Here is a 57,671-nt window from a genome sequence, read left to right on the forward strand (position 1 = left end):
AACCCTCAAGCAATACCCTTTCAACCCTCAAGCAATACCCTTTCAACCCTCAAGCAATACCCTGGAAGCCGCCAGGCAAACTATTAACAGCCATCGTTACTGCCGTTCAAACCCCGAATGAAGTCATTTTTTGCGACCGCTGGCAATACGGCTATTTGCTTCGAAACCCGTTTTAAAAATGTGCGCGGCCAGAGCACCGTCTATTATAAATAGAATAGATCCCGTCCCGATTCAGAAATAGGAGGCCCTTTTGGACAAAAGCATGAAAATCCTAGTGGTAGATGATTTCGCAACAATGCGCCGAATCGTAAAAAATCTGCTGCGTGATCTGGGGTTTACCAACACTCATGAGGCGGACGATGGCGCGACTGCTTGGCCGATGTTGCAGAATGGGACCTTTGATTTTGTCATTACCGATTGGAATATGCCGGGCATGACCGGTATGGAGTTGCTGAAGAAAATACGCGCAGATGAAAAACTGAAAACCATTCCAGTCTTACTGGTAACCGCTGAGGCCAAACGAGATCAAATCATTGCTGCCGCGCAAGCCGGTGTGAACGGTTATGTCGTGAAACCCTTTACAGCATCGGCATTGAAAGAAAAAATCGCAAAGATTTTTGAGCGTGTCGGCTGAGAGGGGCTCTGGGAGTGGCCATGACTGAACAGACTGCGGAACCGAAACGGTTCGCGACCTTGCTCAAACAAAGGGCGCCGGAACTGCTCGAATGTGCAAATAAAAATAATCTCGAAGCCGCCGTACAGATCCTAATCGAACTGCAACATGCACGCACACCGCAGCTTAGCAGCGAATCCGATGTAATGGAGAACCTGCGTGAAAAGGCCCAATTGCTGCATGATAATATCTGCAATGGCCAATTCGAATCGGCACTAGTCAACCTACAAGAAATGCAAAATGTGCGCGATAAGGGCCTGTACCAGGAAATCGGTCGGCTGACACGGGCCTTACACAGCGCTATAACCAACTTTGCCATCGACAGCCAACTCGAAGACGAGGCCTCCGAACTAACCGAAGCTAGTGATCGCCTCGCTTATGTAAGTGAACTGACTGAACGCGCCGCCAATCGCACCTTGGATCTGGTCGAAGACAGCTTGCCGCTGGTCAAGGCCATTCAGTTGGAGGCCAATGTGCTCAAGCGTGAGTGGCAACGCATGGTGCAACGGGAGATGACCGCGGCAGAGTTTCGCACCCTCTATTGGCGGCTGGATGAATATTTTCAAAAATTGGCGGCCGATAGCGCTGTCTTGTCGGGCAACATGACTCAAATTCTATTGGCGCAGGACTTCCAGGACCTGACCGGGCAAGTAATTCATAAGGTAACAGGTCTGGTTAAGGAAGTTGAAAGCAGCCTAGTGGAGCTGGTCTTCATGGCCAGTCAGGTTGAGGCCATTACCGGCATTATCGCGCACGGCAACGATGCTCAACGCGATGCCACCCCGGACGAGACGCTCGGCCACGGTCCAGCGATTAACACCGGTCAGGCTGATGTAGTAGCCAATCAAGATGATGTTGACGATCTATTGTCCAGCTTGGGTTTTTAAGGAGCACAACTATGGGCTTCGAAGCGGACGATGAAATTCTGCAAGATTTTTTGGTTGAAGCGGGTGAAATCTTAGAGCAGCTATCGGCGCAATTAGTTGAACTGGAAAGCCGTCCCGACGACAAAGAATTATTGAATACCATCTTTCGTGGCTTTCATACGGTCAAGGGAGGTGCTGGATTTTTGCAGCTAAGCGCGCTAGTTGATTGCTGTCATGTGGCTGAAAACGTCTTCGATACCCTGCGCAATGGTCTGCGCACGGTCGACGCCGATTTGATGGACTGTGTCTTGAGTACACTCGACGTGGTCAATGATATGTTCACCGCCGTGAGTGCCGGCGAGGCACTGTTGGCGGCCGATAGTTCGCTCTTAGCGCGGCTGCATTTTTATGCCCAAGCCATGCCGGCGAGCGCTTCGGAACGCAACGCCGGGGACCGAGTGCGCGCGGTCATCGAGCCGACTGCGGCGGGGGAGGACATCACCGATACGGAGTTCGAACGTTTACTGGACGCCATTGCGCCGGTCAGCTCGAACACTGATATCGGCCCTGGCGTCGGTTCGGACCTCGGCGCGGCGAGTGACGACATCAGCGCAGATGAATTTGAAGCTTTACTCGATCAGCTGCACGGTAAGGGCAAGATCGGCGCCCCGAAAGACGACACCGATCCAGAAGCCGCCCCGTCCACGGCGCCGGGTGATGATATTTCTGACGATGAATTTGAAGCACTGTTGGATCAATTGCACGGTAAGGGCCAGTTCACCAAGGTCGACAGTCCCGCACCGACGCCAGCCCTGGCCGAGCAAACACCGCGGCCCCGCCCCGTCGAGCCGGTGACCAGTACGCCGGCATCGCCTGACAAGGCCAAGCGCCCTGTCGAGCCAGTACCCCCAACTGCCCCGACTGATCAGCGGCCGCCGAAAGGGCCGGCAAAAAATTCCGGCAGTCAGCAAGAAAGCACGGTGCGAGTCGACACGCAGCGCCTAGATGACATTCTTAATATGGTTGGTGAGCTGGTCTTGGTGCGTAATCGATTGGTTCGGCTCGGCGCGGAACTCGACGACGAGACCTTACAGAAAGCGGTTGGGAACCTCAATGTCGTCACGGCTGACTTGCAGGCCTCGGTAATGAAGACACGCATGCAGCCGATCAAAAAAGTTTTCGGCCGCTTTCCACGCGTGGTGCGCGATTTAGCTCGTACCCTAAAGAAAGAGGTCAATTTAGAACTGGTCGGTGAAGACACCGATCTGGACAAGAATTTGGTCGATGCGCTCGCCGATCCCTTGGTCCATCTAGTGCGCAATTCGGTGGATCATGGCGTCGAGACCCCGGACATACGGGCGGCCAACGGCAAGCCACGAATGGGCCGGATCGTCTTAGCCGCACAACAAGAGGGCGATCATATTTTACTCACCATCATGGATGACGGGGGTGGCATGGACCCCAACACGTTGCGCGAACTGGCGGTGACGAGAAAGGTAATGGATCGAGATGCCGCCGACCGACTGAGCGACAAAGAGTGTTTTAATCTTATTTTTTCACCCGGCTTCAGCACCAAGGAGGTTATTTCCGATGTATCCGGCCGGGGTGTAGGCATGGACGTGGTGAAAACCAAGATTGGCCAGTTGAATGGTACGATCGATATTGAATCGCAATTAAATATCGGCACCACCATCAGTATCAAGGTCCCCCTGACGCTGGCGATTATGCCGACGCTGATGGTGGTAATCGAGCATCAAGCCTTTGCCTTGCCGCTGGCCAGTGTTAGCGAGATCTTTCATCTTGATTTGACCAAGACCAATGTGGTCGATGGCCAGGAAGTTGTTGTGGTGCGCAGTAAACCCATTCCGCTCTATTATCTGAAACGTTGGTTGATCAAGGATATGGCGTTCGACCATCAGAAAATGGTCGCCGGTCATGTGGTTGTGGTCACGGTCGGCAGTCAGAATATCGGCTTTGTGGTCGATCAACTGGTGGGTCAAGAAGAGGTCGTTATTAAGCCCCTCGGTCAGATGTTGCAGGGCACGCCCGGCATGGCCGGAGCGACCATTACCGGTGACGGTCGCATTGCCCTGATCTTGGACATCCCCAGCCTGCTTCAGGCGCACACCGGCCAAGGTCGATAGCGCGTTGCTGTTTAACTGTTCGGTCATTATTGAGGTTAATCGATGTCTATTGGGGTCCTGGTTGTTGATGATTCGGGGTTTTTTCGTCAACAGGTTAAAACCATTATCAATGCTGATCCGCGGCTTAGGGTCGTCGGTGAGGCCAGCAATGGTCGAGAAGCCGTGGAAAAAACACTGAGTTTGCAGCCCGATGTGATCACCATGGATTACGAGATGCCGCTGATGGATGGCATTTCCTCGGTGCGTGAAATAATGACTCAGCAACCGACGCCGATCCTGATGTTTTCGTCGCTTACCATCGAAGGTGCGCGTATTACCCTGGACGCACTGGATGCTGGGGCGGTCGATTTTTTACCCAAAAGCTACGAGCGCATCAGCGGTGGCCATTCCAGTCTAAAACAAATTTTGGTGGCTAAGTTGCTCACCTTGGCCGGACCGAGGGCAGCGCCAAATCTGCCCTCACCGAGCGCTGGGCAGAGAACCACTAGCTATGCGCAGGATTTTGAACTGGTGCTGATCGGCGCCTCGACCGGTGGACCGGTCGCACTGCAAAAGGTTTTGACGCAACTACCGGTCAATTTCCCGTGCCCGATACTAATAATTCAGCACTTGCCCGGCACCTTCACCGCATCGTTCGCAGAGCGCCTAAATGCCCAGTGCGCGATCCATGTTCAGCAGGCCGTTGACGGTCAGGACTTGGCGCCGGGTTCGGCCTATCTGGCGCCCGGTGGCATGCAAATGATGCTGAGCGGCAAAAACCGGCTGCGAATTTTAGCCGGCGATGCGCGACTGAATTATAAACCCAGCGTCGACCTGACCTTTGGTAGCGCCGTGAAATACTACGGTAATCGCACCTTGGCCATCGTACTCACCGGCATGGGGGCCGATGGCCGGGAAGGGGCCCGCTTGCTGAAGCAGGGCAATAGCGTGGTATGGGCGCAGGAGGCCAGTACCTGTGTCATCGATGGCATGCCTTCTGCAATAACAAAGGCCAATCTCGCCGATGAGGTGATTCCCCTGTTGAGCATCGCTCAGCGGATGGTCGAAGTTGTCCGTTACGGCGGATAAAGCTGGCCTGCCAGCCCATGTCTGCGCGCCTGGTTGGGGCTAAGTCGCTAAACTTGTTAACGTTGTTATAAGGATTCTAGATGATTGCGCTTGCGGGCCTGTTATTTGCTTGGTTTGCCGTTTTCGGTGGCCATCTGATGGAAGGGGGCCAGGTCGGTTCTTTGTCCAATATACCCGCCGCACTGATCGTGCTTGGCGGGACCCTGGCCGCGGGCATGGTCCAGGCCGAGGTCAGAACGTGGAAAACCGCTTGGCGCTTATTTCCAAGTATCTTCTGGTCGCACCATCAGAGCGGCGACTCGGCCATTGGTAAACTTACCCATTGGGGTCAGCTGGTGCGTCGCAACGGTCCCTTGAGTCTGGAGTCTGAGTCAACAAAGGAGCCCGATCGATTCTTACGCTTGGGTTTGCAGTTAATTGTCGATGGGGCCGATGGCGGTAAAATCCAGCAAAGCCTGCAGGTGTCCATGGAATCACGCGAACACGAATGGTTGCGCACGGCCGATTTTTTTGAAGCCTTGGGAGGTTACGCGCCGACCATGGGGATCATCGGGGCGGTACTGGGGCTGATACAGGTGATGACCCAGGTCGATGATATGAACGCCATCGGTGTCGGCATTGCCACCGCCTTTGTAGCCACAATCTATGGGGTTGGCCTGGCCAATCTATTTTTACTGCCGGTCGCCGGCCGGCTGCGCGCCGATGCCCTGCAGCGCAGTCAATTCGAGGAAATGCTCTGCGACGGCCTGTTGGCCATCTTAGAGGGCGAACATCCGCGCTTAATGGAACGCCGATTGAAAGAATATCGCTTGTGAATCGGCTCAAGCGCCAGCGTTTTGTTAGCAGCTCTTCCAAAGAGCATCGTTGGATTCTGTCCTATGCCGATTTTTTAACCCTGCTGTTTGCGTTTTTTGTTTTCTTGTTCTCAATCAGTTCGCTGGAACAGGCAAAATTCAAACAGGTCAGCGCTAGCCTAACGCAGGTCTTCGATGTGCAACCAACGCCTATCGATTCGGCTGCATTGGCCACACCCGACCAAGGGCCTGATTTTTTCAGCCCGCTCTCACCAAGCCAATTGAACGCCGCCGCCGATGTCGCCCCGGATGGCGCCGAGCGCTTGCAGCAGCAGGCCGCGTTGCTCGATATTCAACAGCAGCTGAAACAGCAATTCGCCCCACTGATCGAACAGCAGCTGTTCAGTGTCAGCGGCAGTGAGGCCTGGATGGAGATTCAGATCGCCGACTCGATCACCTTTTCACCGGGCTCGGCCAAAATTACCAACAACGCCGAAGCGATGCTCTATGAGGTTGGCAAGATCTTAGCCGAGCTGCATCTGCCGGTCGCCGTGGAAGGGTACAGCCTGCGTCAGGAGAGCAGTACGTCGCTTGGCAGTTGGCAGTTGTCGGCGCAGCGGGCAATCAACGTCTTAAGCTATTTACAGCGCGCTGGCATCCAGGGGCAGCGTTTGTCTGCCACGGCCTTTGGCCACTATCAAGCCAGCCATGCGGGTGCGCGGCCGCAGCAGGGCACCCTGTCTATCCTAGTGGCCGGCTTTGGTGCCAGTGTTCGTTCGGCAGGATCCTAGAGAGGCATAAACATGCAGGTTTGGTCTATTGCGAATCAGAAGGGTGGGGTCGGCAAAACCACCACGGTGGTGTCATTGGGGGCGCTGTTGGCCGAGCAAGGCCATCGAGTGCTGCTGCTCGATCTCGATCCCCAAGGTTCCTTGACCAGTTATTTTGGTTTCAATCCGGATGAGATCGAACAGAGCGCTTTCGATCTGTTTATGCATCCTGGCCAGCCATCCGCACAACTCCATGCCGATATTATTGTCGCAACCTCGGTCCCGGGTATGAAAATGATACCCGCCTCGACCGCCTTAGCGACCTTGGAACGCAATATCAGCCAGCAGGACGGCATGGGCCTGATCGTGTCCAAAACGCTCGCCACCCTATGGGATGATTTTGATTACGCGCTGATCGACACTCCGCCGCTGTTAGGTTTTCTGTTGATCAATTCGCTCGCGGCTTGCAAGAAGCTGTTGGTGCCGGTGCAAACCGAGTTTTTAGCGCTCAAGGGCTTGGAGCGTATGGTGCATACCATTCAAATGGTGACTCGATCGCAGCGTCGTGAACTGGATTATCTGGTTATCCCGACTATGTTTGACCGCCGCACGCAAGCCTCGATTAAAAGTCTGAAAACGCTCAAAGTGCAGCATCAGGGCCATATCTGGGATTTGGCGATCCCAGTTGATACCAAATTACGCGACGCCAGTCGAGCCGGCAAGGCCATTAGTCAGGTCGATGGCGCCAGTCGCGGTGCCAGGGCCTACGGCAGTCTGTTAAAAACACTCGGGCAGAGCCGATGAGGGCAAAGCGCAATCGCTCTGCGCGTCGGGTACTCGATGCCTATATCGACACCTTGCTGGCCGAGCCCCCCAGACCCGCCGTGCACGACCTGCGCGAGTTGACCCTGGCGCAGGTAACCCACGGCCATGAGATGATCTGCCTGTGGCGCAAACCGCTCAATAATGCTCAGGCGCTGTGTATTGAGCTGATGCTCTTGGCGCATATCCAAAAACTATCCCAGTCTCGGCTCCGGGATCTGTTGTGGCTGAGTGTCTGCCGCGATCACCAAACCCGGTCGGCGCATGGCCGATAATTGCGCCGGCTCAGCCCGCACCCAGACTGCACCAAGCACCACTGCACGCGTGTTGACGGCCTACTTGGATGCCCTGTTGCACGATGCCACCGCGATTGATCCGGAGCGCACGGGGTATCAAAATCTGGCTCGGCAAGTCGGTGCGGGCGGAGCGACCTCGGTCCCCAGCGCAACGCAGCCGCAGCCTGAGATCGCGCTGTCGAGCGCCGCGGCGCCGCTCTTCGATTGGCCGAGCAGGGGCCAACCGGCTTGGGCGCGGCAACGCTTCGATTGCCTGGTTTTTACCGTCAATGGACTAAAATTGGCGGTACCCCTGCGGATGCTGAGCACCATTTATACCGTGGATAAAAAGCTCACCCCTCTGTTTGATCAGCCCAGTTGGTTCCTGGGTCTGCTGCCAGGGCACCAGGGTCAATCGGTACGGGTGGTCGATACCGCCCTGATGGTTATGCCCGAGCGCAACCAACCCAAGACCAAGGCATGGGTGCGGTTCGCCATTGGAGTGCACGATTCCGATTGGGCCTTTGCGGCACAAGGCATTAAGGGCTCGATTTCCCTGGTCCCGGAAGCGGTCAAATGGCGCACTCAGCGGACCTCTCGGCCGTGGTTGGCGGGTACTGTTATTTCTGAGCTGTGTGCCCTGGTCGATCCGGATGCCTTTGAGCAGCTGGTGCGTGGTTAAGCGCCGGCGTGGCTTTATTGACCGCGGGCTGTCGGGAACTGAACTATAGTAAAAGCTCACCGAGTGGGAAACCGATCATGACCGCACAGACTGCCAACACGGACGACGACCCGATCCTGCAATGGGTCACCTTCCGCCTGGAACAAGAAACCTATGGCATTAACGTCATGCAGGTGCGTGAAGTGCTGCGCCACAGTGAGATCGCGCCAGTGCCCGGCGCACCAGCCTACGTGATCGGTATCATCAATCTGCGCGGCAATGTTGTCACCGTGGTCGATACCCGAGAGCGGTTTGGCCTGCGGTCAACCGAGATTAGCGACAGCACCCGTATTGTGATTTTGGAAACCGAGGCCCAGGTCGTTGGCATCCTAGTCGACGCGGTGGCCGAGGTGGTGTACCTGCGCCAGTCTGAAATTGAACCGGCGCCGAATGTTGGCAACTCTGAGAATGCCCGTTACATTCAGGGCGTCAGCCATAAGAATGACAGACTGTTGATCCTGATCGCGATTAAAAACCTTTTAAACGACCATGAATGGGCAGAATTGTCCGACCTCTAGATGATGGCGTAATTTTTGCTAGTATGTCACATTAGTGTCAATAATTTGGAGTGACGAGACTTATGGGTCAATTTGTCGGGTTAGAATTTACAGTGTTAGAGCAGGGCCTCATCGTCGGTATGGTTCTCTTGGTCAGTTTGGTGGTCATTACCTGGCGCCGGCTCGCGCGGCTTGAAGCCCGTTTTGTGCTCAGTCAAGCGCAGTCAGTGCGTGAACTGAAGATGCTTAATCAGAGCGCCATCGGTGTGGGGCGACGTTTGGCCGGCATCGAGAAAAATTTAAAAAAGTCTTCGAACGTCTCTAGCTTTGCAGAGGCACAGGATTTAAAACAGTCGACTGTACACCGCTTTGCTGACGTGCAAAAAGCCGTTACCAATGCACCCCAGCCGGAAGCGCCCGTAGCTAAGGAAAGTACTCTCGGTCTCACCACGCGCGCGGAACAAGCCCTATCATCATGGATAAACGAACACAAAAGCGCCTAATTCCGACCGTCGCGCTGTTCCTGGCGCTGACGGGCGCGAGCGTTTGCCTGCCGGCCTATGCCGCACAGCAGGATCCGTTCGAGCCTGTTAATCGGGTGGTATTTAAATTCAATGACTTCCTCGACAGCTGGCTTTTGCGGCCCACCGCAGTGGTTTATCACGCGCTATTGCCCAGCTTTGCCGAAAATGGCGTACGCAATTTCGTGGGCAATCTCGGTGAGATTCGCAACACCGTGCACAACGGTTTGCAAGGCAAGGCCGGGGCTGCTTTGCAATCAGCCGAACGGCTGCTGATCAACTCGACCGTCGGCATCGGTGGCCTGTTCGATGTCGCCAGCAAACTGGGCATTCCCGTGCAGCGCGAAGACCTGGGTCAGACCCTTGGCGTTTGGGGGTTCAACAGCGGGGCCTATCTGGTGTTGCCCTTGGTCGGGCCGAGCTCAGTACGCGATGGCCTAGGCGTTGTGGTTGATCCCTTGCTGAGCCCCTTGCTCCAGCTGTCGATCAACAATGGCCCGCGTATCGGCATAACCGTGCTCGCTGGTGTGCAGACCCGTGCCGATCTATTGGCCGCAGAGAGCCTATTGATGGGCGATGCCTATAGCCAATATCGACAGGTGTATCTATCAAAGCGGGACTATGATGTTCAGGATGGAATCCTTGATGGCGACGCTTTTCTCGATCAGGGAGAGGATTTCTCCTCCGATGACGGCACCTTTGTGGATGAAGACTTCTAGGGCCAACCGGGCCCAATGCCGGCCCGAATGGGGCGGGTCGAAGCCACCGCGCAACACCTCCCTCTCTGCCAACTTGGCACGCCCGGCGCCTGAGCGCATGCATTAGGTAAACCTTAAGCGCACCCACGCGCGTGATTCTATGCGAACTCTGACCTGTAACGGTTGCGTTCTGAACGCAGTATGGCTAACTTGAAGGTCTATCTCTGCAGGCCGATCAAATTATGGCACTAAACGACGCGACGCTATTAATCGTCGAAGATGAAAAAGCCGTACGCGACTCCATCGTCGCTTATCTTGAGGACAGTGGCTACCGCATTTTAGAGGCGGCCAATGGCACCGAAGGCCTGGCCGTATTCGAACGGGAGCGCCCTGATCTGGTTATTTGTGATCTGCGCATGCCCGGCATGGACGGCATCTCGCTGCTCAATTGCATTATGGAAGCGACCGACGAGGTGCCGGTGATCGTGGTATCGGGCGCCGGCGTGATGACCGACGTGGTAGAGGCGCTGCGCCTGGGTGCGGCCGATTATTTGATGAAGCCGGTGGTCGATCTCAGTGTGTTAGAGCATTCGGTCGAGCGCGCCTTGGAGCGGGCGCTGTTATTTAAGGAAAACTATCTCTATCGGCAAGAGTTGGAGCAGCGTAATCAACAGCTGCAAGACCACGTCGATCGCTTAAAACTCGATCTGCAAGCCGGCCGGGCCGTGCAGCAGCGGCTCTTACCGACCTTTGAGTTGACCCAAGGGGATTACCATGTGCGCCATGATATGGAGCCTTCTACCTACCTGAGTGGCGACCTGGTCGACTATTTCGAGTTGGGGCCAAACCAGCTGGTGTTCTATATCGCCGATGTCTCCGGCCACGGCGCCAGTTCCGCGCTTATTACCCTATTGATTAAAACTCAGATCGATCGCTATCGCGACGAGTTGGAAAACGACACCTCCGATATAGTGACCAATCCGGGCCAGCTGCTGCGGCAAATCAACTTGGAATTATTGAAAACTCAGACCCATAAACACGCCACCATGTTCTATGGCATCATCAATACCCTCGAGGACCGAATGGATTACGCCCTGGCCGCGCACTTCCCGGCACCGATCCTCTGCTTTGAGTCGGAATGTCGCACCATAGAGCCGGAAAGCCTGGCAGTCGGTTTATTTGACGATGCCTCCTATGTCACCCGCCATATGGACTTGAAAGGGTTCAAACAATTGACGCTGTTGTCCGATGGCATCTTTGAATTGATGAGCGAATCGACTTTAGCGCAAAAAGAAGCACGATTGCTTGAGTTAGGCGCAGACCGGTCTCATACTATGCATGAGTACCTCGCACAGAAGCGTGAAAACGGTCAAACCGCAGACGCTCCGGACGATATTACTGTTTTAACGGTTGAAAAATCGTAACCAAGGTTGAATGTCATGAACAACGGTCGTGTCCTGATGGCAAACCATCAAGGAAGATATGTCATCAAGCTGACAGGCGATGTCAGGATGGCTTTGTGTACGACGATAGATTCGTGCCTGAACACCATGGTTCATGATAATGCGTTCGAATCGGTTACCGTCGATTTGACCGAAGCCGAGGGCATCGACAGCACCAGCTTGGGTCTGCTGGCCAAGATATCGCGCGTGGCCACACCGAAGATGGGTCAAATTCCATTGCTTATCTCCAGCCATGCCGATATTACCCGGATAGTCGAGTCGATGGGTTTTCGAGATCGAGTCTACACCATGATTACCCAGCAAGATTTAACCGACGCCTCATCGTTACAGGAAGCCGACCTGGTGCCCTTGGACGAATCGACCGCGCGTGCACGCGTTCTGGAAGCGCACAAGATACTGATGTCACTCAACGAAAATAACCGCCGGGCCTTCAAGGATCTGGTTGAGTGTATTGAAAACCAAATTAATTAAGGACACCGAGTGACTCAACTGACCTCAAGTAAGGTAACGGTATTGGGGGGCGGGAGTTTTGGCACGGCCGTTGCCAATATAGCCGCGCTGAACCACCATCCGGTGACCCTCTGGATGCGCAGTGAAAAGCAGGCCGACGATATACTGCAAAATCGGCAAAATTCCCGCTACCTGCCCGGATATCGCTTAGTCGATAACCTCACCCCGTCGCTCGATCTGGAATCCGCTGTGCGCGATGCACACTATGTCTTTGTCGCCGTGCCGAGTAAGGCCTTTCGCGCCGTGGTTGAGGAAACCGTGCAGTATTTGCCCGCCAACGCCCGTCTGATCAGCCTGACCAAAGGGATTGAACCCACCAGCTTTAAATTGATGAGCCAAATCCTGCACGATCTAGCGCCGAAGCATGATGTCGGCGTGATTTCAGGGCCTAATCTGGCCAAGGAAATAGCCGACAATCAAATTTCGGCAACCGTTATAGCCTCCTATAGCCAAGCCCTGCGTCAGGAAGTTCAGCAGCTGCTCAGTTGCCCGTCCTTTCGGGTCTATGGCAACCCGGATATCTATGGGGTTGAGATGGCCGGGGCACTGAAAAATATCTACGCCATTATTACTGGTTTGGCCGTTGCCTTGGGCATGGCCGAAAATACCCGTGCCGCCATTATCACCCGCTCACTCGCCGAAATGTCGCGTTTTGCCGTACGCTTGGGCGCCAACCCAATGACCTTTCTCGGCCTAGCCGGGGTGGGCGATCTGATTGTCACCTGTTCGTCGCAGTTGAGCCGCAACTACCGCGTTGGTTATTACATTGGCGAAGGTATGACGCTGAAACAGGCGATCAAGAAGATCGGTGAAACCGCCGAAGGCATCAACACCCTACGCATGGTGAACGAGAAGGCCGACGAATTAGGGGTTTATATGCCGCTGGTCAAAGGCCTCTATGCCATCATCTATCAAGACATGCCGGTGAAAGAAATTGCCAGTCGCCTGATGTCCGGTGACCTGGCCGAAGATGTTGAATTTATGTCCGTGGGCATGTGAGGAGCGTTATATGAAAAAGGAACAACGGGAACATCATCTGGTGCGGCTACCCTATATGCTGCTATTTTGGCTATTTTTACGCATGAGTCTAATGGTAACGGGCCTAATCAGCCTTATTCAATGGATCGTGCTCTGGTTTCAGGATGAGCCGATCGCCTCATTGGTGGCCTTCGCCAAACCTCTGAGCATCTTCCAGTCCCAGATTCTGGCCTATCTAACCTTCGCCAGTGATGACAAGGTTTATCCCTTCACCGACTGGCCCCGAGCCGACGACCAATAGTGCGGCTCTATCTAATGCGCCACGGTGAGGCGGAGCCTTATCGATTCGACGACGCTTCCCGGGCCCTGACGGTTACCGGCAAGGCCGCGGTGGCAAGCAAGTGTCGTTACTTGCCGGTGATTGATCTGCTCATCGTCAGCCCCTATCTACGAGCCTTACAAACCGCCGATACCCTGGTCGCCGAGGGTCTGGCCTTGCAGCGCCGCAGCGTCGACGACCAGCTATTACCCGACAGCGACCTCGATCCGATTCTGCTGTCGCTGATCGATCCGCGTTTGGAGACCCAGTTGATCATCGCGCACAATCCCCTGTTAACCCGATTGCTGCGCCACCTGTGCGGCGCCGACGCACGCGGTATTAATATGGATACCGCGGACCTTGCCTGCCTATTGGCCGACGAATTTCTCCCCGGCTTTGTGCAGCTTGAATGGATTCGCTAACGCACGCGCCGATTCACTTCGCCCACGCCAATGGTTTCCCCTCGGCCAGTTATCAGCTGTTGCTGCAGCAGTTGGGTGAGCGCCATCCGATCTATCAGATACCGCTTTTGGGTCACGACCCGAAATACCCGGTTGGCAATAACTGGAGTCAGCTCACGCACCAGCTGATTCACAGTATTGAAAGCCAAACTCAGCAGCCGGTAATCGGCATCGGTCATTCCTTGGGCGGCGCGCTTACCCTGTTGGCCGCCCTGCAACGACCTGAGCTGTTTCGGGCGGTGATCCTGCTCGATGTGCCGACCTTCAATCGCTTTGAATCCTTACTGATCCAGACGGCTAAGCTCACCGGCCTGATCAATCGCCTGTCGCCGGCCCATAAGACCAAGACCCGGCGTATCGAATGGGCCTCCATGGCCGAGGCGCGCGACTATTTTCGCAGCCGAGCCCTGTTCAGCGGCTTTCACCCACAGTGCCTAGAAGACTATTTGGCCTGTGCCTTGGCGGAAAATGAACAGGGGTCGGTCGATCTGACCTATCAATTGGCCGTTGAGCTGGCGGTGTATCGTACGCTGCCGCACGGCATGGTGCTCAAGCCGGGCATGTTAGCGGTTCCGGCGGGCGTTTTGGTCGGCCGGCAGAGCGACACGGTGCGCAAGCATCAATATCTGCGTATGAAGGATTATTTGGGCTTTACCAGCCTGCGTATGCCCGGCAGTCATATGTTCCCGCTCGAACATCCACTGGCAACGGCGGCCAATATCGGCACGCTGCTGCAACGCATGGCGGGCAGCCGATGACGCCCTTTAGTCTGCTCGATGGCGCCGTCCAAGGCGTCCGTTGGGGGCAGGGCCGCAAGGTCCTGGCATTGCACGGCCTGCTCGACAATGCGATGTCCTTTAGCGCCTTGGCGGAGCACCTGCCGGGCATCGAACTGTGGGCCATCGATCTGCCCGGACACGGCGAATCAGCCGATTTACCGGTTGCCGACGGACAGTTTGTCTTGTCCTGGTTGCCCAGGTTAGGGCAGGTGATCGATGCCTTGGACTGGCCGGAGACGATTATTCTCGGCCATTCCCTCGGTGCCATGCTGGGCCAGCTGTTAGCGGCGGTCGATCCCAGAATCAAGCTGCTGTTGTGCCTCGACGGTCTCGGGCCGGCCGCCTCAGCGCTGGCGGACAATTTTCAGCGCTTCGAACAACTCTATCAACAGCGCGGTCGGCTAATACCGACCCGCTACTATTCAAGCTTTGAACAGATTGTCCAATCGCGTCAGCGCGGCCAGTTTCCACTCTCACCCCAGGCGGCACAGCGACTGGCACAGCGAGCGATCGGCCAGAGCCCGGCCGGCTGGTATCATCGCTATGATCGGCGCCTGCGCCAAGCCAGTCTGTGGCGCTTATCGGAAGCTGAGATTCTCTACTGGCTGGCGCAAATCACCATCCCGGTTGAGCTACTGGTCTTTGCGATCGACACCTGGCCGGACCATCCTGCCCTGTTCAGCGACCGCCAGGCCGCCGTAGCGCAGTTATCGACCACCCTGATGCGCGGCTCACACCACCTGCATATGGAACACCCGGAACCGGTCGCACACTGGCTTTTGGCGCGATTACTTTAGAATTTCGGCTCGGGTCGTTATACTAGCGTCTTTTCCTGAAACCGACTGCAATATGACCCAAAATTCGTTATACGACTGGCCCGCCTTTACGGAATTGGCCCGTTTCACCACGCTGGCCGATTGGGTCCGTTTTTGTGCCAGCCAGATGGAGCGTGCCGAGTGCTTTTATGGCCACGGCTTCAGTCAACCTTGGCAGGAGGCCCGTCATCTGGTGGTGCGTGGTCTGCAGCTGGACTGGCACGTACCCGACAGCGCCTTGGCGGCCGTCCTACTAGAGACTGAGCGCGCGCTACTGTATCGCCTGATCGAGGACCGCTGCGTCAACAAGATTCCAACCGCCTATCTGCTCGAAGAGGCTTGGTTCTTTAATGAACCCTTTCGCGTCGATAATACGGTGCTGATCCCGCGCTCACCGATCGGCGAACTGATTAGCAACCGCTTTGCACCCTGGTTGACGAGCGAGCCGACGCACCTATTGGATCTGTGTACCGGCAGCGGATGCCTGGGCATTGCCATGGCGCGCACCTTTCCGGGCGCCCACGTCGATGTCAGCGATCTCAGCCCGGACGCGCTCAATATCGCCATTGAAAATATTGGCCTAAAAGATCTCGACTACCAGATCGATGCCTATGAAGGCGACCTGTTCGATGCCTTGCCGACGCGCCGCTACGACCTGATCATCAGCAATCCGCCCTATGTCGATGCCGAGGATATCGACCAGATGCCGGCCGAGTTCTTGCATGAACCTAGAATGGGCCTGGCCGCCGGTGACGACGGTCTGGATTTGGTGCGCAAAATTTTGGCCCAAGCGCCGGACTATCTCACCGCCGACGGCTGGTTAATCTGCGAAGTGGGTAACAGTGCCGCGGCACTGATTGCCGCCTTCCCCGAGGTCGCCTTTGAATGGCCCGACTTCAGTCAGGGTGGTCATGGTGTGCTGGTTGTTGCCAGCGCTGAGTTACAAAAAAACGCGGCCCGCTTTCGCTAGCGGGCCGTTTCGAGCGACCTTGCCAACGGCCTCTGTTGAGGCTTCGGCAGTGTCGCTGAACCGATCAACGATAAGAGTTTAATTATCCTATGTCTGGAAATACCTACGGTCGGCTCTTTACCCTGACCACCTTTGGCGAAAGCCATGGCGAAGCCCTCGGCGCCATCATCGACGGTTGTCCACCCGGCCTGACGCTCAGCGCAGCCGATTTGCAGCTGGATCTGGACCGCCGCAAGCCCGGCACCAGCAAGCACACCACTCAGCGCCGCGAAGCCGACGAGGTAAAGATCCTCTCTGGCCTATTCGAGGGTAAGACCACCGGCACCCCCATTGGCCTGTTGATCGAAAACACCGATCAGCGCAGTAAGGACTATGCCAATATTGCCGATACCTATCGGCCCTCGCACGCCGACTACGGCTATGACCAGAAATACGGTTTCCGAGATTATCGGGGCGGTGGGCGCAGTTCGGCGCGGGAAACCGCGATGCGGGTCGCAGCCGGAGCCATTGCCAAAAAATACCTCTACGAACAGTTTGGTGTCACCATTCAGGGCTACTTGAGCCAGTTGGGACCGATCAAATTGGCCTATAAAGACCCGTCGGCGATCCCAACCAATGTGTTTTTCTGTGCCGATGTCGACAAGTTAGACGAACTCGATGCTTACATGACGGAACTGCGGCGCCAGCAAGATTCAGTTGGCGCCGCGGTATCGGTCGTCGCCACGGGCATGGTGCCCGGTTGGGGCGAACCGATCTTCGACCGACTCGATGCGGAAATCGCTCATGCCATGATGAGCATCAATGCCGTCAAGGGTGTCGAGATAGGCGACGGCTTTGCCGTAGTCAGCCAGAAGGGTACCGAGCATCGGGATGAGATGAGCGTTGAAGGCTTCCTCTCTAACCACTCCGGCGGCGTACTCGGGGGTATCAGCACCGGTCAGGATCTATTGGTGACGATCGCGCTTAAGCCGACCTCGTCGATAACCACCCCCGGGCGCAGTATCAATCGCCAGGGTGAAAACATTGAGGTAGTCACCAAGGGTCGACACGACCCCTGTGTCGGCATTCGTGCCGTGCCGATCGCCGAGGCGATGTTGGCCTTGGTGCTGATGGATCATTGTTTACGGCACCGGGCGCAAAATGCCGGCGTGCAACCGCCGCTGCCGCCGATACCCGGACGCGTGGCCGACTAGGCCCACGCCGATACCCGGCCCTCAAGAGGCTTGGGCGTTCAGGCAGGTCTTGTCGGTTCGGCTCTGTCAGGCCGGGTTGCGGCTATAGAGTCGTATTGAGCCGAGCCAAGGCGTGCTGGCCACCAAGGCCCGGGCAGACGGTGCCAAGTGCCCGAGTTCAAGCCCCTGGGCAAAGAGCAATTCCACCTCGACCTGATTGTCCGTGTAATGCAGATATACCCGCTCAAAGCCGCTAATGCCAACCCGCTCCAATTCACTTAACAAGGCCTGGCGTTTGGGGTCGAGTTTGGTTTTCTTATCTGGGAAATCCGATTCAAAATCGATATGCAGGGTGACATCGGTGATCTCCGGATGCGCCTGTTTCAGCAATCGCATAGCAAAGTCATTGATTTGGTGGGCCTCCGACACCGATAGGGTGGGGGCCACCTGAATATGGGCATCGATCAACACATCGGTACCCATCAGGCGGCTGCGCAGCATATGGACATCGATAATATCGGTCACCGTGCCCAGGGTAGCTCGATAAGTCGTTTGTTGATCGACGGACACACCGCGGTCGATCAGATCTTGCATCGCATTCCAGGCCAGCTTAAAGCCCATATGGCCAATCAGCAGCGCCACCGCCAAGGCGGCTAAATATTCCACCAACGGCCAGCCGGCCAGCGAACAGCCAATGCCAATCAAGACGGCGACCGAAGACAGGCTGTCGGAGCGAGAATGCCAGGCATTGGCCTCCAGTAAAGCGGATCGGGTGAGCTTGGCGTACTTCAGGGTATAGTGGAACAGCGCTTCTTTGCTGATGATAGACACAGCCACCGCAATTAAGGCGATCCAATGTGGGGTCACCACCGTCCCGCGCCAGAGCGCGAGCAGGTTTTCGAGGCCGATGGCAACGGCCACCAGAATCAACACCATCCCCAAGATCACTGTACCCAGGGTTTCATAACGGGCATGGCCATAGGGGTGTTCCGCATCCGGACCGTGTTGTGCCAGCTTGCCGAGGATGAGGGCTAGGATGTCGGTGGCCAGATCACTCAGGCTGTGCAAGCCATCGGCGATCAGGCCGGGCGAGGCGACCAAGAAACCGATACTGAGTTTGGCTAGGGAGAGCACTGAATCGACCAGCGTGCAGACCCAGTTTACCCGGCCAATGGTCTTGAAACGTTGTTCGCGGCTTAGCTCAGTCATGGTGTTGTCGGATCTCATAGCGGTGGTTAGCGGGCTATTCTAACATCTCAAAGCGCGCGATGGTGCCAAACCCGCGCGCCTATTCCGGAACGTTGAGGTACTGGTTGTAAATGGCCGCCTGCGTGCGGTTAAAAATATTTAGTTTGCGAAATATCTCCGAGACATGGGTCTTGACGGTGGTCTCTTTAATATCGAGTTCATACGCGATCTGTTTGTTGAGCAGGCCGCGACTGATCAGACTGAGCACATGTTGCTGCTTGGGGGTCAGCGAAGCCAGCTTCTTCATAGCATCGATATCGTCATCTATATCCTGTGGGTCTTCAACACCTTCTAGAGAGAAATACCGTTCGCCCTTCAGTAGGCTGTTCAGGGCCGCAACCAGCGAGTCCAGCTCCATCGATTTAATCAGATACCCAACCGCCCCGGCCGACTTCACCTTACGCATGGTTTGGCTGGACTCATTAGCGGTCACCACGGCAATAGCGATCTCCGGATGCCGGGCGCGTAATTCGATCAACCCCATTAGACCAACGCAGTCGGGCATCTTTAAATCGAGTAAGATCAGATCGGTATCACCCGCTTCCGCCGCGATCAGGGTGTCGGCCAAGGATTGCACCTGTTGTATCTGGATCTTATGATCGGTTTGGGACAGGGCTTCGGACAAGGCCTGACGGAACAGCGGATGGTCATCGGCCACCAGAATATTGATTTGATCGGCAAAAGGATATGGGGTCATCTGTAGGTCCGGTGCAAGGGTGCAACAATGAAGGCCGACGCGGGTTCTAGAAGGGCTAGAGTGGCGTCAGGCTGCTAAACGAGTGTTAATGTTTTAACAAAAATACCGGACGAAAGGAAGGCTGTTGTAGCCAAGTGAGCGGCGGACGGCGTGCTTGGGCCATCATCCTTTAGCAGGATGTTGGCCTGGGTTGTCAGGGCGTGGCCGAGTCTGATCTCAAACGACCGTGCTGGTAAGCAGCCGCGTCGCAGTGGCTAAAAGTTGCCGCCGGTGACCTGCTCATTGCCGCATCCCTAAACCTGCGCCACCCAACCTTCCATCGTGCGGCTGGTTTGTTTGCCGGGCGCAGCGTAGGTATCGGACTGGCGTCCTAAACTGCTGACCATGGCCTGTTTGATTTGATTGCGGCGCAGCAACTCTTTGAGGATGGCCTCATTGGTTTTATTCAACGCTTGATTTTTAATCAGCGTGTTCTTGAGTGCGGTCCAATGATCGAGAACAGTCTCAGCCTCAGCGATGCCAAGCCGATACAGGTAGGCGCGCAACGCTCCATAGGTGGGTTCTATTTCCGATGCCGTGCAAAATTGAAGAATTGAACTCTGCAGGCCAGCCAACTGCTTAATGAGCAGTTCTTTTTGCGGCAACAGTAGATTTACGTCCTCGCGCAGGGTCGAGGTGAGGTGTTTGCGTTCATCCATAAGCAACACCCCGAACTCTTGAGCGGTGGCATTGGTTGCGCTAAGCGTTTCTTGAAACTGAATGAGTTGTCGAGCTGCCATAATCATTGCCTTCTGTCCGGACTGCTCGGGGCAATCCGTCGGCAATGGGCAGGTTGCTAGAGTCCTGCCTCAAAGCGACTGAATGCGGCCGCGAGCTTGTCATAATCGATCTTGTACTCACCATTGGTAATCGCGCTGCGAATGCGATCAATCTTTGCCTGATCGGTATCAGGCATCTGATGGACCTTGCTGACGACAGCCTCGAGCACACGACCACGATCGGAGAGTTCAACCACGTCTTCTCTTGAAGCATGATTCGTGCCATTGCCGCTTTTTGCGACTGTGGCTTGCTCTGCAGCATCATTCTTCTGTGGCTTGTTGGTCCCCAACGCATTCGTTGAAGGTCCGTTAACATTGATAGGCATTGCATTGTCCTCTGGACTTATACTCGTATGAACTAGTTAACGGCGGCAGTATTAAAAACTTTAGCCTTATTTTGAATTCTTTTTAGTTATTGGGCTAATGACCCTATTGGCCTTGGCCAGTCTGTAGCTGAATATCGGCTTTCCGCGTCGAGACCACGCCCTTGGCAATCACCCAGGCCCGGACCGTGGTCTGGGAATTTAGGTTCTTCAGCGGAATTTGATCCCCCAAGGCACCGTCTTTAAGCGCCTTGCCGGTTGTCGTGACCACCAGGCCGCCGCTGCCTGAGCGAATTGTGACCCAATCGCCTCGGGCGACCAAGGCTGGCGCCTTGACGATGTAAGGTGTAATGACTTGGCCGGCTTGAAGAGTGCGCTGCAGCAGATAGCCCTGCAAGCCCTCTACGTTATCGAAATAGCCCAGTCGCAGGGGCCCAATGTCCATCCGGCGCAGGGTCAATTGACTGCGGTCCAATGGTTTGTTGCGCGACAGCGGTGCGGCGCTGATGACCACCTCTTTAAACACCTGAATGCCGACAGACAGATAGAGCTGCCAGCGCGGGTCCGCACAGGCCGTTTTAACCGTGTTCTGACCCGCCTTCGGATAGCCACGCCATTCAAACTCCAATGCGCCGACACAGGCTGATGTCAGCAGGCTATTGGCGGGGAATTGCACGTCGATATTAATATCGTCGCGCGCAAAATTACTCAAACTGCTGTGTACGGTGGTATCAACATAGGCCTGGATCGTCTCGATGTTACTAGCCTGAACCGGCATGCTTAGCGCCAGCGCGACCGCCAGTCCAGAGGACCAACAGAGCAGGCCAGCTCGGGCGCGCTGGGTCCAATTTGTCGCGAGTCGATAAAATCGCCGTGCCAGGGGGTTGTTGCGCCCCAATAGCCGTCTATGCTTATTTTTCATTAAGAGTCAGTTTGCTGGCGTATGACCAGGTCAATGCAATTGTCATGCCTAGCGGCAGGGAGTTCTCTATGGCAGGCGTCATGGAAAGCGTCAATCAGCGTACCCAGCTGGTGGGCCAGAATCGGTTAGAGTTGCTGCTGTTTCGCCTCGACGGTGAGCAGACCTACGGCATTAATGTTTTCAAGGTCAAGGAGGTGCTGCAGTGCCCTGTCTTAACCAGCATCCCTGGCAGCAGCCCGGTGGTCTGTGGGGTAGCGCATATTCGGGGCGGCACCATTCCTATTTTAGACTTGAGTCTGGCGACGGGTAATGCGGCGATCAAAAATCGCCAAAATCGTTTTGTGATCATCACCGAATATAATATTCGCGTGCAAGGCTTCTTGGTTCACGGTGTCGAGCGCATCGTAAATATGAATTGGGAAGATATACAGCCGCCGCCTAAGGGCACCGGCCATGATCATTTTTTGACGGCGGTGACGCAGTATCAAGGGCAATTAGTTGAAATTATCGATGTTGAAAAGATATTGGCCGAGGTGTCACCGGTACCGGAGGATGTTTCTCAAGAGTTAATTAGTCAGGGTATGGCACTGCGTGCGCCGGAACTGGAAATTATGATCGTCGATGATTCGAAAATCGCCCGCAATCAAATCGTCAAAACGCTGCAGCGCATCGGCTTTAAGGTCGTGCAATTTAATGATGGCAGGCAAGCCTATGAGCATTTGGTGGCGTTGGTTGCCGACGGTATTCATCCCGCCGATCAATACCCGATACTGGTCTCCGATATCGAAATGCCCGAGATGGATGGCTATACCCTGACCGCCGAGATTCGCGCCAATCCGCATCTTAAAGATCTGTTTGTGGTCTTGCACACCTCATTGAGCGGTGTGTTTAACAAGGCCATGGTCAGTAAGGTCGGCGCCAACGACTTCTTAGCGAAATTTCAGCCCGATATGCTCGGTCAGTTGGTGCTCGAGCGGATAACCGGGTTGGGGCTGAAATTGCCGCCCACGGAGGGCGACGTCTGATCCATATGCGGGCACCAGATTCGCTCTTGGATTGAGCGGTTACACACTAAAGGGTTGGTTTTGCATGACAGACATGACCTCAGGTTATGATGAATTCTGTAGGTTTTTAGAACAGCACAGCGGTATTTTCTTGGGTGCCAGTAAGCAATATCTGGTAGCCAGTCGGCTGCGGCGCTTGATGGCCGAGCAAGGATTGACGAGCCTGAATGAGCTGACCAACAGGCTGCAGCTGATCACCCAGGTCAGGTTAAAAGCCCAGGTCATCGATGCCATGACCACCAACGAGACCCTCTGGTTTCGGGACGATCATCCGTTTCAGGTGCTCGAGCAAAAGTTGCTCCCGGAGTTCACCGACCGACTGGCGTCAAGGCGTTTGCGGGTCTGGTCTGCGGCCTGCTCGACCGGCCAAGAGCCGTATTCAATCGCGATGATCCTGAGCGAATACCGGCAACAGAATCGATTTTTCAGCGCCGGAGCGGACATCCTTGCGACCGATATTTCGCCAACCGCCCTGGCGCAAGCCCGATCAGGCGAGTACAGCACGCTGGCCATCGGTCGCGGTCTGGATCCGGTCAAGCTAAAGAAGCACTTCACCGAGCTCGGCAGTGGGCGCTTTAAGATAGACCCGATCATTGCCGCCGATATAAATTTTCGTGCCTTAAATTTGCAAGACAGCTACGCACTCCTAGGCCGTTTCGATCTGGTGTTTTGCCGCAACGTGCTGATCTATTTCAGCGCCGATTTTAAGCGCGACATTCTCACTCGAATCCACGCCACCCTTAACCCCGGTGGATACCTTCTGGTGGGGGCCTCTGAGTCGGTCCATGGCCTGTCCGACCTATACGAAATGGTGCATTGCCGGCCCGGCATCCTGTACAAGAAAATTTAGCCTCCGGGATCAATTCTGGGTCGTTTAGCGCCAAGCCGGCACCTCCTTGCCGCTTTGCTCGGCGCCTTGCCAGGCAAAACCAGAATTTCGACCTAAGTCATTGATAATAAACAGAATATTAAGTTGGCACTGCTATTGCTATATCTCTATTAAGAATCAGAAAGCGGCAATAGGGGAAAACAGATGTCAGCACTAGGCTTTGCAAATTCATTGGGTATTCACGATAACGCCTTGCTAGTGCGTTCGGAACGGTCCTCTATTTTGGCCAATAACTTGGCCAATGCCGATACCCCGGGCTTCAAGGCGCGGGACATAGACTTTAAGGCGATACTGGGCGGTGAAGCTCAGCGCCAGAGCAGTATGGCAATTACTCGGACCAGTAACCATCATATGGCAGGCCGGCATGCTGATAGCTGGGAGAGCCTCTATCGCAGCCCGCTGCAGCCCTCCATAGACGGCAACACGGTCGATGAAAACATCGAAAACACCGAATTCACCACCAATGCCATGGCCTATAACGCCAGCTTTGAGTTCTTGAACGGTAAGTTCAAAGGCTTAACCGGCGCACTGCGAGGAGATTAATAATGAGTCTAGGTAATATATTCGATATATCCGGCTCGGGCATGAATGCCCAGTCCATTCGCCTGAATACCACGGCGAGTAACCTGGCTAACGCCCAGAGCGTTAGTTCCAGTCTAGAAGAAACCTATCGCGCGCGTAAGCCGGTGTTTCAGAGTGTCCAGGCGCAACTGATGGATCGCAGTCGGATGCCCGGAAGCCTGATGCAGGGCAGTCATAACAACACGCTCGGTAATGGTGTAAAGGTGGCGGGTATCGTCGAAAAAGACGGGCCCTTAGAAGTGCGTTACGAACCCACTCATCCGTTCGCCGACGCAGATGGCTACGTCTATTATCCGAATGTCAGTGTGGTCGAAGAGATGGCCGATATGATGAGCGCATCGCGTAGCTTTACCGTGAACGTCGAGGTCTTTAATACGGCCAAGACGATGATGCAAAAAACCTTAACCATGGGTAAGTAGAGGCAGAGATATGGCTGATATAACCGGCGTAAATAATGCTCTGAGTCAATATGACATCACTGCCAAAAACCCAACGAGCGCCAAAACGAATGAATTGGGTAAAACCGAATTCTTAGAATTGATGATTGCCCAGTTGAACAATCAAAATCCGCTCGAGCCCCAGGACGACGCGGCCTTTATTGCCGAGCTGGCCCAGTTTTCCACGGTCGAGGGCATTCAAAGCATGAGTGACGGCTTTGGCGACCTGGCCGCATCCTATAAATCGTCTCAAGCTCTGCAAGCCAGTTCATTGGTGGGCGGCGCGGTCACGGTCAGCGGCAACGATGGCAGTGACCTGCGCATTGGTGAATTGGTCTTTGGTATTACCGAGCTTGAAGCCGGCACCGAAGGCCTGCATCTGCAGATTGAAGATCAATTCGGTCAGATCGTCGAAGACGTTGAATTGGGCTATCAGCCCAGTGGCCCGATGAACTTTAAGTGGGACGGCGCCAACCTGGAAGTGAATGGCGAGTTGGCCGACATCGACTACAGCAAATTCGGTGTCGATGAAAGCGGCAATATTATTCCGCACAACGAGGGTGAGTATACCTTCAGAGTTTTAGGCGATCTGTCCGGTCTGCAGCAGAGCTTCGAAACCAATATTTCGCGCCGGGTCGAGTCTGTGACCATCCTGGCCAGTAACGATATTCAATTAAATCTGGCTGGCGGCGGCACCGCATCGCTCGATCAGATTAAACAAATAAACGCCGTCTACTGAGCATCGCTCTAAACGCTCAACGGCAACAGCATGGCAGGTTATTCCCATTGCACCGGGGAATCCTCACCCCGTTCACCGGGGCCAGCATACACAGAGGTACCGAACGATGAGTTTCAGCTCAGGATTAAGCGGCGTCGCCGCCGCCAACAAAGACTTGGCCATTACCGGCAACAACATCGCGAATGCCAGCACCACCGGCTTTAAAGGCAGTCGCGCTGAGTTCGGTGATGCCTATACCAGCTCGTTTATTGGTATGGGTCAGGACCAGGTTGGATCCGGCGTGAACGTCAGCAATGTGGGTCAGAAATTTGATCAGGGTACCCTGACACAGACCAAGTCGGTGCTCGATTTGGCCATCGATGGCAATGGCTTTTTTGTCACCAAAGCGCCTAATGGCGACACCGGGTATACCCGATCGGGTATCTTCGGGGTCGACAAGGATGGGTATGTGGTCAACAATCAGGGCTCAGTCCTGCAAGGTTTTGGTGCCGATAAGAATGTCATCGTCGGCGGTATTTTAACCGATTTGCGCATTGATGCCGGTCACCAAGCTCCACGTGGCACCCACGCCATCGATGCCCAGATTAATGTCCCAGCCGGTGCTGTTGTTTTGCAGTCGTCTGGTCTTACTACACGCACCAACGGTCTCGCCGTTGGGGTGGCCCAGGTTGGGTCGGCCGTAAATGAAGTGACCACCCTGGAGGCTATTGGTTTTCCGACCACTGCGGGCACCCCCAGTCAGATCCTAGGCGGGCCCATTGGCTTTTCAGGTGTTGCAGCCGGCACTGGGATGACATTCCCTTGGCAGCCGACGGCTGTCGAGGCCGCCTACAGCTTAGACGTCAGCATTCAAGGGCTCAATATCAATGCCGGTACAGCGGCTTTAGTAGTCAATATTAAGCCCTTTTCGGATGCTATCGTTTATGACGATGTGAACGAATTGGTTGATTCCATCAATGCCACGATCGAGGGCGACTCGGAGCTGGCTGGTAAGATTCAGGCTGTTGTCCAGCCCAGTGGCGGCATTCGTTTTGAGGCCAAAGGTACCTATGCCACCGATGGCTCAAATATTTTATCGATTAGCGACAATGTTGGCGGTCTATTATCTAGCCGTGAATATCTGAATTTCGGCCAAACCAGTATCAGTTTTATTGGCAATGCCACCCCAGGACTTAGTATCGTTAATACCGACACCCCGACCCAGCTGACCAGCAGCCGAGATGTTTTGGCTATCGACTCGACTGTCCCAGGTTTCTTGGACGGCGCGGCGGGGATTGATTTGGATATGGTCTTTAATTTAACCGTAGAGGGCCAGGCTGGTCTCAATAACGTCACCGTGCGTGTACCCTCGACTACTAATACCGTGCCCGATGCGCAAGATGGCTGGGCCAGTATCGCCGATTTTGTGGCCGATCTGAATGCAGCTATCGGGGCACCCGGCGGTGTCAGTGGCGGCTTAGGCTTTCAATATGATGCCGCCATCGATCGGCTCAGCTTTACTGCCGATGGCGCTCGCGGTCCAAACCGGACAACGATCACCACAGTGGCGGGTCTCAATAGCAGCTCAGTATCGCTTGATGATTTGGGTTTTACCGCTAAGTCAGTACTCAGCCCTAATGTAGCCTTAGGCCAAGTTCGTAATGACAGTCTTCAGGTCGTGCTCAATGGTGTGGCGACGAACGTCACGTTGGCCTCGCCGGCGACCTATCCGGACGCCAGTGCGTTAGCATCCGCGGTTAATACCGGTCTGCAGACGGCCGGATTAGATACCCAGGTACATGCCTTTGCATCAGAGGGTATGCTGAACTTTGCGCGCATCGATGCCCAAGTTGCCGGTGACACGCTCGAAGTCAACGCCCTAGCCGGCCCCGGTGGCGTTGTATCGGCTGGCGCAGAACAGTATCTGGGACTCGATAGCGGAGCGCAAATAGACGACCCTATTGAGGTTACCGCTATCGCGGGCACCAATCTGTTTGCCAATAATGGCTCGCTCGATTTAACCAGCTATGCCGGCCAAGCCACCACAATTCAAGGCAATAACACTACCGAACTAACCTTCGCAGACCTGGTGCCGGGCGATACGACCGTGTTGAGCACTGCTATAGCGCTGCCTCTGGGCAATATAGCGACCGGTGAGGCCGTTGGTGCCGTGATGGCTTTTAGCATGACCATCGGCGCTGTAACCGACACCGTGAGCCTGGCGATCCCAGCCGGCGGCTGGACGGGCGCGACAGCCACAGATGACTTTTTAACCGATCTAGAAAGCGCTATCAATACGGCGCCGAATTTTCAAGCGGGTATCGGTACCGCTGCCGTCGCGGTCAGTCGGGACGCAGCCACGGGTTTTATTAGCATCGTTTCAGACGATGCTGGCATTGGCCCGGTTGAAATTAATATAGTCGACCAAACGGCGGCGGCGGCCGTCCCCTCTACGGTTACGCCAACAACTCTGGGCTTGGCGTCTGTGTCTTCTCCTGTGCCGACCCGGATCTTGGGGGCCGCAGATGTTGCCGCCACCAATATCTTGGAGATTACCGTGGATGGCGGGGTGAGCCAATTTCTGACTATTCCTGAAAATACCTACGCCTCCAGTACCGAGCTGGTCGCAACAATTAACGACCTAATTAACGCCAATCCAACGTTGTTTGGCCAGATCCAAGCATCGCAGATAAATGATCGTTTGGTTTTTGAGCGGACCGAAATTGCGGCCTATCCTATAGATATTGCCATCACCGGCAGTACGGATGCTTTGGCCACCTTCGGCCTGACCAGTAGCACCAAGATATCCGGTGAAGAACCGATTGATCGTACTAACTCGTTTCGAGTTAATTTAACAGTACCCTTGCCCGATGCCGACAACCGGTCGGGTTCTGTTGATGTTAGTCTGACGGAAAAAATTTATTCGATGAGCCAGTTAGCCGCGTCGATTAATCGGGAGTTAGCCGCAGTACCTGAGGCCGATTATATCGGTGTCAGTGCTGTTGTTGGTCGCGATGCAGACGATAACGAAGTCCTGCAGTTTGTCGCCAGCGTATCAGGCGAAGCCTCACAGGTTTCCATCTCGAATATCCAAGCCTCGGGTGGCGATCTGGATGTTAACGCGATCCATGCCCTACTACAGTCGGACGAATTTCAATCGGATCTGCTAACCATAGGCGAGCAAGGCAACACCAACGGTTACCCGGAACAGGCGGTCCTGCTCTACGATTCGAAAAACGACATTCGCACCAATCTGACCATCCCAGAAAGCAGTCAGGCGTCTGAAATCGCGGCGCAACTGTCTGCCCTGGACGGGGTGACGGCCACGGCGGAAACCGAAGTCCGCTTACTAGCGGCCGACTATGTCAATGGCGGGGGCATGGAATTCTTTGTTAACGGACAGATTATAGTTGCCGATGACCTTCAGGGCATCGTCGACGAAATTAATTCCTACTCCGGTACCTTGCTCAACAATATCGACGCCAGCCTGGACCCTGTTACCGGCGATGCGGTCATTATGTCCAGCATTGGTATCGATATATCCATCGCGATCGAGTCACTCACTTCGACCGATGGTGTCACCATTCAAGGCGCTAGTGGCACGCCGCCCCTTACGTTGGGGCGGGTGGTCGATGGTGACACCAATGCCCGAGTGGGTGGCTCTGTTGATATTATCCTAAATGAAGGCTTTACTCTGTCCGAGCCGGTTCCTCGGGTCGCGGGTCTATTTGGCGGTCTTACGTCGTCCAGTTTTAGCGATATCGTCATCAACGCTTTCGATCCGGATGATTCGAACACCTACAATGATACCGGCTCGTTAACCGCTTATGACTCACTCGGTAACCAGCATCAGGTACAGCTCTATTATGTCAAGGATCAGGGAGATCCAGAGCAACCGTTGGCGCTGAACAGTTGGACCGTCTACGCCCAGATTGATGGTGAAAACGTCGGCGACCCCGATCCGGCCTTACCCTTTCCGGAAAACAGTGTGCCTACCTTTGCCAGTTTTACGTTGAACTTCAACGCCGATGGTACGCTGAACGAGGGCAGTGCTGGTGATTTCCTAATCTCCAACTGGGATCCGATCGACGACGCAGGCATGTCTAATGGCGCCTATTCGTCACTGAATGTTGCCGAGGGTGGTATTCAACCCATACCCGATCCTAATCTGAACTCCAACTTCACCATCTCCTTTGGTGGCACGACCCAATACGGTGGCCCTTTTGCGCGCTATAACTTTCAACAGGATGGTTACAGCAGTGGCCGATTGAAGGATCTTGAAATTGACACCGATGGCACCGTATACGCCCGTTACACCAACGGCGAGTCGGAAGCCTTGGGTCAGGTCGCGCTGGCATCGTTCGCCAATATGGAAGGACTGACCGCGGTCGGGCAGACCACCTGGCAGGAAAGTTTCGAGTCTGGCGGCCCGACCATTGGGGTGGCCGGTACCGGATTATTGGGTACGGTTCAATCGGCGACCTTGGAGGACTCCACCGTGGACCTTTCGCAGCAGTTGGTGCATCTGATTATCGCCCAGCGTAACTATCAGGCCAGCGCCAAGACCATTGAGACGACTAACGCCGTCACTCAAACCATCATCAACCTCAGGTAAGCTCGGCTCACCGCCTAACGGCGTGTCTTCGCTCGTATTGGGTCCGCCAAGACCCAGCGCGAGCGGCTAACCCGCCAGACCAAAAAGCGGCAACACTGCGTCGATGTCGGTTGCCAACGGGACAGTCCTTGCCTGAATGCCGCCTTGTTTCAGAACCGCAGCGCCTGTATCGCCCCCACCTGCACGGCCCTCTAGGCCGGACTCGTCAGACTCAAACAAATAAAAACAAACCTGGCACAGCTTTCGCTTACTAGTCTTAGATACTCAGTTTAGTGGATCAAGACCATGGATCGTGCCGTATACATCGCCATGACTGGCGCGAAAAATAATATGCTGTCGCAAGCCTCGCATTCGAACAACTTGGCCAACGCCCGCACCTTCGCCTTCAAATCGGACTTTGCCCAAGCGCGCGCTATTCCGGTCTGGGGTGAGCATCATCCATCGCGAGCCTTTGCCCTGACCGAGCGACCCGCCTCCGATTTTAACGACGGCACCCTAATCGAAACTGGCAATGACCTGGACACGGCCCTAACCGGCGATGGTTTTTTCTCGGTTATCGATGTCCAAGGCCAGGAAGCCTATTCCCGGCGTGGCGATTTTTCGGTCAGTCCGTTAGGCGAACTGATCAATGGCATCGGCCAGTCGGTGATCGGGGAGGGCGGGCCGATCGTCTTGCCGCCCTATGAAAAGGTTGAGATCGCCGGCGATGGCATTATCTCGATTCGCCCGGCCGGTGCCGGCCCGGATGAGATGATTGCCATCGACGTGTTGAAGATGGTCAACCCAGATTTGCAAAATTTAGCCAAGGGCACCGACGGTTTGTTCCGGCCCCTGGCCGGCCCGGCGATCTTGCCCGGCGACCCAGTACTGACAGTGGTCTCCGGCTTTGTTGAGGCCAGCAACGTTAATCCGGTCTCCGAGCTCACCAACATACTGGCACTGAATCGGCAATATGAGACCCAGGTCAAGATGATGAAAACGGCCGAAGATATGTCGCGTGCCGCCGAACGAATTTTACAGCTGAGCTAAGCCCAGTATGACCGAATTAGGAAGAGGATTGCCGTTATGATGAAAGCACTGTGGGTCGGTAAGACCGGCCTAGAAGCTCAGGATATTGCTTTATCCACTATCTCCAACAACATGGCCAACGCCTCGACGACCGGCTTTAAAAAAGAGCGGGCCGTGTTTGAAGATTTGATCTACCAAATTCAGCGCCAGCCGGGTGCGCAAAGTTCGCAAAACACCCAGCTACCCTCGGGTTTGCAGCTCGGTACCGGGGTGCGCACCGTGGGTACGCAAAAGGTGTTTATGCAGGGCGACCTCAATACCACCGAACAGCCGCTCGATATGGCCATCAACGGGCGTGGCTTCTTTCAGGTCATGCTGCCCGACGGCAACATTTCCTATACCCGTGACGGCACCTTCCATATTGATGCCGACGGCAATATGGTCACCGCCAACGGTTACCTAGTAGAGCCCAATATCGTTATACCCGATCAGGCCAAGACCATCACGGTCGGCACCGACGGCATCGTCACCGCAGTCTCGGCCGGCGACAACGATCCGGTCGAAATTGGCAACATCGAGGTGGTCGATTTTGTCAACCCGGCCGGCCTCCAAGCCCTGGGCAATAACCTCTTTTTAGCCACCGCCGCCAGTGGCCAGGCCGCCGCGGGCGTGCCGAGCTTGGACGGCTTCGGGGCGATCATTCAGGGTGCTCTGGAAAACTCCAACGTCACCATCGTCGAGGAGATGGTCGATATGATCTCCACGCAGCGCGCCTATGAGATGAACTCCAAGGTGGTCAGCACAGCCGATCAAATGCTTGGCTTTATTACTCAGAATTTGTAAGGTCTGGGCGCTAGCGTCAGGCGATTTTGGCAGCACATGGTGCGCCACCGCAAGGGTCAGCAGGTCGGCCCTAAGATTATTTTTATGACTGATTTTAACAGGTAGGGCAGACCATGAACCGACACATATTTATATCGATGGCTTTGGCCGCCCTGATCTTATCGGGTTGTGGCACCATGCAAATCGCTGCCTTGCCAGAGGCCCCTAAGCCCGGCGACCCAGCCTTTGCGCCGGTGCCCTCGGACTCCCTGATTCCGCCCCCGAACAGCGGCGGTTCGCTGTTTGCTGATAGCTATGGCATGAGCCTGTATGGCGATAAAAAAGCGCGCAACGTGGGCGATATTATCACCGTCACCTTGGACGAGAGTACCCAGGGTAAGAAGTCATCGGCCTCCAAGACCAGCAAAAACTCCAGCGCCAGCCTGGGCGCACCGACCATCGCCGGCATTGGCCCGATCAATCAGCTAAGCGCCTCACTCGAGGGTGACCGATCCTTCTCCGGCAAAGGCGATGCCGACCAGTCGAACTCCTTAACCGGTAATATCACCGTCACCGTGTCCGAGGTTTTGCCGAACGGCATCTTGCGCGTGCGCGGCGAGAAGTGGATTACCCTCAATACCGGCTCGGAATTCATCCGTATTCAAGGCATGCTGCGCCCCGATGACATCAATCTTGACAATACCGTGTCCAGTGAAAAGCTTGCCGATGCCCGGATTGCTTACAGCGGCGCCGGTGCCGTGGCCAGCTCCAGTAAGCAGGGTTGGCTCAGTACCCTATTGAATTCCAGTATTATGCCGTTCTAAGGCCATAGGGCAGGTTCAAAGATAGCGCCAAACGACCCGATAGGACCGTATCGGGTTTTGTAGCATCTGCAGTTTGCCCCAGTTGCCGCAATAGCGGCCAGTGGGTGAGCCCGGCAGGCATGCAAAGCGGCCGAGATCGGCTGGTGCACTCGACTAATGGCCTGCCAATCAGGCGCCAACAAGACTCCGCCGAGCGATTCCGCAGAGGTGTCCGCCCTCTAGTAAGTGCGCTGCAGCCTTATCTGGCGGGGGTTCAGCCCCCCAGCGAGGCGATGCCGATCTCATGCACAGACCTAATTGGGGACTCAATCGAAACTCAGTTCAATTCTAGGCACATTTATTGCTCTTATTATTCCATACTCCGTAATAGTAACGAGATGACCGCCATGAAGCCTTTTTTGACCCTAATGTTCTGCCTGCTCAGCACCCTAGTGTGGGCCGACCGGATCAAGGATCTGTCCTCGGTACAGGGCGTGCGCAGCAATCAGCTAGTCGGCTATGGTTTGGTGGTGGGCTTGGACGGTACCGGCGATAAGTCGCCCTTTACCAACCAGACGTTCCGGAACATGATGGAACAGTTTGGCCTGACCATTCCGGAAGGCGAGGATCCTAAGCTGAAAAACGTCGCCGCGGTTAGCGTCTACGCCACCCTGCCGGCCTTTGCCAAGCCCGGCCAAGAGATCGATATCACCGTCTCCAGTATCGGCAACTCCTCCAGCCTGCGCGGTGGCAGCCTATTGCTAACCCCGTTGCGCGGTGCCGATGGCAAGACTTATGCGGTCGCCCAAGGCAGTCTGGTGGTCAGCGGCTTTGGCGCCGATGGCGAGGACGGGTCGTCGATTCAGGTGAATATTGAGAGCACCGGCCGCATTCCCAGTGGCGCCATCGTCGAGCGTTCGGTACCCAATGCCTTTTCCGACGGCGACCACCTTACCTTTAACCTGCATCGCTCCGATTTCACCACGGCGATGCGCATGGCTGAGGTCATTAATGAGCTACTCGGTCCCGATGCGGCCTACGCGGTCGATTCCACTTCGGTGCGGGTCACGGCCCCGCGCGATGCCAATCAGCGCGTTAGCTACTTGAGCGTGCTGGAAAATCTCGAAGTGAGCCCGGGTGAGGAGTCCGCCAAGGTCATTATCAATAGTCGGACCGGTACCATAGTGGTCGGCCAGCACGTGATGATCGAGCCGGTCGCGATCACCCACGGCAATCTAACGGTCACCATTGCCAACAGTTTGGCGGCGAGCCAGCCCAATGGATTGGCAGAAGGCGAGACCGTGGTCGTGCCAGCGACCGATGTGGCCGTGGATCAGGAGCTAAAGCCGATGTTTTTGTTCGGCCCAACGGTCACCCTGAACGATCTGGTCAATGCGGTGAATGCCGTCGGTGCTGCGCCGGGCGATCTGATGGCTATTCTCGAGGCGCTTAAGTCAGCCGGGGCCCTGAAGGCGGAGCTGATCGTTATTTAAGCTATGCAGGTCAATAAGGCCAACTTGGCACAATCCTTGATATAGATATGATAGCGCCGGTTTTGTTTCGCAAACCGGCAACACCTAGCCGGAGAAGCAGATGACTCAACAACTCGATGCCGCTTTTAACTACAACGATCTCAATGGCTTAAACGCCTTGAAGCAGGGTGCGCGTAAAGACGACCCTGAGGCGTTGAAGGCAGTAGCTCAACAGTTTGAGTCGATGTTCCTTGGCCTAATTATGAAGAGTATGCGCGACGCCACCGATGTCTTGGCATCGGATCTGGAAAACAGTTATCAAACCAAATTTTATCGCGATATGTCCGATCAACAGTTGTCGTTGTCGATGTCGCAGAGCGGGGGCTTCGGTCTGGCCGACGTGCTCTATGAGCAGATCAGCAAGGCACAACACCCGGTGGTCGAGGATATCTACAATGTTGATGTCAAAACTCTCGACCACTCTAATCGACCGATTCTTGAGCGCCTGCCAACCACGGCGCCGCGCGCTGCCCGAAGCGTGGCAAATGAGCCGTCACTCGCCACGATCTCGGTCGTCAGTTCTGTCCTGGCCGCCAATGAGCCGCAAGAACTGGGTGAGCCGCGCTTAAACGGCAAGTCCGCCCTGTTTGACTCGCCCGAGGCCTTTATCGCCAACCTGATGCCGCACGCCGAAAAGGCCGCCCAAAAGATCGGTTTAGACCCGCACATCTTGGTCGCCCAGGCCGCCTTGGAAACCGGTTGGGGCAAACATGTGATTGCCGATGGCGATGGCCAGTCCTCGCACAACCTATTTGGCATCAAGGCCGATCAGCGCTGGCAGGGCGAAACCGCCTCCACCACGACCCATGAATTTATCGACGGTCGGCAGATAACTATCAAAGCGCCTTTTCGCGCTTATCCGTCGATCGAAGACTCGTTCGACGATTATGTTCAGTTTGTCCAAGACTCGCCGCGTTATCAGGCCGCCTTGGCCGCCGATACCGGTGATGACTACCTGCAGGCTCTGCAAGATGCCGGTTACGCCACCGATCCCCAGTACGCCGAGAAAATCAGTCGCATCGCTAACAGCGACTGGTTTGCTAAGGCCTAAGGTAAAACGCTCATGAGTATGTTATCGACAGCTATTTCCGGATTATTGGTGCAACAAGAAGCGCTGAAAACCACCGGTCATAACATCAGCAACGTCAGCACGCCGGGCTATTCGCGTCAGGAAGTGGTGGTGGAAAGTCGTAACCCGCTATTCCGTGGCTTTGGCTATGTCGGCCAGGGCGCCGAGGTGTCTACCGTACGCCGTGTGCACGACCAATTTCTTACCAATCAACTGCGCGCTGACACCAGTAGCTTTCAGGGCTCGCAAGTCTATCGAGATGGGATTGAACAGGTCGATCGGCTGTTGGCGGATAATTCTACCGGGCTGCAACCCCAGATGGATCGCTATTTCGCCGCCCTTCAAGGTGCCGCAGACAACCCAAGCTACATCCCCTCTCGTGATGTAGTGCTGGGTGAGGCCAAGGGTTTGAGTGAACGCTTTGCAACCCTGTCGCACTATCTGAACACGCAGAATGAAAATTTGAATGGCCAATTACAAGTAGCTACCAGTCAAGTCAATACTATCAGCCAAGGTATTGCCGGTCTCAATGAAGAGATTGCCAATACCCGGGGCTCGGCGACGTCTGAGCCGCCCAACGATCTATTCGACAGGCGCGATGAGCTGGTCCGTCAACTATCCGAATTAGTTAATGTCGACGTGCTCGATGTTGACGGTGCCTTTAATATTAGCGTTGGAATGGGCCTGTCCCTGGTGGACGGCACCAGTGCCAACAGGCTCGAAACGGTGCCGGGTGAGAAGGACCCTAAACGCTATAGTATTCGTTTTGAAAGTAAGGTAAGCAGCTTCGATGTCACCGAGAAAATCAGTGGTGGTAAGATCGGTGGTTTAGTGGATTTCCGGGGGGAGGCCTTAGACAAGGCGATCAACTCTCTAGGTATTATCGCCGTGGCATTCGCTCAAGAAACCAATGCACAACAACAGTTGGGTATTGATCTGGACGGCCAGTTGGGCACCAATTTTTTTCAAGACATGAACGATCCTTTGTTGGCTTCAGAGCGGGTTCATGCCCATAGCTCTAACAGCCTACCGAACGATAGGTTGTTCAATGTTTACTTTACCGACTCTGGCGCCCTCACGACCAGCGAATACCAGCTCGCTTTGCCGGGGCCGGGCAGTGCCCGCTTCCAAGTGACACGCCTCGATGACGGTAAGGTGGTCTCGGAGGGGGCTCTGGTCGGGTCGTTCCCGCAGACCCTATCGTTTGACGGTTTAGACGTGGTACTGGAAGGCGGAACCTTTCAGCAGGGCGACGCCTTTACCATTGCGCCGCTGCGCTCTGCCGCACAAAATATGGACATCCTGCTGAAGGAGCCTGGTCAACTAGCTCTAGCCTTCCCCATTAAGGCCGAAACCAGTTTAAGCAATATGGGCAGTGGCTTTATCGACCAGGGAACCATGCTGAGCCGGGAGTCGGCCGCCTTTGCCAGCGACAGCGAATTGAACCCGCCGCTGGTGATCAAGTTCCTCAGCCCAACCCGTTACTCAATTTTTGACAATAGTGATCCTGGCAATCCGGTGTCCTTGAACCCGCCGCAAGAAAATATGGAATTTATTCCCGGCATTGCCAATACCCTCTTTACCAGTGACACCGCTGAAACCGCGCTGAGCAGTTGGCGTGCCCGGCCATCGTCGATTCCGGCCATTGGTATGGATGGGCCGTCTGTTGAACCTATCCCCAATGGCATCAATCCGGAGCGGTTCAGTTTTTATCAAACCGACCCGATCACGGGCAAGGAAACCCAGGTGCCGACCATCTCAACCCTTGCCTCGGCCAGTGCCAATGAAATTGTGACCCAGTTGAATCGGGTTAAGGGTGTCTCTGCGCGAGCCTATACCGAGGTGCAACTGACCAATTTTACCAATTCCGGGACCACATACAGCCCCGACATGCCTTTCGAGGTGTGGGTAGATGGCCATGAGGTTACTCAACTTGTCAGCAGTGCCAACCAAACAACATACCTGGACGGTTTTCCAGAGATCGTACCGGAAGACATGAATGCCAATTTCTTGGCCGACCGCATTAACAATCATGTTGATCTCATAAATCGGGGTGTGTCCGCCAAGAGTGATGGTGTGACCCTGACCATCATGGATGAAAACGGCAACGATATTTTATTGGAAATACGCGGTGACAAGGCACAATCGGTGATTTCCGGCGTACCGAGTTTACCCGGTAGCTTAGCAAACAACGCGGTGATCGATCCAGGCGACAGCATGTTGATTTCCAGCGGTGAGCGCTGGCCGTTTAGCGCGGTCAGTGGCGATACCCTAGGTCTGTTGAACAATGAAACCGGGTATAATTTTGAGCTCAACGGGCCCTATGTCTATCAGATGTATCTGCCTGACGGGCGCACCGGCACGGTTGATCTAACCGACAACTACACCGACTCCGATAGCCTAAAGGCGGATATTGAAACTCAGCTGAATCAGTTACTAAACAGTACTGGCCAGACCAAGGTGTTTATTACCGAAACGGGCACTATTGAATATCAGGTCTATAACTTGATGAACGGTCAGGGTAACCAAAACACTTCGCGTATGAACATCGGCGGCCAGGTGGACGTTGTTATGCAAGGGGGCACCCGCCTGATCACCGACCCCTTGGCAGGCAGTATTTTCAGCGGCCTGCCAGACGCCCAATCGACCTATATGGGTTATCAGTTTGAACTCGGTGGGCGGCCCGTAAGCGGTGATGAATTTATTATCAGATGGAACGACGATGGCGCATCCGATAACCGCAATGCGCTGCAATTGGTTGGTCTGGAAACCAAAGAGACAATGAGTATGAGTGATGGTGGCAACACCTTTACCGAAAGCTATAGCCAAACGGTGGCTAAAATAGCTACCCTAACCAGCCAGGCGCAAATACGTTCGGATACGGATCGGGCCGTATTAGAAGGCTCTCAAGCGGAAATTAGCAATGTGCAGGGGGTCAATCTCGACGAAGAGGCCGCCCGCCTGATCGAGTTTCAAGCCGCTTACAATGCCAATGCCAAGGTTATTTCCATTGCGCAGGAACTGTTCGATTCGCTCTTGGCTGCTGTATAGCATGGCTTGCCGCCTTTTTAAGATTGGGAGAAACTAGCATGGCCGATCGAATTTCAAGTTATTGGGTATTCAACCGCCCGGTAAACGACATGATGCGACTGCAAAGCAGTCTCAATCGTACGCAGGAACAGATAAGTTCCGGCCAGGGCATCTTGTCGCCGTCCGACGACCCAGTTGGTGCGGCCCGAGTCATGCAACTCGACCAGGAAATCGCTTTGGTGAGCCAATATGAGCGCAATATCACTCTGGTCACGGCTCGATTAGAGCAAGAGGAAGGTGTCTTGGCTGGCGTAACGTCCTCAATTCAGCGCATTCGAGAGTTAACCGTTCAGGCCGGTAACGCCGCCCTCTATTCCGATTCGGATCGGATCGCCATCGCCCAAGAAGTCAATTCGCGCGTGCAGGAGCTTTTTAATCTTACCAACAGTAAGGATGGCAGTGGCGAGTATCTGTTCTCTGGATTCGCCGGTGATAAGCAGAGTTTTGTTCAAAATCCCGGCGGTGGCTACCTCTACCAAGGCGACGAGGGCGTGCGCTATGTCCAGGTCAGTCGCAATTCTACGGTAGCGGCCAGTGACACCGGCAAGGACGCTTTTCTCGACATTCCCGCCAATGTACCGTCCTTTTACAGTTATGGAAACAGCCAAAATACTGGCCAGCCGCCGGGCGTGATTTCCCAAGGTATCACCGTTAATCAAGCGCAGTTGACGGATTTTTTCCCGGAAAATGCCGTGATCACCTTCGGCAATGAACTCGATATGGTGCCGCCGGGACCGAACATCACGGTGCGCAATAAATCCGACGGGCGCGTCATAGAAGGGATCGAGCAACGCGCCTATAAGAGTGGCGACTCGATCACCTTCGCCGGGATGAACGTGAGTATCAGTGGCAACCCAGCACCGGGCGACAAGTTTTTGGTCGACACCTCCGAGAAGCAGGGCCTATTGGTCACGGTGGAGAAACTGGCCTACGCCTTGGAGAATTTTAGCACCGCATCGGAATTCACGGCAGTTTACGATGAAGCCATCTTTAACAGTCTGGAAAATCTCGACGCGGCATTAGAAAATGTGTCTCAAGTACGTACACGTATTGGTGCTCGGATTAATACCACCGACAATATTGCCAATCAACATGCCGACAACAAGCTGGCGGCCCAAGATATTCGCTCGAGCATTGGTGATCTCGACTATGCAGAGGCCGTGAGTCGTTTGCAGATGGAAGAGTTTATTCTCAAGGCGGCACAGCAGACCTTTGCCACCGTCACTAAGATGAGTTTGTTCGACTTTATCCGTTAATGCTAGCCTTTAGTTGGCCTGGTCTTTGAATTTTTTGACTTGAGCCGACTGCAAAAAACTGGGGTCGCCCTGCTTGAGTTGTGCAACTAAATCCTGCTGGTGAGCCTCAAACAAGTGTTTGTTTTGCTGCAGAGAGCTTTGCCACTTGGCCATCATCTGCGCCAATGCCTGCTCTTCTTGTGCCGATCGTTCAGAGCTATCGGCCAGATGGGTGGTAAGCAAGCTCTGCCATTGGGCTAAGGCGTTGGGCAATTGGTTGGGCAACAGCCAGAGTGTATCGAACAGGGAATCGAGTTGTTTTAATGACAGCACAGGTTGGTCCTAGACGGTTTTGTTCCAGTGTATTCTTTTTTCAACCCATTTGGCAGATCTGCCACCTCAGCTTATGGATCTCGCCTCGTCCCACCAAGCCACCCCATTCGTGCCCAGTATCAGTAGGACTCATTCCTTCTTATAACCAAAAAAAAATTCTTTAGTCTATATTGATATAAAAGAATATCACTGGCCCGCCGTTACATAAGACATGAATGAGAAACATCGCTAAACCAGATCGCAATAGGGCGGTAGGGGGAAAAGCGAAGGAGATTTAAAATGCCACAAATTATTAACAGCAACATCGCATCGCTAACGGCGCAACGTCACCTGAACTCGTCTCAGAACGCGAACTCTACCGCCCTGGAACGTTTGTCATCCGGCCTGCGCATCAACGCTGCAAAGGACGATGCCGCCGGTCTGGCGATTTCCACCAAATTCGAATCGCAGATCAAGGGCTTAAATGTTGCCATCCGCAACGCGGGCGACGGTGTGTCTTTAACCCAAACTGCGGAAGGTGCACTCGGCACCATGACCGAAAATTTACAGCGTATGCGCGAATTGGCGGTCCAATCGTCTAACTCCACCAACTCTGATTCGGACCGGGTGGCACTGCAGGCTGAAGTTGCCCAGTTGATGTTGGAAGTAAAGCGGACCTCTGAAGAAACCAACTTCAACGGTCGTAACCTGTTAGATGGCTCATTTGACGGTACTTTCCAGATTGGGTCTAACGCCGGTAACACTGTTGGAATCGAAATTGCAGAGTTAACTATTGATCGGTTGGGCGCCAGCGCTCAGTCTGGTGTCAGTTCTATCGGCACTGATGCCGCTCTGGCGAATGGAGACTTGACCATTAATGGTGTTGCTATAAGCGGGTCAAAAAGTGGCGACGATCCGGCATCCTTTCAAGATGGTGATAGATCGGCAATTGCAAAAGCAGCTGCTATAAATGCCAAGTCTGATGAAACAGGTGTTAGGGCAGAGACCAGTAACAATGTCTCGACTGGTAGCGAAATGGTGGGTTTGGCTGGTGGTGTCACTACTTTCTTGCTCAACGGAGTTAGTCTTAATGCCACTACGTCATTAGACACGGCCGCAACCCGAGCGTCGATTACGGATACAATCAATAATGTCTCGACACAAACCGGAGTGACTGCAATTAATACTGGTAGCGACGCTGATGGTATCGAGCTGACCGCTTCGGACGGTCGGAATATAACTCTGTCATTCGACACTGGTGCTGCTGGTGCCAACTTAACTAATGCTAACTTTGCCTCGGCGACGGGCCTGATGGGCGGTCAGGTGGTGGACGCCACGACCGCTACTCTGTTTAGCAATACCGTTGAGGGCGGCTTCACGCTTATTGCCGATGGCGATACAAAGGAAATGGTTGTCGGCGGTGGCAACGGCACTGGACAGGGCAATATTGAAAATAGTGGTTTAGTTGCAGGAACCTATGCAAGAGCTATGGCAAGTTCAGTGTCAGATAGCGAATTTGAATCAACTAGTGGCACATTAATGGGTCTAGATGGCTCTTCTATTAATACTATTGGGGCGACCACCACCCTTGACATTGCTGGTGCAGTGGACATGACAGTTGTCCAAGGTACCACTAGTTTCTATGCCCAAAATACAGCAGGCAGTCCGCTTGGAGTTATTGCCACTGCATTAGCGGCAAGTGGTGCGGCGGTAAGCGCATGGGAAGATGTAAATTATACATACGATCATGTTTCAGGGGCTGTCGGCGGCACGATAGGATTCACCGCTGGCGGTGCTACCGTAATAGCCACCCTTGAGGCCGGGGATGGAAACGCAGAGCTCGCCCAAAAATTTAATGCTATTGCCGATGGTGGTTCGGGCTTGGAGATAAATGCCTCATTTAATGCGGTAACCGGTCTAATTGATATGAATATTAGAAACTATAGTAACACTGAGTTTTCAATGGTTTCTGACGCCATAGGTACAACTTATGACATAGCCACCACCAATATTGCAGTCGCGGGGGCTACCAACGTCGCACAAGTGATATCTGGCGATTTGGCTTGGGAATCCACCAATGGTGTTGATCTTACTGTCTCTCTAACAGATATCGCCGCCGGCGCGGATTTGCTTGCAGTCGGTCCGGTGATGACTACAACAGGCGGAACTGTAAATGGCCTTGATGCTGGTGACCTTGAAATAAACGGTGTGTCGATTGGTGCTGCGATACCAAGCACAGACAACGCCAGCGCAACCACTACGTCTACTGGAACCAGCATTATCTCTTCTTCAAAAGAGCGTAGCGGGATTGCAGTCGCCGCAGCAATTAATTTGGCCAGCGATGCCACGGGCGTAACAGCGACTGCGCAGCCAACAGTTCTCCATGGTGGCGATGGGACGAATGTCGACGCAACTGTATACGCAGTCAATGATACTGCTGGCTTGTTCCTTAACGGTGTCAGCTTGGGAACGGTAACACTGCAGGATGATGGCACAACAGCTGTCGACACTGACAAAGCCAGATTAGATGCTTTGACTATGATCAACGGTGCTTCAGGGCAAACCGGTGTGACGGCGACTGACAATGGCACGTCTCTTAGTTTGACGGCAGCAGATGGCCGGAATATATCGTTAGCGATAAACAACCCTAATACCCAAAACCCAGCCGTTAGTACCACCCTTCAGAAAGGTTCAAGCATTGGGGCGCTTATGGGATTGGACATGGCAGTGGACGGCATCGGCGAAGGTAACTTTACCGACTATGCGATTACTACAGGTGCCGTTGCACTTAACGGTACGGCCGAAGCTTATTTCTATGAGACTACATACTCCGGGGTTAAACTAGCTTCCGCATCGGCTATTACTATTTCTGCAGGCTCAAACGGTGCTGATGAAGTTGCTGCCCTAGGAATGACCGTCGGGATATACGGCAACGGAAGCGATGGTACGTTCTTGAAGGATGTTGATATTTCAACCTTTGAAGGCGCCCAGGCTGCGATAACAGCGCTCGACAATGCCCTGGATAGCATCTCTGCTCAACGGTCCGAACTCGGTGCCATGCAAAACCGATTTGAGTCGACGAGCACAAACCTGCAGGTGAACTCTGAAAACCTGTCGGCGGCTAACTCGCAAATTCGGGATGCGGATTTCGCAACCGAAACCGCCGAGTTGTCTCGTACCCAAGTATTGCAGCAGGCGGGTATCTCAATCCTTGCCCAAGCGAATCAACGACCACAGCAAGTGTTATCGCTGCTCGGTTAATAGGTAGGTCCGGTGACGCCCGCCGCGAGGCGGCCCAGCCGGATGCTAGCCCCCATTATTCTTCTAATGGTGGGGTAATCGATTAGAGTTTCGAGGTTTTTATGAATGAAATTAACCTACAATCCATGCAGACAGCGAAGAATATCGCGCCGAGCCAGAAAGTAGAAGTCAAGAGCAACACACCCAGAGATGCGGTGTTAACCGATGTCCGCCAGGCTGACATGCAGCAGGCCAAGAAAGCCAAAGACGGCCAGGCTGACAAGTCAAGCGACCAGAAAGCCCAGGTCCAAAAGGACGAAGTGATCAAGGCTGTCGCGCAACTCAATAGTTATGTTCAGGGTGCGGAACGAACCCTTGAGTTTCAGGTAGACGACGATTCCGGTCAAACGGTGGTGCGCGTGTACGACAAGGTCTCTGAAGAATTGATCCGTCAATTCCCAAATGAAGAAGCCTTAACGTTGGCCCAACGATTGAATCAAGACGAACCGTTGCTGCTGTTTAGCGCGCAAGTCTAGCCGTCTTAGGTCCTGTTAAAAAACCCATCTTGGTGGGTTTTTTTTTGCCTGTGACAAAACCGATTCCCCGAGGTGCGCTGTCTGGAGGGCGAGCCTCGGCGGTGGCCATGCACATGGCGACCGTGACGATACCTATCGCGCTGGTCGGGCTATCGATGCCACGACCCCGCACGCGCTTTTTAGGCCCCTAAACTAAAGTTTTCAACAAAGCCGCCGATACAGGGTTGAGCGTGAGAACCTATGCATATCCGCTTAAGTCTTGGTTTGGTTATTGCATTGTTTAGTGATTGATTGGGCATAGGTGACAAGATGGCAGGTATACAATCTCTCGGTGTAGGCTCTGGCCTGTTGACGTCTGAGTTGGTGGACCAGTTGGTGGCGGCAGATAGAGCGGTTAGCGATCTCCGCTTGGATTCAAAATCGGCACGGGTCGAGGCGAAAATTTCCGCTTTTGCGGAAGTGCGTACGGTAATGGACGGCCTGCAAACTAGTATCAGCAGTCTCGCCAAAGCCACGACCATTCAGAGCAATACCGCCAGCTCATCTCAGGAATCGGTCTTGACCGCTACAACTGCCAGTGGTGCCCAGCCTGGCACCTATCGCATCAAAGTCGATGCGGTGGCCCAAGCCCATTCTTTGGCCAGCAATCAATACAGCTCAGTGGACGATACCCTAGGTACCGGTACCCTGACCTTTAAATTTGGCACCACCAGCTATGATGCATCGGGTAACTATCAAAGCTTTAGCCAGGATGCCAGTATCGACCCAGGCGTGTTAACCATCAGCTCGGCCAACAACTCACTCGGCGGTGTGCGCGATGCCATCAATAATGGCAATTTTGGTGTGTCCGCATCAGTCGTCTTCGACGGTACCGGATATCGCTTACTAACGACCAGTGAGTCGACCGGTGCCGCCACATCGATGGAAATCACCGCTGTCGGCGACGCCGGGTTGCAGGCCTTGGCCTATAACAGCGCGCAGAATTCCAGTTCGAATATGACGCAAACCCAAGATGGAAAAGATGCGCTAATTCAGATTAATGGCTTGCCTGTCACAAGCGCCACAAATAGCCTGAACCAAGTGGTTAAGGGTGTCACCATCAACTTAACCGAAACCAACACCACGGCGCTGACCCTAACGGTTGCTCGAGATACTGCGGAAATCGGCGATAAGTTGGACGATTTTGTTACCAAATATAACGAATACAAAGACATTTATGATCAGTTGACCCAGTATAATTCGGCCGACAACCTGGGCGGAATTCTTTTGGGCGACAATGTGCTGCGGACTGTACATACCCAACTGCGCAGTGGCGTTAGCGATATCGTTTCTGGAGTCACCGGATCGAGCTACTCAACGCTGCTCGATTTAGGCATCACGACTGACCAAAATGATAATTATAATCTCACCTTCGATCGAACTGTGTTCGAAGCGGCTATGAAAGCAGACGCCCAAAGCGTCACCGGCCTGTTGGCCACCGATACGCAGACCAGCGATGCCCAAGTGAGCGTTGTTATCGTGGGCACTAATACCCAGCCGGGCACCTATGCGGTAGAGATTGATCAGGTGGCGACTCAGGGCAGCTTTACGGGCCTGACCAGCTCCGCTTTGGCCTTTGCAAGCGATGTCCAGATATCCGATGTCAACGATCAGTTTGCCATGACCGTGGATGGCACCACCAAAACCGTCACCTTGACCCAGGGCGCCTATAGCAGTGGCGACGACCTAGGACTGATGTTGCAGACCTCAATCAATCAGGCCTTTACCAGCCAGAACGTCACGGTCAGTTTTGATGATGCCGAGGACCGATTCAATATCGTCTCGAGCAAGTATGGCGCAAGTTCTGAAGTCTCCATGGGCGCTGGTGATCCACTGGTCGCCAACACGCTTGGCTTTACCAGTGCCGGCAGTGGTGAATATACCGGCAGCTCATTCAGTAACCTCAATGATATTGGCTTTGGTGCCAGTTCGTCACCCGGCACTCAGACGCTGACCGCCGCGCAGGGGGTTAACTTTGCCAGCAATCCGGCCAGCTTTACCATAACCCTGACCGGCACCGGCAGTGGCTTCGATAACACGGCGAAAGCCATCACTCTCAATCAAGATTGGTCCGATGTCTATGACACCAGTGGCAATGTAGTGACCGAGCGAGACCGCAGCGACGTCCTAACCTATATTCAAGGGCAACTGAACAACGCCTTCAGTCCTGGTTTAGTGACAGCTGAATTTAACAGCAGTGATCGCCTGGTGATGCGCACCAGCCCCGCCAGCGGCAGCGAGACCTTGACCATCTCCGCCAGCAGTGTAACCAACCTCAATTATTTGGGTATCGCCGATGGCGTGGGCACATCAGGTGTGGCCATCGCCGGTGCCAGCTTTGACTTGGCCTATAGCAATCGGCAAGGCAGTGTGACCGCAGCGTCGAGCATTGTTATTCCCGATGCGACCTATCAAACCGGCGCCGATCTGGCCACCGCCATCCAGGCTAAAATTAACGCCGACGCCAATATAGCAGCAGGTGCCCAGGGCGCGGCTACTGAAAAGGGTTCCCGCAGCCTGGCCGCCGCCATCGACTTTAGCTCCGATGAGGCGCAGTTTGGCTTTACCTTGAATGGTGAAGACTATCTCGTCACCGTAGACAGTGCCGATACCAGCCTAACCAATTTGCAGGCCATTCAGGCTGGTATCGACAGCACTACCGGTTCCGGTGGAACCTCCTTGAATGGGCTGGTGACCGCCAGCTTGGACAGTAACGGCCTGGTTCTGACGACGGCCGCCACCGGTTCTGGGCAAAGTTTGGCAATTACCAGCGATGGCATCGGTTCGAGCACCGCCGCCGGCACTCCCATTGACGGCGTCGCTTTATCGACCGGTAAAGACTTCAGCTCGAACCCGGCAACTGTGAGCCTGTTGGTCGACGGCATTGCCATCGCTATGACGATTAATGGCGATGGCACGACCGGCACCAATAATGGCGTCAGCAATCTGGCCATGATCCAAGAAGCGCTCGACACCGCGCTCACCGCAGCCGGGGGCGGTGGCGAATTTGCCGCGGGCGATGTGGTCGCACGGCTGAACACCTCAAACCAGGTGTATTTCGAGACGGTCAGTAAAAACGGCCTGCCGACCGAAACCACCTTTGGTGCGGACGCGTCGATCCAGATTAGCTCGGCCGATACCAACGCGGCGACCTATCTGGGCATCACGGCCGGGGCGCAAATTATCAATGGTTTAGACAGCTTTGGCCTCGACAAAGGCACGTATAGCGGTTTTGACTCGCTTAGCACCGTAACCTTTGTCCAGGACGCTACCGGCAAGGGCAGTTTTATTATTGCCTTCGACAACAGCACAGACGTGACCCTGTCGAATCTCTCGCTCGCCTCAACCGTTCAACTGGGCTTGTCTGCTGTCAATCAAAGCGGGACTGAAACGAACACAGGTCAGGATGTTGAAGGCTCTATCAATGGCCTCACCGCAACGGGGGTAGGGCAGTACCTGACCGCCGCCAACGGCAATGCCGCGGCGACAAATGGTTATATACTCGGCGGCCTCGCAGCCGATTTCTCGGTAGCGGAAGTGATCGATGGCACAAATAATACGCTGAAGGTGTTGATAGACGGCACCGAGTCGGGAACCATCACCCTGACTAGCGGCGCCTATGCCACTGGCGACGCCCTGGCCGCGGAACTGAAAACTCAGATTAATGCCGACACCCTGTTGTCTGCCGCAAGTCGAGGCGTTGACGTACAGTATGATGAGACGACCAACACCTTTGGTATTTTTTCAACCAGTACCGGCGCCAGTTCCACCGCAAAGGTGAGTGACATTACCACCGGAGGCATTAATATCTTTGGCCTTACGACCAGTACGACCGGCGTTTCCGGTAACGATGTTGCCGGGAGTCTGGATGCAGCCGCAGGCCTAATGTTAAGTATCGGTGGCACGCGCACGGGTGAGCGCGGAACGGTGACCTATGTGCAGGGCGCGATGTCAAAATTGGACGATCTGTTTAACAGTATCCTATTGAGTAAGGGCTTGCTCACGGTTAAGGAAGCCAAACTGGTAGAGGACCAAGCAGAAATAGTTGTTGCACGTACCGCCGTCGATGAGCGGGTGTCCGTCTATGAAGCTCGTTTACGATCACAGTTTCTGTTCAACGATAAGCTGATCAGTCGACTCAATAACGTCTCTGACTTCCTGACCCAGCAATTTGATGCCATGAACGGTTCGAACGACTAACGCCAATGATGATTGCCCCAGTGGCGGGACGCCTGTCGCGCTCTCCGTTCAGGAGTTCCGCTGCTAGACCCATTGTTAGGCCAGCCACGCCGCCGAAGGTGGCGTGCGCGGCGGGCAATCAGGCGTGGGCCTAATCGTCCATCGAGGTCGCACCGATCTTGTGGATCGACAGATCGGCCCCGTTATATTCTTCTTCCTGAGACAAGCGCAGCGGCGATATCTTATTGACCAGGCCGTAGACGATAAAGCCGCCAATCAGTGCCACGGCAATGCCGGCTAAGGAACCGATCAGTTGCGCCATAAAGCTAACGCCGCCCAAACCACCCAAGCTCTCCAGACCGAAGATACCGGCGGCTATGCCACCCCATAGGCCACACAAGCCGTGCAGGGGCCAGACACCGAGCACATCATCGAACTTTGTCAGGTTGTTCTGCGCCCAGGTGAAGATATAGACAAAGAGTCCGCCGGCAATGGCGCCGGTGATCAATGCGCCGATCGGATGCATCAGATCGGAGCCGGCACAGACCGCCACCAGACCCGCTAAGGGCCCGTTGTGAATAAAGCCCGGATCGTTTTTACCGACCACCAGGGCCAACAAAGTGCCCCCGACCATGGCCATCAAGCTGTTCACCGCGACCAGACCTGAAATCGCCTCGATCGTCTGCGCCGACATCACGTTAAAGCCAAACCAACCCACCGTGAGGATCCAGGCGCCGAGCGCTAAAAAAGGAATGTTCGAGGGCGCAAAGGCGACTAGGCGACCATTACGAAAGCGGCCATAGCGTGAGCCGAGCACATAGATGGCGGCAAAGGCAATCCAACCGCCGACCGCGTGCACCACAATGGAGCCGGCAAAGTCGTGGAAGGGTGCGCCAAAGGTATCGGCCAACCAAGCTTGATAACCGAAGTTGCCGTTCCAGATCAGGCCTTCAAAGAAGGGATAGACCAGCGCAACAATAAAGAACGAGGCCACCAAGAAGGGGTTGAAGCGCGCGCGTTCCGCAATGCCGCCCGATACGATGGCCGGAATGGCCGCTGCAAAGGTGAGCAGAAAGAAAAACTTAACCAGATCGTAGCCGTTGTTCGCGGTCAACTCGCTGGCGCTGGAAAAAAAGCTCGAACCGTAGGCCACCCAGTAACCGATAAAAAAGTAGGCGATGGTTGAAATGCCGAAGTCGGTGATGATCTTTACCAGGGCATTGACCTGATTCTTATGCCGGACGGTACCGACCTCTAAGAAGGCAAAGCCGGCGTGCATAAAGAGCACCATAATGGCGCCAAGCAAGATAAATAGGGTGTTGGTACCATTGACCAGGTTTTCGACTGCACTGTTTAGTATGTCCAAAAGAGCCTCTCTGCGAGCAGGTTACGCACCTTGGTGGTGCTGTTTTTGTTTAAAAAGGGGTTTCTGTTTAGAGACTATGCGAAATCTGTGCCGAATGGTTCAAAATGGTGGGGTTTGTGCGTATTCGTGGTGCAGCCGCGCGGTCGGGGCGGCTAATGGGCGACCCAAGGGTGCAATGGCCTTGGCGGCGTGCTCTAAGGCGCCTTCAATGGGTGCGTCAAAGGCGATAATGCTTCATATTGGTGCGAATGCGAATGCAATTGCAAAAGCGATTGCAAATGCGAAGTCGGCCGCACGCTAGAGACTGAGCACCGAATTGTCGGTGCCGTATTCCGGCACGCGTACATAGTCATCGGCGGCCCAATCATTAGCCCAGCAGGTGCCGTCGATCAGATAACGATATTGGTATTGTTGGCCGATCGGCAAATCCAGGTCGACCCGAAATTCGCCGGACTTCAGTTGCTTCAATTCCAGCGTCGTTTCGGCCCAGTTATTGAAGTCGCCCACCAGGGTGACCCGGTCCGCATTGGGGGCCGCGGCCTTGGGTAGGCTAAAGGTGCATTTGCAGATCGGCTTGGATTTAAGATACTTTTTCTTGACTGCCATGGGCTACTCCAAAGTGACACTTAATTGTCGGGGTGCGCCGCGTTGTGCCTGCCGGGCGCGTGAATGTCCGCGCCGGAGAGGGCACAGAGGTTAAATCCTCTTGAGTCTAGTCTATCTGAGCCATTTGTGTGGGCGATGCATCTACTCGGTCGCTCTGCTATGCTTTCCGGCTCATCCAGGGCTCATTCAGGGCGGATAAAGGTCCGCAGACAGACCGATGGGATGGCATACATCCGCCAACCCGCTAAAATTTATAGGGACCCTTGGGGTCATTTGCAGAGAGGGGGAATGCTCGTGTTGATATGGATTCTAGTCGGTGCCCTGGTGGGGCTGTTTTTACTCGGTCCGCGGACGTCGGTCCGCTTGTTTTGGCAGCCCCACAAGAGTCGGATCCAAAGTCCGAAGCCACCCGCGCAGCTGACCAGTGCCGATCTAAAGGCGTTACGCACGACCCTGATCCAACACGAGGCGGCGATCGAGCAGATCATCGACGGCGCTGAAAAAAAGATTATCTTCTCGGCCGAATCACGCCCAAAACGCACCGCGCTCTGTGTGCTCTATATTCACGGTTTCTCGGCGTCTCGGCAAGAAATCAGCCCCGTGCCGGAACAGGTCGCCCAAGCTCTGCACGCTAACTATTATGGTCTGCGTTTGACCGGGCACGGTATCGATAGTCCCGCTGGTGCGGCCTTAGGCCGGGCCAAGGCCAACGATTGGCTGTTCGATCTGATGGAGGCCTGGCAGGTGGCGCATCAGCTCGGTGAACGGGTGATCGTTATCGCTACCTCGACCGGTGCAACCCTGGCGACCTGGTTGGCGCAGCAGTCCTCGGTTATGCCTCATCTGGCGGCGCTGGTGATGATATCACCGAACTTCCAACCCAAACATTGGGCTATTCCGTTGTTTCTATGGCCTTGGGCGCAGCACTGGGTGTTCTTAGTGGCCGGTCGCGAGTACGGCTGGGAGCCGACCAATGAGGGCGGTAAAAAGTACTGGACCTACCGCTATCCGACCCTCGCCCTGCATCAGGTCGCGGCTCTGGTGAAGGCGGTGCGTGACTCACCGGTGGAGCAGATCGAGGTGCCGACGCTGTTTATCTATTCCGATTTCGATCAGGTGGTCAAGGCTCGCCACACCGATGCGCTGATGCGCCGGTGGGGGTCACCGATCAAGCATCGCATCTGCCCAGCGCCGATGGCGGGGGACAACAATCATGTGCTCACCGGCGCGATCGTGCGCCCCGACAGCACCGAGCGGGTCAGCGCCGATATCCTCAACTTTATTAAGGCTCTGCCGGCCAAGCTCTGAGCATGCGGTGGCGCGCGCTCGGCCGCGGGCTAAATCAGCCATTGCAGTGACTTGATCATCTGGTAAAATCCGCGCTCTGAATTGATCCGATCGGGTGTTCCGATCGGTAGCCCTGCATTTACGATGCAGTTTGCTGAGGTAACGATGAATAAATTTGTAGTCAGTGCGCTCTACCATTTCGTCCATCTGGACCAACCCGAGAGCCTGCGCGAGCCGCTCTTAGCCTTTCTTGAAGCCCATCAGATCCGCGGTACGCTGATTTTGGCCACAGAGGGTATTAACGGCACCGTCTCCGGCGCCCGCGCCTCGATCGATGCACTGTACGCCTGGTTCCAAGCGCAACCGGCCTTCGCCGCTATCCGCACCAAGGAATCCTTCCATCAGGAACAACCCTTTTACCGCACCAAGGTGAAGATTAAAAACGAAATCGTCACCATGGGCGTCGATAATATCGATCCACAAAAGATTGCCGGCACCTATGTTCAGGCCAAAGATTGGAACGCCCTGATCGCCGATCCGGAGGTGTTGGTGGTCGACACCCGCAACGACTACGAATACCAGATTGGCTCATTCGATGGCGCGGTCAATCCCAAGACCGACTCCTTCCGTGAATTCCCCGCCTATGTTAAACAAGAGCTGGATCCGGCCAAGCACAAAAAAGTGGCCATGTTTTGTACCGGTGGTATTCGCTGTGAAAAATCGACCGCCTATCTGAAGGCCCAGGGATTTGACGAGGTCTACCATTTGCAAGGCGGGATCCTTAAGTACCTTGAAGAGGTCGACGCGCAGGAGTCGCTATGGGCCGGTCAATGCTTTGTCTTTGATAATCGGGTATCGGTTGGCCATGGTCTGGAAGTGGGCGATTTCGAACTCTGTTACGCCTGCCGCAAGCCGCTCTCAAGTCAGGAGCGGCAACATGCCCATTATCAAAACGGACTCAGCTGCCATCACTGCTACGGTTCGGTCTCGGCGCAACAGAAGGCGCGGTTCGCCGAGCGCCAGCGTCAGATGCAGTTGGCCGAGAGCCGTGGCGAGCATCATATCGGCAGCGATGCGCGTGACAATATCGGCGCCCGACGGCGCGATAAAAATAGCTTCCGGGCCGACCAACGTCGCCTCGACCTGGCCCGCAACAAGGCTCAGGAGACACCGGAGAGCAGCCAGTGAAGGCTCGGCCGGAGCTCTTATCGCCGGCCGGCACACTGCGCAATATGCGCTATGCCTTCGCCTACGGCGCCGATGCCGTCTATGCCGGGCAACCGCGCTATGCCCTGCGCGTGCGCAACAACGACTTTAGCCTGGCCAACCTAAGCATCGGCATTGCCGAGGCCCACGCTCTAGGTAAACGCTTCTATGTGGCCAACAATATCGCACCGCACAACGCCAAGCTGAAAACCTATTTGCGCGATATCGAACCGGTTATCGCGATGCAACCCGATGCCCTGATTCTGTCCGATCCGGGCCTGATCATGCTGGTGCGCGATCGCTTTCCCGATCAGGTCATTCATCTCTCGGTCCAGGCCAATGTGGTCAACTATGCCGCCGCACAGTTCTGGCAGCGCCAAGGCATTGCCCGGATCATCCTCTCGCGTGAACTGTCATTGGCCGAAATCGGCGAATTTCGCCAGCAGTGTCCCGACCTGGAGCTGGAGACCTTTGTCCACGGTGCGCTCTGCATTGCCTACTCCGGGCGCTGTTTGCTGAGCGGTTACCTGAGTAAGCGCGATGCCAATCAGGGGGTCTGTACTAACAGCTGTCGTTGGCAGTACAACAATCATGCAGCTAAGGAAGACGATAGCGGAGGCTTTGTGCCGGTGGATCCGGACATTTGGACCCCGTCGGCCGACAAGATTGTCACGGATCGTCCGACCCTGGGCGTGGGTGCGCCGACGGACAACATCTTTTTGTTGGAAGAGCACACCCGACCCGGTGAGTTGATGCCGGCCTTCGAGGATGAACACGGCTCCTATATTCTGAATTCCAAAGACCTGCGCGCGATCCAACATGTTGCACAGCTGACCCAGATGGGGGTGCACAGCCTTAAAATCGAGGGCCGCACCAAGAGCCACTATTATGTTGCGCGCACGGCTCAGGCCTATCGACAAGCGATCGATGACGCCGTGGCCGGCAAGCCCTTCGATAAGAGGTTAATGAACCAGCTCGATAATCTGGCCAGCCGCGGATACACCGAAGGCTTTTATCGCCGCCATGTGCACGATGAAGCGCAAAACTACGAGCAGGGCCATTCGGTGGGCGTGCAGCAACAGTTTGTCGCCGAAGTCTATGAGCGCCAGGGTGAAGAGCTTTTTCTTGAGGTGAAAAATAACTTTGCCGTGGACGATTCACTCGAGCTGATGACCCCCGCGGGCAATCACACCTTCGCGCTGAAGCAGGTGACCAACCTGGCCACTGCGCGCGATATGACCGTGGTGCCGGGGGCCGGATATAAGGTGAAAATTAGCGTGCCCGCCGAGTGGGCTGCCGCCGCGCAGCCTTTCGGCTTGCTGATGAAGAACCTTAACCAGAGTCACTAGCGCCGGCGCACAATCGACGCCCGCTCTGTGATCAGAAACGTATGCCCACGGCGAGATAAGTGGCCGCCGGATGGCGGCCTGCTTCGATAAAGAGGGCGCGTTGGTTGACGTCGATATTAAGGCCGATTTCCACACCCAAACCAAACCGGGGGTCGGCACCAAGGCTCAGCGCCGGACCCAGGCTGGCGTAGCCGCTGAGGCCTTGAGCCAAGCCAAATAAAAGCCCTGCTGAGACATCGACACCCAGTGCTAGCGTATCGCCCAAGCCAAAACCCAACTCCAACTCACCATAGGTCTGCCAGCCTTGGGCCGTGAGAAAGTCAATCTGCAGCGGGAAGCCGGTGGCCGCGATCAGCCCGAGGCGATCATAGCTGGCCAGCGCCACTTCGCGGCCGCGCTCACCAGCGGCCAGGCTATATGGGCTGGCGAGACAGAGGCCAGCCAGTATTAGGGTTGTTAGAGTCTTCATGATTCAGAGCCACCGTCAGATTAGGTAAAGGCATACTCTATGATAGCGTAATAATCCTGATGTTGGTCGAAGGAGCAGTCTGGAAAGTGCGCGTGATTGGGTGCATCGGGCCAGTAACCCGGTTCGAAACAAAAGGCGCCGTGCGGTTGATAGTGGCGGTCCTGATCGAAGGCCGTGCCGCCGAGGAAATTGCCGCTGTAAAATTGCAGGCCGGGCAGGGTAGATGAGCAGGTTAGGGTGCGCCCCGTTTGACTCGATCGTGCCGCCGCCAGGGGTTTCAGCTGCTGATCGTCGGCAAAACAGAAACAGTGGTCGTAGCCTCCGGCGCGGCGCAGGCGGGCATCCAGCAGAGGGGTTAAATCGGCCTGAATGGCACGCCACTGTTGCAGATCGAGCACCGTGTCGGCCACGTCGACGATCTCGCCGGTCGGCAAGGCCTGCGCATCGGACTCGAGAAATTGCGGCGCATGGATCTGAAACTCATGCGCCGCCAAGGACCCTGCCAGGCGGCCATTAAGATTGAAGTAGGCATGATTGCTCAGATTGAGAATGGTCGGACGGTCGGTTTGGGCGCTGTATTGGAAACAGACCCGATTGTCCTCGGTCAGGGTGATGCGCACCTGGACGTCGACATTGCCCGGATAACCGGCGCTGCCATGGGCGGAATGATGGCTAAAGGTCAGGGTCGGCAGGGTTGCGTCCGTCAGGCTGATCTGGCTGTCCCAGAGTTGCTCGGAAAAGCCCTGCTCGCCGCCATGGATATGGTGCGGGGGCAGGTTGATATCCAGCTGCACGGTGCCCCCGGACAAGGCAAAGCGGCCCTGACCAATACGATTGGCAAAGCGGCCCAGCGTACAGCCTAGGTAGGCCCGCTGAGCGATCAGCGCGGCAAGGGTGTCGCAGCCGAGCACCAGGCTGGGCTCGTCGTCGGCCCAGGTAAAGCCGATCCAGGCCGCGCCTAAGTTGGTGAAGGTCGCCTCCGCGCCGGCCTTATTGCGCAGCCGGTATTGTTTGATCACGCGGCCATCGGCGAGCGTGCCGAAAACCACTTCCGAAATACCCGCGGTCATGTCAATCTCACAAGGTTGTGAAGTAATCCACTATTGTGCCACAAAAGCGCCGTCCACCGCTTGGCATATATAGACCGTTTCATGCAGGCCAAAGGCTGCGTGATAGTGGTCGGCAACGTGTTCGATGATCTGCCCGGTCTGACTCTTATGCACCAGCGCCACCACGCAGCCGCCGAATCCGCCCCCGGTCATGCGTACGCCGCCCATGCCCGGGCTGAGCCGCTCTTGGATCAGCGCGACCAGACCGTCGATGGCGGGTACGGTGATTTCGAAGTCGTCGCGCATCGAGTTGTGCGAGGCTTGCATCAGTTCGCCGAGGCTGGCCCAGTCGCGGTTGGCCAGAGTGCTGGCGGCGAGTAGGGTGCGTTCGTTTTCGCTGATCACATGGCGGGCCCGGCGGTAAGTGATGGTGTCCATTTGATCGGCAAAACGGTCCAATAGAGCCAGGTCGGCATCGCGCAGATGGCTGATTTGCATGATCTTAGCGGCCGCCTGGCATTGCAGGCGGCGCGTGTTGTATTCACTGTCGACCAGACCGCGCCGGACATTGGAGTGAAAGATCAGAATATTAAAGTCAGGATCCAGGGGCACTGGCGTCGATGTCAGTTGTCGGCAATCGATCAGTAGGGCGTGATCGACCTCACCCCGGGCACTGATCAGTTGATCCATGATGCCGGTTTGCGCGCCGATAAACTCATTTTCCGCCTGTTGGCCGACTAGCGCCGCCTCGGTCGGATCGATGACGGCTTCGGACAGGGCCAGCAAAGTGCGAATGAGGACGATTTCCAGGGCAGCCGAAGAACTCAGGCCGGCGCCATAGGGCACGTCACCGACGATAGCTATATCCATGCCGACTAACCTGTAGCCTCGGTTTTGCAGCTGCTGGCAAACGGCACGGAGGTAGTTCGACCAGTTGAAGGGCTCGACACTGACCATGGGTGAATCGAGTGCTAGGGTGACGATTTCTTCATTGAAATTGACGGCACAGGCCCGGATTAGGTTGTCTGAGCGCTTGGCCGCGACGACCACGGTGCCGAAGTCGATGGCGGCGGGTAAGACATAACCGTCATTGTAATCGGTGTGTTCGCCGATCAGATTGACCCGGCCCGGGGCTCGAAAATCGTGGCTCGGGGCGTAGTCAAAATGACGCAAAAAGGCCTCGGAGGCTTGTTCGACCAGGTTCGCTGTGGTCACACTCATTGTTGGGCATCCTTGTAATAGGTATCACCGGCCTGTTGCAACTGATAGGCCGCCTGTTCGGGCGTGAGATCGCGCTGCGGTTCGGCCAGCATTTCGTAACCGACCATGAATTTTTTCACCGCGGCGCTGCGCAGGAGCGGCGGGTAGAAATGGGCATGCAGCTGCCAGGCGGGGTCGTCCAGTAGGGACGTCGGTGCACCGTGCCAGCCCATGGAATAGGGGAACGAGGTGGCAAAGAGATTGTCATAGCGCACGGTTAATTTTTTTAAGATCACCGCTAAGCTGGCGCGTTGACCGTCACTGAGCTGATGGAAGTGGCTGATCGGGTGCTTGGCCAGTAGGAGCGTCTCGAATGGCCAGGCCGCCCAATAGGGCACCACGACGATCCAGTCGGCATTTTCCACTACGGTGCGTTCACCGGCGGCGCTTTCTTTGTGCGCGTAATCGAGCAGCAACGACTTTTCGTGCTCAGCCCAATAGGCCTGTTGCTCTGTGCTTTCCTTGGCCGGTAGGGTGGGCACACTGGAATTGGCCCAAATCTGACCGTGCGGGTGAGGCTGAGAACAGCCCATGATGGCGCCCTTGTTTTCAAAGATTTGCACCCACTCGTAACGGCTGCGCAAGCCATTAAACTGCTCGATCCAGGTATCGATAAGCCTTTCGATATCGGCCAACGCCAGTTCTGGCAGTGATTTACTGTGATCCGGACTGAAGCAAACGACATGGGCTTCGCCGCGCTCAGCTTGGACTTGAAACAACGGGTCGGTGTTATCTGGGCTGTCGGGAATGTGCTTTTGCAAGGCGGCAAAGTCGTTTTCAAACACCAGGGTGTGGCCGTAATCGGGGTTACGCTCACCCGAAATGCGGACATTGCCCGGGCACAGGTAACAGTGCGGATCGTGGCTCGGTAAGGTCGGCGCGGTGACCAGTTCATTTTGCCCTTGCCAAGGCCGCTTGGCCCGATGGGGCGAGACCAGGACCCATTCCTGGGTCAGGACATTGAGGCGCTTATGGGGGTGTTCAGCAGGATCAAATGAATCAGTCGGCATCAGGGGGTCCTAGTATTTAATGGCATTGAGTTTAACGGATTTGAAAACGTTTTCAAACGCTTGAATCTTGTTTAATTCGCAAAAGGGGTTCAATATTTGACCTTCGGTTTCAGAAGTTGAGAATGTGGTGTGGTAAACATAAAGGATGTTGCGCGGGCTGCCGGGGTATCGGTGTCTACGGTGTCGCGGGTTATCAATAATTCGGCTTCGGTCATCCCTGAAAAAAGACAAGCGGTGTTAGCCGCAATGGACAACCTGAAATACCAACCCAACTCCTTGGCACGGGCCCTGGTAAACAGCCGTTCAGACTGTATTGGTCTGTTGGTGGGCGAGATCGATTCACCCTTTTTCGGCCAGTTGATGGCCGGGGTGCATCGTGTGGTGATGGCCGCCGGTAAGCACGTTATCGTTACCGCTGGATACCATCAGGCCGATCAAGAGCGCAGTGCGATTCGCTTTATGCAGGAACGGCGCTGTGATGGCCTGGTGATTCACTCCAAGGCCCTGCCGGATGCGGAAATCATCGAGCTGATCGAGCGTGGCGTGCCGGTGACCCTGGTTAATCGGCTGATTCC

The 57,671-nt window shown here is 55.1% G+C and carries 53 protein-coding genes (1 of these 53 running past the window's edge); 41 read left to right on the forward strand and 12 right to left on the reverse strand.

Going from position 1 to position 57,671, the window contains the following annotated elements:
- The first annotated feature begins 262 nt into the window (after positions 1-262).
- The 21 genes from cheY to aroC all read left to right on the forward strand — a co-directional run bounded on the left by cheY (position 263) and on the right by aroC (position 17,337).
- Positions 263-634, forward strand: coding sequence for a chemotaxis response regulator CheY (cheY, locus tag AC4FIC_RS05085; RefSeq protein ID WP_452595864.1), 372 nt, complete (start codon positions 263-265; stop codon positions 632-634).
- 20 nt (positions 635-654) lie between these two features.
- A complete protein-coding gene (locus tag AC4FIC_RS05090) occupies positions 655-1,560 on the forward strand; it encodes a protein phosphatase CheZ (protein WP_100257569.1) in 906 nt (301 codons plus the stop codon).
- 11 nt (positions 1,561-1,571) lie between these two features.
- Positions 1,572-3,683, forward strand: a complete 2,112-nt coding sequence (locus AC4FIC_RS05095; protein WP_100257568.1) for a chemotaxis protein CheA — start codon at positions 1,572-1,574, stop codon at positions 3,681-3,683.
- A 42-nt stretch (positions 3,684-3,725) separates the two neighbouring features.
- Positions 3,726-4,751 (forward strand): protein-glutamate methylesterase/protein-glutamine glutaminase, encoded by a 1,026-nt coding sequence (locus tag AC4FIC_RS05100; RefSeq protein WP_100257567.1) that lies wholly within the window; start codon positions 3,726-3,728, stop codon positions 4,749-4,751.
- An 80-nt stretch (positions 4,752-4,831) separates the two neighbouring features.
- Positions 4,832-5,566 carry a flagellar motor protein gene (locus AC4FIC_RS05105; RefSeq protein ID WP_100257566.1) on the forward strand — a complete coding sequence of 245 codons (735 nt, stop codon included), beginning with the start codon at positions 4,832-4,834 and terminating at the stop codon, positions 5,564-5,566.
- On the forward strand, positions 5,563-6,336 hold the full coding sequence (locus AC4FIC_RS05110; RefSeq protein ID WP_100257565.1) for a flagellar motor protein MotB: 774 nt from the start codon (positions 5,563-5,565) through the stop codon (positions 6,334-6,336). Before AC4FIC_RS05105 ends, AC4FIC_RS05110 begins: the two co-directional genes overlap by 4 nt.
- A gap of 12 nt (positions 6,337-6,348) precedes the next feature.
- Positions 6,349-7,119 carry a ParA family protein gene (locus AC4FIC_RS05115; RefSeq protein WP_100257564.1) on the forward strand — a complete coding sequence of 257 codons (771 nt, stop codon included), beginning with the start codon at positions 6,349-6,351 and terminating at the stop codon, positions 7,117-7,119.
- The gene (locus AC4FIC_RS05120) at positions 7,116-7,412 is read left to right on the forward strand and encodes a hypothetical protein (RefSeq protein WP_100257563.1); all 297 of its coding nucleotides are present in this window, start codon (positions 7,116-7,118) and stop codon (positions 7,410-7,412) included. Before AC4FIC_RS05115 ends, AC4FIC_RS05120 begins: the two co-directional genes overlap by 4 nt.
- Positions 7,402-8,094: a chemotaxis protein CheW gene (locus AC4FIC_RS05125; RefSeq protein ID WP_100257562.1), complete on the forward strand. Its 693-nt coding sequence runs from the start codon at positions 7,402-7,404 to the stop codon at positions 8,092-8,094. Before AC4FIC_RS05120 ends, AC4FIC_RS05125 begins: the two co-directional genes overlap by 11 nt.
- Before the next feature lie 77 nt (positions 8,095-8,171).
- A complete protein-coding gene (locus tag AC4FIC_RS05130) occupies positions 8,172-8,651 on the forward strand; it encodes a chemotaxis protein CheW (protein WP_100257561.1) in 480 nt (159 codons plus the stop codon).
- Positions 8,652-8,713: 62 nt separating this feature from the next.
- A complete protein-coding gene (locus tag AC4FIC_RS05135) occupies positions 8,714-9,133 on the forward strand; it encodes a hypothetical protein (RefSeq protein WP_100257560.1) in 420 nt (139 codons plus the stop codon).
- Positions 9,106-9,870, forward strand: coding sequence for an MlaA family lipoprotein (locus tag AC4FIC_RS05140; protein ID WP_100257559.1), 765 nt, complete (start codon positions 9,106-9,108; stop codon positions 9,868-9,870). Before AC4FIC_RS05135 ends, AC4FIC_RS05140 begins: the two co-directional genes overlap by 28 nt.
- A 221-nt stretch (positions 9,871-10,091) precedes the next feature.
- Positions 10,092-11,273, forward strand: a complete 1,182-nt coding sequence (locus AC4FIC_RS05145) for a response regulator (RefSeq protein WP_100257558.1) — start codon at positions 10,092-10,094, stop codon at positions 11,271-11,273.
- A gap of 126 nt (positions 11,274-11,399) precedes the next feature.
- Entirely contained in the window at positions 11,400-11,783 is a 384-nt protein-coding gene (locus AC4FIC_RS05150; protein ID WP_227003659.1) for an anti-anti-sigma factor, read from the forward strand.
- 18 nt (positions 11,784-11,801) lie between these two features.
- Complete coding sequence (locus AC4FIC_RS05155; RefSeq protein WP_405124674.1) at positions 11,802-12,821, forward strand: NAD(P)H-dependent glycerol-3-phosphate dehydrogenase; 1,020 nt, start codon at positions 11,802-11,804, stop codon at positions 12,819-12,821.
- 10 nt (positions 12,822-12,831) lie between these two features.
- A complete protein-coding gene (locus AC4FIC_RS05160) occupies positions 12,832-13,101 on the forward strand; it encodes a DUF4389 domain-containing protein (protein WP_158524361.1) in 270 nt (89 codons plus the stop codon).
- Positions 13,101-13,541, forward strand: a complete 441-nt coding sequence (locus AC4FIC_RS05165) for a SixA phosphatase family protein (RefSeq protein WP_145980284.1) — start codon at positions 13,101-13,103, stop codon at positions 13,539-13,541. Before AC4FIC_RS05160 ends, AC4FIC_RS05165 begins: the two co-directional genes overlap by 1 nt.
- Entirely contained in the window at positions 13,529-14,338 is an 810-nt protein-coding gene (locus tag AC4FIC_RS05170; protein WP_100257553.1) for an alpha/beta fold hydrolase, read from the forward strand. Before AC4FIC_RS05165 ends, AC4FIC_RS05170 begins: the two co-directional genes overlap by 13 nt.
- A complete protein-coding gene (locus tag AC4FIC_RS05175; RefSeq protein WP_100257552.1) occupies positions 14,335-15,156 on the forward strand; it encodes an alpha/beta fold hydrolase in 822 nt (273 codons plus the stop codon). Before AC4FIC_RS05170 ends, AC4FIC_RS05175 begins: the two co-directional genes overlap by 4 nt.
- 52 nt (positions 15,157-15,208) lie before the next feature.
- Complete coding sequence (gene prmB / locus AC4FIC_RS05180) at positions 15,209-16,144, forward strand: 50S ribosomal protein L3 N(5)-glutamine methyltransferase (RefSeq protein ID WP_100257551.1); 936 nt, start codon at positions 15,209-15,211, stop codon at positions 16,142-16,144.
- 89 nt (positions 16,145-16,233) lie between these two features.
- A complete protein-coding gene (aroC, locus tag AC4FIC_RS05185) occupies positions 16,234-17,337 on the forward strand; it encodes a chorismate synthase (RefSeq protein WP_100257550.1) in 1,104 nt (367 codons plus the stop codon).
- Between the two features lie 66 nt (positions 17,338-17,403).
- Here the strand turns inward: aroC and AC4FIC_RS05190 are convergent, their stop codons facing one another.
- The 5 genes from AC4FIC_RS05190 to flgA form a co-directional block, all read right to left on the reverse strand.
- Positions 17,404-18,525 carry a cation diffusion facilitator family transporter gene (locus tag AC4FIC_RS05190; protein WP_476194867.1) on the reverse strand — a complete coding sequence of 374 codons (1,122 nt, stop codon included), beginning with the start codon at positions 18,523-18,525 and terminating at the stop codon, positions 17,404-17,406.
- Between the two features lie 79 nt (positions 18,526-18,604).
- The gene (locus AC4FIC_RS05195; protein ID WP_100257548.1) at positions 18,605-19,261 is read right to left on the reverse strand and encodes a response regulator; all 657 of its coding nucleotides are present in this window, start codon (positions 19,259-19,261) and stop codon (positions 18,605-18,607) included.
- Positions 19,262-19,554: 293 nt separating this feature from the next.
- Positions 19,555-20,040, reverse strand: a complete 486-nt coding sequence (flgN, locus tag AC4FIC_RS05200; protein WP_158524359.1) for a flagellar export chaperone FlgN — start codon at positions 20,038-20,040, stop codon at positions 19,555-19,557.
- A 56-nt stretch (positions 20,041-20,096) separates the two neighbouring features.
- Entirely contained in the window at positions 20,097-20,405 is a 309-nt protein-coding gene (flgM, locus tag AC4FIC_RS05205) for a flagellar biosynthesis anti-sigma factor FlgM (protein ID WP_100257546.1), read from the reverse strand.
- Between the two features lie 103 nt (positions 20,406-20,508).
- On the reverse strand, positions 20,509-21,324 hold the full coding sequence (gene flgA, locus AC4FIC_RS05210; RefSeq protein ID WP_100257545.1) for a flagellar basal body P-ring formation chaperone FlgA: 816 nt from the start codon (positions 21,322-21,324) through the stop codon (positions 20,509-20,511).
- Between the two features lie 68 nt (positions 21,325-21,392).
- On the opposite strand from flgA, the gene AC4FIC_RS05215 reads away from it, so the two are divergent.
- The 13 genes from AC4FIC_RS05215 (at position 21,393) to flgL (ending at position 39,209) form a co-directional block, all read left to right on the forward strand.
- The gene (locus AC4FIC_RS05215) at positions 21,393-22,349 is read left to right on the forward strand and encodes a chemotaxis protein CheV (protein WP_273284041.1); all 957 of its coding nucleotides are present in this window, start codon (positions 21,393-21,395) and stop codon (positions 22,347-22,349) included.
- 64 nt (positions 22,350-22,413) lie between these two features.
- Positions 22,414-23,238, forward strand: a complete 825-nt coding sequence (locus tag AC4FIC_RS05220) for a CheR family methyltransferase (protein WP_100257543.1) — start codon at positions 22,414-22,416, stop codon at positions 23,236-23,238.
- A 183-nt stretch (positions 23,239-23,421) separates the two neighbouring features.
- Positions 23,422-23,820 carry a flagellar basal body rod protein FlgB gene (flgB, locus tag AC4FIC_RS05225; protein ID WP_100257542.1) on the forward strand — a complete coding sequence of 133 codons (399 nt, stop codon included), beginning with the start codon at positions 23,422-23,424 and terminating at the stop codon, positions 23,818-23,820.
- Positions 23,821-23,822: 2 nt separating this feature from the next.
- Complete coding sequence (gene flgC, locus AC4FIC_RS05230; RefSeq protein WP_100257541.1) at positions 23,823-24,278, forward strand: flagellar basal body rod protein FlgC; 456 nt, start codon at positions 23,823-23,825, stop codon at positions 24,276-24,278.
- 10 nt (positions 24,279-24,288) lie between these two features.
- Complete coding sequence (locus AC4FIC_RS05235) at positions 24,289-25,035, forward strand: flagellar hook assembly protein FlgD (RefSeq protein ID WP_100257540.1); 747 nt, start codon at positions 24,289-24,291, stop codon at positions 25,033-25,035.
- A 106-nt stretch (positions 25,036-25,141) separates the two neighbouring features.
- Entirely contained in the window at positions 25,142-29,629 is a 4,488-nt protein-coding gene (locus AC4FIC_RS05240; RefSeq protein ID WP_100257539.1) for a flagellar hook-basal body complex protein, read from the forward strand.
- A 285-nt stretch (positions 29,630-29,914) separates the two neighbouring features.
- Positions 29,915-30,658 carry a flagellar basal body rod protein FlgF gene (locus AC4FIC_RS05245; protein WP_476194409.1) on the forward strand — a complete coding sequence of 248 codons (744 nt, stop codon included), beginning with the start codon at positions 29,915-29,917 and terminating at the stop codon, positions 30,656-30,658.
- Between the two features lie 36 nt (positions 30,659-30,694).
- Complete coding sequence (flgG, locus tag AC4FIC_RS05250; RefSeq protein WP_100257537.1) at positions 30,695-31,480, forward strand: flagellar basal-body rod protein FlgG; 786 nt, start codon at positions 30,695-30,697, stop codon at positions 31,478-31,480.
- A gap of 113 nt (positions 31,481-31,593) precedes the next feature.
- Entirely contained in the window at positions 31,594-32,283 is a 690-nt protein-coding gene (gene flgH, locus AC4FIC_RS05255) for a flagellar basal body L-ring protein FlgH (protein ID WP_100257536.1), read from the forward strand.
- 386 nt (positions 32,284-32,669) lie between these two features.
- A complete protein-coding gene (locus tag AC4FIC_RS05260) occupies positions 32,670-33,755 on the forward strand; it encodes a flagellar basal body P-ring protein FlgI (protein WP_193437297.1) in 1,086 nt (361 codons plus the stop codon).
- Between the two features lie 100 nt (positions 33,756-33,855).
- A complete protein-coding gene (flgJ, locus tag AC4FIC_RS05265; protein WP_100257534.1) occupies positions 33,856-34,845 on the forward strand; it encodes a flagellar assembly peptidoglycan hydrolase FlgJ in 990 nt (329 codons plus the stop codon).
- 12 nt (positions 34,846-34,857) lie between these two features.
- Entirely contained in the window at positions 34,858-37,914 is a 3,057-nt protein-coding gene (gene flgK, locus AC4FIC_RS05270) for a flagellar hook-associated protein FlgK (RefSeq protein WP_100257533.1), read from the forward strand.
- A gap of 38 nt (positions 37,915-37,952) precedes the next feature.
- Positions 37,953-39,209 (forward strand): flagellar hook-associated protein FlgL, encoded by a 1,257-nt coding sequence (gene flgL, locus AC4FIC_RS05275; protein WP_100257532.1) that lies wholly within the window; start codon positions 37,953-37,955, stop codon positions 39,207-39,209.
- 9 nt (positions 39,210-39,218) lie between these two features.
- Here flgL and AC4FIC_RS05280 read toward each other — a convergent pair whose 3' ends face one another.
- Positions 39,219-39,521, reverse strand: a complete 303-nt coding sequence (locus AC4FIC_RS05280) for a hypothetical protein (protein ID WP_100257531.1) — start codon at positions 39,519-39,521, stop codon at positions 39,219-39,221.
- 279 nt (positions 39,522-39,800) lie between these two features.
- Here AC4FIC_RS05280 and AC4FIC_RS05285 point away from each other — a divergent pair, with 279 nt between their 5' ends.
- From AC4FIC_RS05285 to fliD, 3 genes are all read left to right on the forward strand, one after another.
- A complete protein-coding gene (locus tag AC4FIC_RS05285; RefSeq protein WP_100257530.1) occupies positions 39,801-42,761 on the forward strand; it encodes a flagellin N-terminal helical domain-containing protein in 2,961 nt (986 codons plus the stop codon).
- 101 nt (positions 42,762-42,862) lie between these two features.
- Positions 42,863-43,276 carry a flagellar protein FlaG gene (locus AC4FIC_RS05290; RefSeq protein ID WP_100257529.1) on the forward strand — a complete coding sequence of 138 codons (414 nt, stop codon included), beginning with the start codon at positions 42,863-42,865 and terminating at the stop codon, positions 43,274-43,276.
- A gap of 309 nt (positions 43,277-43,585) precedes the next feature.
- The gene (fliD, locus tag AC4FIC_RS05295) at positions 43,586-47,515 is read left to right on the forward strand and encodes a flagellar filament capping protein FliD (RefSeq protein ID WP_100257528.1); all 3,930 of its coding nucleotides are present in this window, start codon (positions 43,586-43,588) and stop codon (positions 47,513-47,515) included.
- A gap of 130 nt (positions 47,516-47,645) precedes the next feature.
- Here fliD and AC4FIC_RS05300 read toward each other — a convergent pair whose 3' ends face one another.
- Together AC4FIC_RS05300 and AC4FIC_RS05305 are read right to left on the reverse strand one after the other, a co-directional pair.
- Positions 47,646-48,860: an ammonium transporter gene (locus tag AC4FIC_RS05300; RefSeq protein ID WP_100257527.1), complete on the reverse strand. Its 1,215-nt coding sequence runs from the start codon at positions 48,858-48,860 to the stop codon at positions 47,646-47,648.
- Between the two features lie 297 nt (positions 48,861-49,157).
- Complete coding sequence (locus AC4FIC_RS05305) at positions 49,158-49,466, reverse strand: isoamylase early set domain-containing protein (RefSeq protein ID WP_100257526.1); 309 nt, start codon at positions 49,464-49,466, stop codon at positions 49,158-49,160.
- Between the two features lie 288 nt (positions 49,467-49,754).
- Between AC4FIC_RS05305 and AC4FIC_RS05310 the strand changes: the two genes are divergently transcribed.
- From AC4FIC_RS05310 to trhP, 3 genes are all read left to right on the forward strand, one after another.
- Positions 49,755-50,774, forward strand: a complete 1,020-nt coding sequence (locus tag AC4FIC_RS05310; protein ID WP_158524358.1) for an alpha/beta hydrolase — start codon at positions 49,755-49,757, stop codon at positions 50,772-50,774.
- Between the two features lie 144 nt (positions 50,775-50,918).
- Positions 50,919-51,941 carry an oxygen-dependent tRNA uridine(34) hydroxylase TrhO gene (trhO, locus tag AC4FIC_RS05315; RefSeq protein WP_100258755.1) on the forward strand — a complete coding sequence of 341 codons (1,023 nt, stop codon included), beginning with the start codon at positions 50,919-50,921 and terminating at the stop codon, positions 51,939-51,941.
- A gap of 44 nt (positions 51,942-51,985) precedes the next feature.
- Positions 51,986-53,308: a prephenate-dependent tRNA uridine(34) hydroxylase TrhP gene (gene trhP / locus AC4FIC_RS05320; protein ID WP_405124673.1), complete on the forward strand. Its 1,323-nt coding sequence runs from the start codon at positions 51,986-51,988 to the stop codon at positions 53,306-53,308.
- Between the two features lie 31 nt (positions 53,309-53,339).
- Here trhP and AC4FIC_RS05325 read toward each other — a convergent pair whose 3' ends face one another.
- From AC4FIC_RS05325 to AC4FIC_RS05340, 4 genes are read right to left on the reverse strand one after another with little or no spacing between them, the layout of a single operon-like run.
- The gene (locus AC4FIC_RS05325; RefSeq protein WP_100257523.1) at positions 53,340-53,777 is read right to left on the reverse strand and encodes a hypothetical protein; all 438 of its coding nucleotides are present in this window, start codon (positions 53,775-53,777) and stop codon (positions 53,340-53,342) included.
- Between the two features lie 20 nt (positions 53,778-53,797).
- Positions 53,798-54,847 carry an aldose epimerase family protein gene (locus tag AC4FIC_RS05330; protein ID WP_100257522.1) on the reverse strand — a complete coding sequence of 350 codons (1,050 nt, stop codon included), beginning with the start codon at positions 54,845-54,847 and terminating at the stop codon, positions 53,798-53,800.
- Positions 54,848-54,877: 30 nt separating this feature from the next.
- On the reverse strand, positions 54,878-56,047 hold the full coding sequence (gene galK, locus AC4FIC_RS05335; RefSeq protein WP_100257521.1) for a galactokinase: 1,170 nt from the start codon (positions 56,045-56,047) through the stop codon (positions 54,878-54,880).
- Positions 56,044-57,096, reverse strand: coding sequence for a UDP-glucose--hexose-1-phosphate uridylyltransferase (locus tag AC4FIC_RS05340; RefSeq protein WP_100257520.1), 1,053 nt, complete (start codon positions 57,094-57,096; stop codon positions 56,044-56,046). Before AC4FIC_RS05340 ends, galK begins: the two co-directional genes overlap by 4 nt.
- A 129-nt stretch (positions 57,097-57,225) precedes the next feature.
- Here AC4FIC_RS05340 and AC4FIC_RS05345 point away from each other — a divergent pair, with 129 nt between their 5' ends.
- Positions 57,226-57,671, forward strand: the 5' portion of a protein-coding gene (locus AC4FIC_RS05345) for a LacI family DNA-binding transcriptional regulator (protein WP_273285935.1). 562 nt of this gene lie beyond the right edge of the window; the window shows 446 of its 1,008 coding nt (coding positions 1-446); it begins with the start codon at positions 57,226-57,228; its stop codon lies beyond the right edge, outside the window.

Source organism: Reinekea sp., from assembly GCF_982785585.1.

Bases quoted from the DNA above. Each gene is read 5' to 3' on its own strand.
- cheY (WP_452595864.1), top strand. From the start codon at position 263: ATGAAAATCCTAGTGGTAGATGATTTCGCAACAATGCGCCGAATCGTA.
- AC4FIC_RS05090 (WP_100257569.1), top strand. From the start codon at position 655: ATGACTGAACAGACTGCGGAACCGAAACGGTTCGCGACCTTGCTCAAA.
- AC4FIC_RS05095 (WP_100257568.1), top strand. From the start codon at position 1,572: ATGGGCTTCGAAGCGGACGATGAAATTCTGCAAGATTTTTTGGTTGAA.
- AC4FIC_RS05100 (WP_100257567.1), top strand. From the start codon at position 3,726: ATGTCTATTGGGGTCCTGGTTGTTGATGATTCGGGGTTTTTTCGTCAA.
- AC4FIC_RS05105 (WP_100257566.1), top strand. From the start codon at position 4,832: ATGATTGCGCTTGCGGGCCTGTTATTTGCTTGGTTTGCCGTTTTCGGT.
- AC4FIC_RS05115 (WP_100257564.1), top strand. From the start codon at position 6,349: ATGCAGGTTTGGTCTATTGCGAATCAGAAGGGTGGGGTCGGCAAAACC.
- AC4FIC_RS05120 (WP_100257563.1), top strand. From the start codon at position 7,116: ATGAGGGCAAAGCGCAATCGCTCTGCGCGTCGGGTACTCGATGCCTAT.
- AC4FIC_RS05125 (WP_100257562.1), top strand. From the start codon at position 7,402: ATGGCCGATAATTGCGCCGGCTCAGCCCGCACCCAGACTGCACCAAGC.
- AC4FIC_RS05130 (WP_100257561.1), top strand. From the start codon at position 8,172: ATGACCGCACAGACTGCCAACACGGACGACGACCCGATCCTGCAATGG.
- AC4FIC_RS05135 (WP_100257560.1), top strand. From the start codon at position 8,714: ATGGGTCAATTTGTCGGGTTAGAATTTACAGTGTTAGAGCAGGGCCTC.
- AC4FIC_RS05140 (WP_100257559.1), top strand. From the start codon at position 9,106: ATGGATAAACGAACACAAAAGCGCCTAATTCCGACCGTCGCGCTGTTC.
- AC4FIC_RS05145 (WP_100257558.1), top strand. From the start codon at position 10,092: ATGGCACTAAACGACGCGACGCTATTAATCGTCGAAGATGAAAAAGCC.
- AC4FIC_RS05150 (WP_227003659.1), top strand. From the start codon at position 11,400: ATGGTTCATGATAATGCGTTCGAATCGGTTACCGTCGATTTGACCGAA.
- AC4FIC_RS05160 (WP_158524361.1), top strand. From the start codon at position 12,832: ATGAAAAAGGAACAACGGGAACATCATCTGGTGCGGCTACCCTATATG.
- AC4FIC_RS05170 (WP_100257553.1), top strand. From the start codon at position 13,529: ATGGATTCGCTAACGCACGCGCCGATTCACTTCGCCCACGCCAATGGT.
- AC4FIC_RS05175 (WP_100257552.1), top strand. From the start codon at position 14,335: ATGACGCCCTTTAGTCTGCTCGATGGCGCCGTCCAAGGCGTCCGTTGG.
- prmB (WP_100257551.1), top strand. From the start codon at position 15,209: ATGACCCAAAATTCGTTATACGACTGGCCCGCCTTTACGGAATTGGCC.
- aroC (WP_100257550.1), top strand. From the start codon at position 16,234: ATGTCTGGAAATACCTACGGTCGGCTCTTTACCCTGACCACCTTTGGC.
- AC4FIC_RS05190 (WP_476194867.1), bottom strand. From the start codon at position 18,525: ATGACTGAGCTAAGCCGCGAACAACGTTTCAAGACCATTGGCCGGGTA.
- AC4FIC_RS05195 (WP_100257548.1), bottom strand. From the start codon at position 19,261: ATGACCCCATATCCTTTTGCCGATCAAATCAATATTCTGGTGGCCGAT.
- flgN (WP_158524359.1), bottom strand. From the start codon at position 20,040: ATGGCAGCTCGACAACTCATTCAGTTTCAAGAAACGCTTAGCGCAACC.
- flgM (WP_100257546.1), bottom strand. From the start codon at position 20,405: ATGCCTATCAATGTTAACGGACCTTCAACGAATGCGTTGGGGACCAAC.
- flgA (WP_100257545.1), bottom strand. From the start codon at position 21,324: ATGAAAAATAAGCATAGACGGCTATTGGGGCGCAACAACCCCCTGGCA.
- AC4FIC_RS05215 (WP_273284041.1), top strand. From the start codon at position 21,393: ATGGCAGGCGTCATGGAAAGCGTCAATCAGCGTACCCAGCTGGTGGGC.
- AC4FIC_RS05220 (WP_100257543.1), top strand. From the start codon at position 22,414: ATGACAGACATGACCTCAGGTTATGATGAATTCTGTAGGTTTTTAGAA.
- flgB (WP_100257542.1), top strand. From the start codon at position 23,422: ATGTCAGCACTAGGCTTTGCAAATTCATTGGGTATTCACGATAACGCC.
- flgC (WP_100257541.1), top strand. From the start codon at position 23,823: ATGAGTCTAGGTAATATATTCGATATATCCGGCTCGGGCATGAATGCC.
- AC4FIC_RS05235 (WP_100257540.1), top strand. From the start codon at position 24,289: ATGGCTGATATAACCGGCGTAAATAATGCTCTGAGTCAATATGACATC.
- AC4FIC_RS05240 (WP_100257539.1), top strand. From the start codon at position 25,142: ATGAGTTTCAGCTCAGGATTAAGCGGCGTCGCCGCCGCCAACAAAGAC.
- AC4FIC_RS05245 (WP_476194409.1), top strand. From the start codon at position 29,915: ATGGATCGTGCCGTATACATCGCCATGACTGGCGCGAAAAATAATATG.
- flgG (WP_100257537.1), top strand. From the start codon at position 30,695: ATGATGAAAGCACTGTGGGTCGGTAAGACCGGCCTAGAAGCTCAGGAT.
- flgH (WP_100257536.1), top strand. From the start codon at position 31,594: ATGAACCGACACATATTTATATCGATGGCTTTGGCCGCCCTGATCTTA.
- AC4FIC_RS05260 (WP_193437297.1), top strand. From the start codon at position 32,670: ATGAAGCCTTTTTTGACCCTAATGTTCTGCCTGCTCAGCACCCTAGTG.
- flgJ (WP_100257534.1), top strand. From the start codon at position 33,856: ATGACTCAACAACTCGATGCCGCTTTTAACTACAACGATCTCAATGGC.
- flgK (WP_100257533.1), top strand. From the start codon at position 34,858: ATGAGTATGTTATCGACAGCTATTTCCGGATTATTGGTGCAACAAGAA.
- flgL (WP_100257532.1), top strand. From the start codon at position 37,953: ATGGCCGATCGAATTTCAAGTTATTGGGTATTCAACCGCCCGGTAAAC.
- AC4FIC_RS05285 (WP_100257530.1), top strand. From the start codon at position 39,801: ATGCCACAAATTATTAACAGCAACATCGCATCGCTAACGGCGCAACGT.
- AC4FIC_RS05290 (WP_100257529.1), top strand. From the start codon at position 42,863: ATGAATGAAATTAACCTACAATCCATGCAGACAGCGAAGAATATCGCG.
- fliD (WP_100257528.1), top strand. From the start codon at position 43,586: ATGGCAGGTATACAATCTCTCGGTGTAGGCTCTGGCCTGTTGACGTCT.
- AC4FIC_RS05305 (WP_100257526.1), bottom strand. From the start codon at position 49,466: ATGGCAGTCAAGAAAAAGTATCTTAAATCCAAGCCGATCTGCAAATGC.
- AC4FIC_RS05310 (WP_158524358.1), top strand. From the start codon at position 49,755: ATGCTCGTGTTGATATGGATTCTAGTCGGTGCCCTGGTGGGGCTGTTT.
- trhO (WP_100258755.1), top strand. From the start codon at position 50,919: ATGAATAAATTTGTAGTCAGTGCGCTCTACCATTTCGTCCATCTGGAC.
- trhP (WP_405124673.1), top strand. From the start codon at position 51,986: ATGCGCTATGCCTTCGCCTACGGCGCCGATGCCGTCTATGCCGGGCAA.
- AC4FIC_RS05325 (WP_100257523.1), bottom strand. From the start codon at position 53,777: ATGAAGACTCTAACAACCCTAATACTGGCTGGCCTCTGTCTCGCCAGC.
- AC4FIC_RS05330 (WP_100257522.1), bottom strand. From the start codon at position 54,847: ATGACCGCGGGTATTTCGGAAGTGGTTTTCGGCACGCTCGCCGATGGC.
- galK (WP_100257521.1), bottom strand. From the start codon at position 56,047: ATGAGTGTGACCACAGCGAACCTGGTCGAACAAGCCTCCGAGGCCTTT.
- AC4FIC_RS05340 (WP_100257520.1), bottom strand. From the start codon at position 57,096: ATGCCGACTGATTCATTTGATCCTGCTGAACACCCCCATAAGCGCCTC.